The organism is Mycobacterium sp. SP-6446 (assembly GCF_001954045.1).
Lineage (GTDB): Bacteria > Actinomycetota > Actinomycetes > Mycobacteriales > Mycobacteriaceae > Mycobacterium.
In genome coordinates, this window is sequence record NZ_MBEM01000064.1 from 56750 (window position 1) to 113367 (window position 56618).

Annotated in this window: 55 protein-coding genes and 2 pseudogenes (2 of these 57 running past the window's edge); 31 read left to right on the top strand and 26 right to left on the bottom strand. The window is 66.5% G+C overall.

All coding sequences use genetic code 11. The annotated features are described in order from the left end of the window. On the bottom strand, nt 1-1662 hold the 5' portion of the coding sequence (locus tag A5736_RS04835) for a molybdopterin-dependent oxidoreductase (RefSeq protein ID WP_076244915.1). The gene continues 39 nt to the left of window position 1, outside the view; only the first 1662 of its 1701 coding nucleotides appear in the window; the start codon lies at nt 1660-1662; its stop codon lies off the left edge, out of view. A 293-nt stretch (nt 1663-1955) separates the two neighbouring features. Here A5736_RS04835 and A5736_RS04840 point away from each other — a divergent pair, with 293 nt between their 5' ends. Beyond that, complete coding sequence (locus A5736_RS04840) at nt 1956-2474, top strand: hypothetical protein (protein ID WP_076122299.1); 519 nt, start codon at nt 1956-1958, stop codon at nt 2472-2474. Here the strand turns inward: A5736_RS04840 and A5736_RS04845 are convergent. From A5736_RS04845 to A5736_RS04855, 3 genes are all read right to left on the bottom strand, one after another. Further along, nucleotides 2471-2983 carry a DUF3145 domain-containing protein gene (locus tag A5736_RS04845; RefSeq protein WP_076122429.1) on the bottom strand — a complete coding sequence of 171 codons (513 nt, stop codon included), beginning with the start codon at nt 2981-2983 and terminating at the stop codon, nt 2471-2473. The genes A5736_RS04840 and A5736_RS04845 overlap by 4 nt on opposite strands. Before the next feature lie 137 nt (nt 2984-3120). Further along, nucleotides 3121-3951 carry a serine hydrolase gene (locus tag A5736_RS04850; RefSeq protein WP_076244801.1) on the bottom strand — a complete coding sequence of 277 codons (831 nt, stop codon included), beginning with the start codon at nt 3949-3951 and terminating at the stop codon, nt 3121-3123. Continuing rightward, entirely contained in the window at nt 3951-5009 is a 1059-nt protein-coding gene (locus A5736_RS04855; protein WP_076244802.1) for a class I SAM-dependent methyltransferase, read from the bottom strand. Before A5736_RS04855 ends, A5736_RS04850 begins: the two co-directional genes overlap by 1 nt. Nucleotides 5010-5041: 32 nt before the next feature. Between A5736_RS04855 and A5736_RS04860 the strand changes: the two genes are divergently transcribed. Next, nucleotides 5042-6127, top strand: a complete 1086-nt coding sequence (locus tag A5736_RS04860) for an S-(hydroxymethyl)mycothiol dehydrogenase (protein ID WP_076244804.1) — start codon at nt 5042-5044, stop codon at nt 6125-6127. After that, entirely contained in the window at nt 6127-6750 is a 624-nt protein-coding gene (locus A5736_RS04865) for an MBL fold metallo-hydrolase (RefSeq protein ID WP_076244805.1), read from the top strand. The genes A5736_RS04860 and A5736_RS04865 overlap by 1 nt, the downstream gene beginning before the upstream one ends. A gap of 123 nt (nt 6751-6873) precedes the next feature. On the opposite strand, the gene A5736_RS04870 is transcribed toward A5736_RS04865, so the two are convergent. Then, on the bottom strand, nt 6874-7440 hold the full coding sequence (locus tag A5736_RS04870; RefSeq protein WP_076244807.1) for an isoprenylcysteine carboxylmethyltransferase family protein: 567 nt from the start codon (nt 7438-7440) through the stop codon (nt 6874-6876). Between the two features lie 59 nt (nt 7441-7499). Between A5736_RS04870 and A5736_RS04875 the strand changes: the two genes are divergently transcribed. Continuing rightward, nucleotides 7500-8306 (top strand): TetR/AcrR family transcriptional regulator, encoded by an 807-nt coding sequence (locus A5736_RS04875; RefSeq protein WP_076244809.1) that lies wholly within the window; start codon nt 7500-7502, stop codon nt 8304-8306. A gap of 30 nt (nt 8307-8336) precedes the next feature. Here the strand turns inward: A5736_RS04875 and A5736_RS04880 are convergent, their stop codons facing one another. Both A5736_RS04880 and lnt read right to left on the bottom strand, forming a co-directional pair. After that, a complete protein-coding gene (locus tag A5736_RS04880) occupies nt 8337-9041 on the bottom strand; it encodes an SHOCT domain-containing protein (protein WP_076244811.1) in 705 nt (234 codons plus the stop codon). Further along, complete coding sequence (lnt, locus tag A5736_RS04885; RefSeq protein ID WP_371328358.1) at nt 9038-10534, bottom strand: apolipoprotein N-acyltransferase; 1497 nt, start codon at nt 10532-10534, stop codon at nt 9038-9040. Before lnt ends, A5736_RS04880 begins: the two co-directional genes overlap by 4 nt. A gap of 38 nt (nt 10535-10572) precedes the next feature. On the opposite strand from lnt, the gene A5736_RS04890 reads away from it, so the two are divergent. Then, the gene (locus A5736_RS04890; RefSeq protein WP_076244814.1) at nt 10573-11529 is read left to right on the top strand and encodes an SDR family oxidoreductase; all 957 of its coding nucleotides are present in this window, start codon (nt 10573-10575) and stop codon (nt 11527-11529) included. A 160-nt stretch (nt 11530-11689) separates the two neighbouring features. Continuing rightward, nucleotides 11690-12079 carry a hypothetical protein gene (locus A5736_RS04895; RefSeq protein ID WP_076122309.1) on the top strand — a complete coding sequence of 130 codons (390 nt, stop codon included), beginning with the start codon at nt 11690-11692 and terminating at the stop codon, nt 12077-12079. Between the two features lie 22 nt (nt 12080-12101). On the opposite strand, the pseudogene A5736_RS04900 reads toward A5736_RS04895, so the two are convergent. Continuing rightward, nucleotides 12102-13121 (bottom strand): annotated as a pseudogene (locus tag A5736_RS04900) (Hsp70 family protein); the annotation flags it as partial. After that, the gene (locus tag A5736_RS04905) at nt 13118-14197 is read right to left on the bottom strand and encodes a dihydrodipicolinate reductase (protein WP_076244817.1); all 1080 of its coding nucleotides are present in this window, start codon (nt 14195-14197) and stop codon (nt 13118-13120) included. The gene A5736_RS04905 and the pseudogene A5736_RS04900, both read right to left, overlap by 4 nt. 73 nt (nt 14198-14270) lie before the next feature. Here A5736_RS04905 and A5736_RS04910 point away from each other — a divergent pair, with 73 nt between their 5' ends. Genes A5736_RS04910 through A5736_RS04925 form a run of 4 tightly spaced genes read left to right on the top strand, consistent with a single transcriptional unit; the run spans nt 14271 to nt 17033 of the window. Further along, nucleotides 14271-14618, top strand: a complete 348-nt coding sequence (locus A5736_RS04910) for an MmpS family transport accessory protein (protein WP_175611188.1) — start codon at nt 14271-14273, stop codon at nt 14616-14618. Between the two features lie 52 nt (nt 14619-14670). After that, on the top strand, nt 14671-15981 hold the full coding sequence (locus tag A5736_RS04915; protein ID WP_076244821.1) for a cytochrome P450: 1311 nt from the start codon (nt 14671-14673) through the stop codon (nt 15979-15981). Between the two features lie 7 nt (nt 15982-15988). Next, nucleotides 15989-16528: an ester cyclase gene (locus tag A5736_RS04920; protein WP_076244822.1), complete on the top strand. Its 540-nt coding sequence runs from the start codon at nt 15989-15991 to the stop codon at nt 16526-16528. A 10-nt stretch (nt 16529-16538) separates the two neighbouring features. Continuing rightward, nucleotides 16539-17033, top strand: coding sequence for a hypothetical protein (locus A5736_RS04925; RefSeq protein WP_076244824.1), 495 nt, complete (start codon nt 16539-16541; stop codon nt 17031-17033). Here the strand turns inward: A5736_RS04925 and A5736_RS04930 are convergent. Continuing rightward, nucleotides 17030-17737, bottom strand: coding sequence for a haloacid dehalogenase type II (locus tag A5736_RS04930; RefSeq protein WP_083667151.1), 708 nt, complete (start codon nt 17735-17737; stop codon nt 17030-17032). The two genes, A5736_RS04925 and A5736_RS04930, sit on opposite strands and share 4 nt — an antisense overlap. A gap of 6 nt (nt 17738-17743) precedes the next feature. Here A5736_RS04930 and A5736_RS04935 point away from each other — a divergent pair, with 6 nt between their 5' ends. Both A5736_RS04935 and A5736_RS04940 read left to right on the top strand, forming a co-directional pair. Beyond that, nucleotides 17744-18112, top strand: coding sequence for a YidH family protein (locus A5736_RS04935; protein WP_076122316.1), 369 nt, complete (start codon nt 17744-17746; stop codon nt 18110-18112). Next, entirely contained in the window at nt 18109-18420 is a 312-nt protein-coding gene (locus A5736_RS04940) for a DUF202 domain-containing protein (RefSeq protein WP_076244825.1), read from the top strand. Before A5736_RS04935 ends, A5736_RS04940 begins: the two co-directional genes overlap by 4 nt. On the opposite strand, the gene A5736_RS04945 is transcribed toward A5736_RS04940, so the two are convergent. Then, nucleotides 18417-19151, bottom strand: a complete 735-nt coding sequence (locus A5736_RS04945; protein WP_076244827.1) for an Rv3717 family N-acetylmuramoyl-L-alanine amidase — start codon at nt 19149-19151, stop codon at nt 18417-18419. The two genes, A5736_RS04940 and A5736_RS04945, sit on opposite strands and share 4 nt — an antisense overlap. A gap of 310 nt (nt 19152-19461) precedes the next feature. Here A5736_RS04945 and A5736_RS04950 point away from each other — a divergent pair, with 310 nt between their 5' ends. Both A5736_RS04950 and A5736_RS04955 read left to right on the top strand, forming a co-directional pair. After that, a complete protein-coding gene (locus A5736_RS04950; protein ID WP_076122319.1) occupies nt 19462-20217 on the top strand; it encodes a cutinase family protein in 756 nt (251 codons plus the stop codon). A gap of 39 nt (nt 20218-20256) precedes the next feature. Continuing rightward, the gene (locus A5736_RS04955) at nt 20257-21426 is read left to right on the top strand and encodes an acyl-CoA dehydrogenase (protein ID WP_076244829.1); all 1170 of its coding nucleotides are present in this window, start codon (nt 20257-20259) and stop codon (nt 21424-21426) included. Nucleotides 21427-21430: 4 nt separating this feature from the next. Here A5736_RS04955 and A5736_RS04960 read toward each other — a convergent pair whose 3' ends face one another. The 4 genes from A5736_RS04960 to A5736_RS04975 form a co-directional block, all read right to left on the bottom strand. Beyond that, a complete protein-coding gene (locus A5736_RS04960) occupies nt 21431-21889 on the bottom strand; it encodes a DUF5994 family protein (RefSeq protein WP_076244830.1) in 459 nt (152 codons plus the stop codon). A gap of 173 nt (nt 21890-22062) precedes the next feature. Continuing rightward, the gene (locus tag A5736_RS04965; protein ID WP_076115203.1) at nt 22063-22647 is read right to left on the bottom strand and encodes a TetR/AcrR family transcriptional regulator; all 585 of its coding nucleotides are present in this window, start codon (nt 22645-22647) and stop codon (nt 22063-22065) included. A 9-nt stretch (nt 22648-22656) separates the two neighbouring features. After that, a complete protein-coding gene (locus A5736_RS04970; RefSeq protein WP_076244832.1) occupies nt 22657-24132 on the bottom strand; it encodes an MFS transporter in 1476 nt (491 codons plus the stop codon). Between the two features lie 66 nt (nt 24133-24198). Beyond that, nucleotides 24199-24975 carry a DUF3060 domain-containing protein gene (locus tag A5736_RS04975; RefSeq protein ID WP_175611189.1) on the bottom strand — a complete coding sequence of 259 codons (777 nt, stop codon included), beginning with the start codon at nt 24973-24975 and terminating at the stop codon, nt 24199-24201. A 300-nt stretch (nt 24976-25275) separates the two neighbouring features. Between A5736_RS04975 and A5736_RS27175 the strand changes: the two are divergent. The 9 genes and pseudogenes from A5736_RS27175 to A5736_RS05025 all read left to right on the top strand — a co-directional run. Further along, a pseudogene (locus tag A5736_RS27175) lies at nt 25276-25893 on the top strand (BadF/BadG/BcrA/BcrD ATPase family protein); the annotation flags it as partial. 87 nt (nt 25894-25980) lie between these two features. Then, nucleotides 25981-26877 carry an N-acetylmuramic acid 6-phosphate etherase gene (locus A5736_RS27180; protein ID WP_076244918.1) on the top strand — a complete coding sequence of 299 codons (897 nt, stop codon included), beginning with the start codon at nt 25981-25983 and terminating at the stop codon, nt 26875-26877. Between the two features lie 36 nt (nt 26878-26913). Then, nucleotides 26914-28077, top strand: a complete 1164-nt coding sequence (locus tag A5736_RS04990) for an FIST N-terminal domain-containing protein (protein WP_076244835.1) — start codon at nt 26914-26916, stop codon at nt 28075-28077. 630 nt (nt 28078-28707) lie between these two features. Further along, nucleotides 28708-29634 (top strand): ATP-binding protein, encoded by a 927-nt coding sequence (locus A5736_RS04995; RefSeq protein ID WP_254848288.1) that lies wholly within the window; start codon nt 28708-28710, stop codon nt 29632-29634. 1927 nt (nt 29635-31561) lie between these two features. Continuing rightward, the gene (locus A5736_RS05005; RefSeq protein WP_076244838.1) at nt 31562-32734 is read left to right on the top strand and encodes a DNA cytosine methyltransferase; all 1173 of its coding nucleotides are present in this window, start codon (nt 31562-31564) and stop codon (nt 32732-32734) included. 47 nt (nt 32735-32781) lie between these two features. Then, the gene (locus A5736_RS05010) at nt 32782-34623 is read left to right on the top strand and encodes an ATP-binding protein (RefSeq protein ID WP_083667169.1); all 1842 of its coding nucleotides are present in this window, start codon (nt 32782-32784) and stop codon (nt 34621-34623) included. Next, nucleotides 34623-36188 carry a hypothetical protein gene (locus A5736_RS05015; protein ID WP_076244842.1) on the top strand — a complete coding sequence of 522 codons (1566 nt, stop codon included), beginning with the start codon at nt 34623-34625 and terminating at the stop codon, nt 36186-36188. The genes A5736_RS05010 and A5736_RS05015 overlap by 1 nt, the downstream gene beginning before the upstream one ends. Then, a complete protein-coding gene (locus A5736_RS05020) occupies nt 36185-41158 on the top strand; it encodes an ATP-binding protein (protein ID WP_076244843.1) in 4974 nt (1657 codons plus the stop codon). The genes A5736_RS05015 and A5736_RS05020 overlap by 4 nt, the downstream gene beginning before the upstream one ends. Before the next feature lie 95 nt (nt 41159-41253). Then, nucleotides 41254-41652, top strand: a complete 399-nt coding sequence (locus A5736_RS05025) for a very short patch repair endonuclease (protein ID WP_083667157.1) — start codon at nt 41254-41256, stop codon at nt 41650-41652. Between the two features lie 225 nt (nt 41653-41877). Here the strand turns inward: A5736_RS05025 and A5736_RS05030 are convergent, their stop codons facing one another. Then, on the bottom strand, nt 41878-42330 hold the full coding sequence (locus A5736_RS05030; protein WP_076244847.1) for a VOC family protein: 453 nt from the start codon (nt 42328-42330) through the stop codon (nt 41878-41880). 88 nt (nt 42331-42418) lie between these two features. Between A5736_RS05030 and A5736_RS05035 the strand changes: the two genes are divergently transcribed. After that, entirely contained in the window at nt 42419-43687 is a 1269-nt protein-coding gene (locus tag A5736_RS05035; protein ID WP_076244920.1) for a cytochrome P450, read from the top strand. 14 nt (nt 43688-43701) lie between these two features. On the opposite strand, the gene A5736_RS05040 is transcribed toward A5736_RS05035, so the two are convergent. After that, entirely contained in the window at nt 43702-44346 is a 645-nt protein-coding gene (locus tag A5736_RS05040) for a TetR/AcrR family transcriptional regulator (RefSeq protein ID WP_076244848.1), read from the bottom strand. Between the two features lie 122 nt (nt 44347-44468). Here A5736_RS05040 and A5736_RS05045 point away from each other — a divergent pair, with 122 nt between their 5' ends. Next, nucleotides 44469-45587, top strand: a complete 1119-nt coding sequence (locus A5736_RS05045) for an NmrA family NAD(P)-binding protein (RefSeq protein ID WP_076244850.1) — start codon at nt 44469-44471, stop codon at nt 45585-45587. 14 nt (nt 45588-45601) lie between these two features. On the opposite strand, the gene A5736_RS05050 is transcribed toward A5736_RS05045, so the two are convergent. Both A5736_RS05050 and A5736_RS05055 read right to left on the bottom strand, forming a co-directional pair. After that, nucleotides 45602-47062 carry a serine/threonine-protein kinase gene (locus tag A5736_RS05050; protein ID WP_076244852.1) on the bottom strand — a complete coding sequence of 487 codons (1461 nt, stop codon included), beginning with the start codon at nt 47060-47062 and terminating at the stop codon, nt 45602-45604. 78 nt (nt 47063-47140) lie between these two features. Further along, entirely contained in the window at nt 47141-47491 is a 351-nt protein-coding gene (locus A5736_RS05055; protein WP_076244854.1) for a hypothetical protein, read from the bottom strand. Nucleotides 47492-47535: 44 nt separating this feature from the next. Between A5736_RS05055 and A5736_RS05060 the strand changes: the two genes are divergently transcribed. Then, nucleotides 47536-48915 carry an FAD-binding oxidoreductase gene (locus tag A5736_RS05060; RefSeq protein WP_076244856.1) on the top strand — a complete coding sequence of 460 codons (1380 nt, stop codon included), beginning with the start codon at nt 47536-47538 and terminating at the stop codon, nt 48913-48915. Nucleotides 48916-48927: 12 nt separating this feature from the next. On the opposite strand, the gene A5736_RS05065 is transcribed toward A5736_RS05060, so the two are convergent. Continuing rightward, nucleotides 48928-49338, bottom strand: coding sequence for a hypothetical protein (locus A5736_RS05065; RefSeq protein WP_076244858.1), 411 nt, complete (start codon nt 49336-49338; stop codon nt 48928-48930). A 21-nt stretch (nt 49339-49359) separates the two neighbouring features. Further along, complete coding sequence (locus A5736_RS05070) at nt 49360-49956, bottom strand: TetR/AcrR family transcriptional regulator (protein ID WP_076244860.1); 597 nt, start codon at nt 49954-49956, stop codon at nt 49360-49362. A gap of 61 nt (nt 49957-50017) precedes the next feature. Between A5736_RS05070 and A5736_RS05075 the strand changes: the two genes are divergently transcribed. Together A5736_RS05075 and A5736_RS05080 are read left to right on the top strand one after the other, a co-directional pair. Next, nucleotides 50018-50452: a DUF1707 domain-containing protein gene (locus A5736_RS05075; RefSeq protein WP_083667159.1), complete on the top strand. Its 435-nt coding sequence runs from the start codon at nt 50018-50020 to the stop codon at nt 50450-50452. A 2-nt stretch (nt 50453-50454) separates the two neighbouring features. Continuing rightward, nucleotides 50455-51216: an SDR family oxidoreductase gene (locus A5736_RS05080; RefSeq protein WP_076244862.1), complete on the top strand. Its 762-nt coding sequence runs from the start codon at nt 50455-50457 to the stop codon at nt 51214-51216. Nucleotides 51217-51237: 21 nt separating this feature from the next. On the opposite strand, the gene A5736_RS05085 is transcribed toward A5736_RS05080, so the two are convergent. The 5 genes from A5736_RS05085 to A5736_RS05105 are packed head-to-tail and all read right to left on the bottom strand — an operon-like array spanning nt 51238 to nt 54308. Beyond that, complete coding sequence (locus tag A5736_RS05085; RefSeq protein WP_139333137.1) at nt 51238-51675, bottom strand: hypothetical protein; 438 nt, start codon at nt 51673-51675, stop codon at nt 51238-51240. A gap of 49 nt (nt 51676-51724) precedes the next feature. Beyond that, the gene (locus A5736_RS05090; RefSeq protein ID WP_076061065.1) at nt 51725-52159 is read right to left on the bottom strand and encodes a protease inhibitor I42 family protein; all 435 of its coding nucleotides are present in this window, start codon (nt 52157-52159) and stop codon (nt 51725-51727) included. Continuing rightward, nucleotides 52059-52589 (bottom strand): hypothetical protein, encoded by a 531-nt coding sequence (locus tag A5736_RS05095; protein ID WP_254848284.1) that lies wholly within the window; start codon nt 52587-52589, stop codon nt 52059-52061. Before A5736_RS05095 ends, A5736_RS05090 begins: the two co-directional genes overlap by 101 nt. After that, nucleotides 52586-53395 carry an SDR family oxidoreductase gene (locus A5736_RS05100; RefSeq protein WP_076244866.1) on the bottom strand — a complete coding sequence of 270 codons (810 nt, stop codon included), beginning with the start codon at nt 53393-53395 and terminating at the stop codon, nt 52586-52588. The genes A5736_RS05095 and A5736_RS05100 overlap by 4 nt, the downstream gene beginning before the upstream one ends. A gap of 4 nt (nt 53396-53399) precedes the next feature. Next, nucleotides 53400-54308 carry an RNA polymerase sigma-70 factor gene (locus A5736_RS05105; protein ID WP_076122432.1) on the bottom strand — a complete coding sequence of 303 codons (909 nt, stop codon included), beginning with the start codon at nt 54306-54308 and terminating at the stop codon, nt 53400-53402. Between the two features lie 50 nt (nt 54309-54358). Between A5736_RS05105 and A5736_RS05110 the strand changes: the two genes are divergently transcribed. From A5736_RS05110 to A5736_RS05120, 3 genes are all read left to right on the top strand, one after another. Then, nucleotides 54359-55408 carry a DUF5685 family protein gene (locus A5736_RS05110; protein ID WP_076244868.1) on the top strand — a complete coding sequence of 350 codons (1050 nt, stop codon included), beginning with the start codon at nt 54359-54361 and terminating at the stop codon, nt 55406-55408. A gap of 8 nt (nt 55409-55416) precedes the next feature. Beyond that, the gene (locus tag A5736_RS05115; RefSeq protein ID WP_076244870.1) at nt 55417-56199 is read left to right on the top strand and encodes an enoyl-CoA hydratase/isomerase family protein; all 783 of its coding nucleotides are present in this window, start codon (nt 55417-55419) and stop codon (nt 56197-56199) included. A gap of 158 nt (nt 56200-56357) precedes the next feature. Continuing rightward, on the top strand, nt 56358-56618 hold the beginning of the coding sequence (locus A5736_RS05120) for a Na+/H+ antiporter (RefSeq protein WP_076244872.1). It continues 1332 nt past the right edge of the window; the window shows 261 of its 1593 coding nt (coding positions 1-261); it begins with the start codon at nt 56358-56360; its stop codon lies beyond the right edge, outside the window.

Sequence of the window (56618 nt, forward strand, 5' to 3'; positions counted from 1 at the left end):
GTTGTAACCGCCGTATCCGCTACCCACCTCGGAGTAGTGTGCGATGAACTCAATGCCCTTGAGCCACTTCACATGCCGGAAGCCGTGCTGCAATTCATTGCGCAGCCGTAGTGGCGCCCCGTGACCGTAGCTCACCGGTTCGCCATTCATGTCGTAGGCCAGCATCGTCAGATGATTGCTCATCTGGTCGATCGGGTGCGCGACATAGTAGATTCCCCCGTCCGCCCCGGGGCCCAGCGAGTAGAACACCACCCATTTCGCAGCGGGCAGCGGTTTGACGACGTCCATGATCGTCTTCATTTGCACACCACCCCATTTGGCAACACCCGACCAGCCCTGGATGCAGAAGTGTTGGGTGATCTGTTCGTGGTACGGCAAGTCATGCAAGTCGGCCAACGAGAACTCGGTGGGGTTCTCGACGAGGCCGTAGACCCGCAGCCGCCAATCCACGAAGTTGTTCTTTTCCAACTCCTTGTACTCAACGGTTTCCGGGTACGTCCCGTTGTGCCAGAAGTACGGCGAGATGTCTTTTTCGGTGAACGCACCGGGCTTCGGGTTGGCGTACTCGAACAGCCGCTGCAGCGGGCCGACAAGCGCGTACCCGACCCGCTGCACAATCCTGGGGTGGCGATAGGTGAACGGGGTGGCGACCACCCAGCCGATGGTTACCACGACCATGGCCGCGGCAAAGACCCAAAAACCTACCCAGCTGTTGTCGTCGCGGGCGCCGAACATGTGGTTGAGGTTGCGCACAGCATCGGTGGCAAAGACCATCGTGACGTGCATACCGATGAACGCAATGAAATACATCAAGACCAGGAAGTGCAGTGAGCGTGCGTGCTGAATGTTCAGCCGTTTGCTGATCACGGTGAGGCGCATCGAAAGTGCCGGCGACATCCCAAGCGCGGTGATGACCGCGAGCGGTGCGGCGATGAAGACCGTCGTGAAGTACGTCAACAACTGCAGCGCGTTGTAGGCCACCCAGGTGTTGTCGGTCGGCCAGTCCAGCGAGAGGTATTGGAACGCAACCGATACGGCATTGGGGAAGACGTCCCAGCTGGTCGGCACGATGTGTCGCCATTGACCGGTAGTGAACAACAGCACGTAGAAGACCGCGCCGTTGAGGAGCCACAGAACGTCAGCGCCGAGGTGCCACCATCGCGCCAGCCCAATGGAGTGGCGAATCCCGGGCAATCCCAACTGACCGGGCAGGCCAACGGAGTCGTCCTTGGCCGTCCACAGCGGGTCATCCGGTACCGGCTTGGCAACTCGCAGCCACTCGTCTTTGCCCGGGGTGGCGTTGCGACTGAAGTACAGCCGCGGATGATCGCACAGAATTTGAATCCCGGAACGGATGATGAACGTCATCAAGAACAGGTTGAAGAAGTGGCTCCACCCGACCCACGCCGGGATGCCGGGGCTGACGCCGGAAGGTACATGGGTTCCGGGATAACGCTGGATGAATGACTGCACCGCCGAGACGTTATGCAGGCCTTTGGCCACGGCAACGGCCACGGCGAGTGCGGCGAACCCGACGGGAAGCAGCCAGAGCACGTTTATCCACTTGTCGCGACCCACCCGTAGTCGCGGCACGATGGCCCGCTTATCTTCTATGCCGCCAGCCCATGTCTCGGGGTTGACGATGTTCTCGGCAAGGCGCAGCTCTGCGCGGTACCCCGTGCCCTGATACCCGCCGACATCGCCCCTGCGGGCCTGGCGGACGCGGAGTTCGTTATCGGTCACGCCGTATCGCACCTAACGCAATTTTTACAATTTGTTATGGATAAACTCTAGCGCGTGAAGTGCCTGATCAGGAAGGGTCGCTGCGAGTGACTCGCCTCACCGCGCGCTACCGCGCTGCAGATTCTGCACCTCGCCAAATCGGGATCACGGCGGTGTAACGAATCGGCCACCCCGTCCGATATCTTGGCGTCGGCTCTGCATCGGGGGGAAAAATGTCGGGACACCGCAAGATTGCACTGGGCCTGTTGGCTGCTGCGGCGCTGGGCTTTTCAGTCTGGCTTTCGCCTGCGGCCTCCGCGATTCAACCGTCGGCCTGGAACGGGCCCTACCTGCTAACTTTCGCCGCGAACCAGAAGACCGGTACCAGCATGGCGGCCCGCCAGCCCGAAACCTCCCAGCGGGCCAGCTACTCGTTCACGTCGAACTGCTCGACGGGCGTCTGCGTCGCCACGGTCAATAACCCCCCGGCACCGAAAAGCCCGTACGAGCAGCGATCGGTCCAGTTCGCCTGGAACGGGTCTCAGTGGGTCCAGCAGATCAACCGGACATGGGATTGCCCACTGCTCGGCGGCCGCGTGGAACGCGACCCCGCGAGGTCCATCACGGCCTTGACGCCCGCCGCCGACGGCACCCTGACCGGCGTGTTTCACATCGACATCGTCAGCGGGGCGTGCGCCGGCAGCATGGAGATGCCGGTCACCGCTACCCCGGTGAGCCCGCCCGTTATCTAGCCGACGCCCCGGCTCAGCCAGGTCACCTCACCGGCGTCGCCGCCGTCGCGGTACACCTCGAGCGCCTCGTCCCAGGCCGTCCCCAGCACCGAATCCAGTTCCGCGGCTAGCGTGTCGGCGCCCTGCGCCATCATCGCCCGCAGCCGCATCTCGCCGACCATGATGTCGCCGTTGGCGCTCATCGCGCCGCTCCACAAGCCGAGCTGCGGGGTGTGGCTGAATCGGTGGCCGTCGACTCCGGGGCTGGGATCCTCGGTGACCTCGAACCGCAGCACCGACCAGGAGCGCAACGCGTTGGCCAGCCGGGCGCCGGTGCCCACCGGCCCGACCCAATTGGTGACCGCGCGCAGCTGTCCGGGCATCGCCGGCTGCGGGGTCCACACCAAGTTGGCCTTGGATTGCAGGGTCGACGACAGCGCCCACTCGACATGCGGGCAGACCGCCGCGGGCGAGGCATGGACATAGACCACGCCAGCCGTCACGTCGGCGAATTGGTTCGACGCACGCATCTCCTGCTCCTTCGGTTCCACGAGGGACGTCTTCCCCAACGACCTGGTGGATCCGCGAGCAGCGGAAATGCTGATGTTTTTGTGTCGTGCGTGTCTATTGTGCCCTGTGATACCCGTGTTGCGCTAGTCTTCGATGCCTATTTGGTGTATTCGGATATCGCCGCGTCGGAAATCGCGGGCCACACGTCCAGCGCCCACTCGCCGAAATCGCGGTCCGTGAGTGCCACCAGCGCGAGCTCCGCGTCGGGATCCGCCCAGATAAAGCCGCCCGCCTGGCCGAAATGCCCGTACGTTCGCGCCGAATTCCGGCCGCCCGTCCAGTGCGGCGATTTCGAATCCCGGATCTCGAAGCCCAGCCCCCAATCGTTGGGCCGCTGCACCCCGTACCCGGGCAACACGCCGTCCAGGCCGGGAAATTGCACCGTCGTGGCCTCGTCGTGCAGCTGCGCCGACACGGTCGCCGGGCGCAGCAGGTCACCGGCGAAGGCGGCCAGATCCGCCACCGTGGACGTCGCCCCGAACCCGGCCTCCAACGCCCCGCCGTCCAGCCGGGTCGTCGCCATCGCCAGCGGCTCGCACACCGCCTCGGTCAGGTAGCGGCCGAACTCGATCCCCGACTCTCGCTCCACGGTCTCGGCCACCACGGTGAAGCCGTAGTTCGAGTAGATTCGCCGGGCGCCGGGCTTGGTCAGCGCGCGGTCGGTGTGCATCGCCAGTCCCGACGCGTGCGCCAGCAGATGGCGAACCGTGGAACCGGGCGGCCCGGCCGGGGTCTCCAGGTCGACGACGCCCTCCTCGATCGCGACGTGCACGGCCCGCGCGACCAACGGTTTGGTTACCGACGCCAGCACGAAAACCTGCTTGGTGTCCCCGTGGGTGTCCAGCACCCCGTCGGGCCCGACCACCGCGGCGGCGGCATTGGCCACCGGCCAATCGGCGAGCAGGCCGAGAGCGTCGCGGGCCGCCATCACTTCCTGGCGATGTAGTAGTTGTTCAGCGGGTCGCCCTCGATCTCGGTCACCCGCACGTCGCCGAAACCGGCGTCGGCGAGCATCGAGGTGGCCAGCTGCGTTCCCCACGCCGTGCCCAGCCCGGCGCCATCCAGCGCCAGCGACACCGTCATGCAATGCATCAGCGAGACCGTGTAGAGATAGGTGCTCATCGGGACGTCGACGTTCTCCTCGAGCCGGCTCGATGCCTTGACGTCGGCCATCAAGAAGACACCGCCAGGCCGCAGCGCTTGGTAGATGTTCTCCAGCACCCGCGCCGGCTGCGCCTGGTCGTGGATGGCGTCGAACACGGTGATGACGTCGTAGGCCTCGTGCTTGTCCAGCCGCGCCAGATCGTGGCTTTCGAAGGTCGCGTTCGTCAGGCCGAGGCGAGCCGCCTCGGCGACACCGGTTGCGATGGCCTCGCCGGAGAAGTCGATGCCGGTGAACCGGCTTGCCGGAAACGCCTGTGCCATCACGTTTATCGCGTGCCCGCTGCCGCAGCCGAAGTCGGCCACGTCGGCCCCGGCGCGCAGGCGTTCCGGCAGGCCGTCGACCAACGGCAGCACGACGTCGACGAGCGCGATGTCGAACACGGCGGCGCTCTGCTCTGCCATCAGCGCGTGGAAGCGCGGGAATTCGCTATACGGCAGCCCGCCGCCCTCGCGAAAGCAGCCGACGATTTTCTGCTCGATCTCGCCGAGTTGCGGAACGAACAGCGCAACCAGGGCGAGGTTGTGCGGTCCGGCGGCGCGGGTGAGGGTTGCCGCGCGGTGGGCGGGCAACGAATAGGTGGCGTCGGCGGCGTCGTAGTCGACGACGTGCCCGGTGGTCATGCCCGCCAGCCACTCCCGGACGTAGCGCTCGTTGAGGCCGGCGGCCTCGGCGATTTGCGCGCTGCTGGCGGGCGGCAGCCCGGCCATCGCGTCCAGCAGTCCGGTCTGATGCCCGATGCTCAGCAGGATGGTGAGACTGGCGCCGTCGATGGCCGCAACCATTCGCTCGGCGAAGTCTTCGGCGGTCTCGGGTGCCGTCATGGTCAGCGACGCTACACCGTAGGTTGGACGCCATGAGTCAGACAGTGCGCGGCGTGATTTCACGAAAAAAGGGCGAACCCGTCGAGCTGGTGGACATCGTCGTCCCGGACCCCGGGCCCGGTGAGGCCGTGGTCGACGTCATCGCCTGCGGGGTGTGCCACACCGACCTGACCTACCGCGAGGGCGGCATCAACGACGAGTACCCGTTCCTGCTCGGCCATGAAGCCGCGGGCACGGTCGAGGCGGTCGGGCCGGGCGTGACCGCCGTCGAGCCGGGCGACTTCGTGATCCTGAACTGGCGTGCGGTGTGCGGGCAGTGCCGGGCCTGCAAGCGTGGCCGGCCGCACCTCTGCTTCGACACCTTCAACGCCGAGCAGAAGATGACGCTGACCGACGGCACCGAACTCACCCCGGCGCTGGGCATCGGGGCGTTCGCCGACAAGACACTGGTGGCGGCCGGTCAATGCACGAAGGTCGATCCTGCGGCCGATCCGGCGGTCGCGGGCCTGCTGGGTTGCGGGGTGATGGCCGGCATTGGCGCGGCGATCAATACGGGCGCGGTGGAGCGTAACGACACCGTCGCGGTGATCGGCTGCGGCGGCGTGGGCGACGCCGCGGTCGCCGGTGCCGCGCTGGTCGGCGCCCGGCGGATCATCGCCATCGACACCGACAACACCAAGTTGGAGTTGGCGCGCAAGTTCGGCGCCACCCACACCGTCAACGCCCGCGAATTCGACGTCGTCAAGACCATCCAGGACCTCACCGACGGCTTCGGCGCCAACGTGGTGATCGACGCGGTCGGCCGTCCCGAGACGTGGAAGCAGGCGTTCTACGCCCGCGACCTTGCGGGCACCGTGGTGCTGGTGGGCGTTCCGACTCCAGACATGCGTTTGGAGATGCCGCTGGTGGACTTCTTCTCCCACGGCGGGTCACTGAAGTCGTCGTGGTACGGCGATTGCCTGCCCGAGCGCGACTTCCCCACCCTGATCGACCTCTACCTGCAGGGCCGACTTCCCTTGGAGCAGTTCGTCTCCGAGCGCATCGGGCTCGGCGACATCGAGGAAGCCTTCCACAAGATGCACGAAGGCAAGGTGCTGCGTTCAGTGGTGATGCTCTGATGGTGGGCATCGACCGCGTGGTGACGTCGGGTGTGTTCGAACTCGACGGCGGCAGTTGGGAAGTCGACAACAACATCTGGCTCGTTGGCGACAACTCCAATGTCGTGGTGTTCGACGCCGCTCACGACGCGGCGCCGATCATCGATGCCGTAGCCGGTCGCCATGTCGTGGCGGTGGTGTGCACGCATGGCCACAACGACCACGTGACGGTCGCTCCCGAACTCGGCGACAGACTCGATGCGCCGGTGCTGCTGCATCCCGCCGACGAAGTGCTGTGGCGAATGACCCACCCGGACAAGGACTTCCGTTCGATATCCGACGGCGAGACCTTGGCCGTGGGTGGCACGGAATTGCGGGCCATGCACACGCCGGGCCACTCACCGGGATCGGTGTGTTGGTATGCGCACGACCTGGGCGTGGTGTTCAGTGGCGACACCCTGTTCTCCGGCGGCCCCGGCGCGACCGGGCGCTCGTACTCCGACTTCCCGACGATCCTGCAGTCGATCTCCGAGCGGCTCGGCAAGCTGCCCGGCGAGACCGTCGTGCACACCGGCCATGGCGACAGCACCACAATCGGCGAAGAGATCGTCCACTACGAGGAATGGGTGGCGCGCGGGCACTAGGTGTTTGGCGTCGGATCGAATCCGGTCGTCACATCTGCCGCACGAGTCCCTCCGCCACGCGAGGCTCTCTTTGCCCACCTCATAGCGACAACCACAAAGCTTGTCCCCTTCTCCAGCCACGACTTATACGTATCGCCTCACGCGATCGCAGTACTGAAGGTATTCCTGGCCATAATGGTCGCGCATGAACTCTTCCTCACGCAGTATCTGGCGGTGGAACAGCGCGAGCCCGCCGGCGAGGAACGCCAACGGTATCCAGTTGGGAAAGGCGAGGAACTCACCGATCAAGATCAGCGCGCCGCCGACATAGATCGGGTTGCGGCTGACCGAAAAGATGCCCGTGGTGACCAATTCGTCGGGGTGATCAACGTCGATGCCGACGCGGAAGCTGCGGCCGAACGAGACCAGGCTGGCCACCAGGACCGACAATCCGCCAAGGCATAGCGCGACCCCCGCCCACGCCGCCGCATTCGAATGAAAGAACCGCTGCCCGCTCACGATCGGCCAGCCGAAAGCCGCGGCAAAGACCGTGTAGAAGTAAAACAGCGCGACGGGCGGAATCAGAAAGTCCGTCTTATCGATGTTCCCGAAATGCATTGCCTGCGTTCCGGTTCGGCGCAGCAGGAAGACTCTCGTCAGCACGATGGCAAGCAACGCCACCAGGGCCGACGCGGCGAAATATCCCGGCATCGTGATCGCATCTCCTCTCTGAGTGGTTTGATACCATCCTAGGTGTTATGCCTAGTAAGATGTCAACAGTCGATGAATTCCAGGTGCCGCCCGACCTGGTGGACGCGGCGATCCGGGCCGCGGAGCAGTGCGGCCGGCCGGTGGCCGAAGTGTCACTGGGCACGCTCGCCGAGACGGCCGGGATGTCGCGCAGCACGCTCCTGCGCAGGATCGGGGGATCTCGGCGGGCGTTGGACGAGGCGGTTCGCGAAGCCGGCGTCGATCCCGGCGGGCGGCCGGTGCGCGAACGCGCCATTGAAGCCGGGGCCTGGTTGATCAGCGATCGCGGGCTCGCGTCGGTGACGCTGGAATCCGTTGCCGAGTCGGCGAGTTGCTCGGTGGCGAGCTTGCAGGCCATATTCGGCACTCGCGACCGACTGTTCGGAGCGATTTACCAGCGTTACAGTCCGCTGAGCGATCTGGCCCTTCTGTTTGCCGACGCAACCGCGCGCGTCGAGGACACTGTGGCGAGCTTTTACGCGGTGATGGCGGCTGGTCTGGCCCGCGAACCGCGGGTGGCTCCCGCAATGCTGGCTGACCTGCTGGCGAACCCGCATGGGCCCGTCGCCACGGTCTTCGCCGACTACTTTCCTCGTGACTTCGCCACCGTCGGAGGATGGCTGCATCGGCAGGTGGCCGCAGGCACGATCCGCGACATTCCGATCCCCCTGTTGATAGAGCAACTGACCGGACCCCTGCTAGCCCACGTATTAATGCGGTCCGCTGCGGGGCAGCCGGGTTGGGAGATGCCCGAACTGGAGCAGGTGTGCGAGGCGTTCACGGCCATGTTCCTTAATGCCGTTGGAACACAAGGCAGCACGCAATGACACGCGTCAAATGCAGCCTTCTCCATGGGCTCAGTGTCCCTCGAGGATCCGTCGCTTCTCGGATTCGAACTCGCTTTCCGTCAATGCCCCGGAATCCCGCAGTGCCGCTAGCGTTTTCAGCCGCTCTAACCGAACGCCCTGATCGGTGGGCTCATACGGTCTAGGCTCATGCACCGCGACGAAAGCGGCCGCCGCCTTGCGCCGGGTGCGCGACAACCACAGCCCGGACACGATCGAATCGACTAGCCCCACCACGAACACGGCCACGAACACCCACACCAGATAGCCGTAGGAACTCTTGTGCCCGAAGGCAAGTCGCGGCTCGATGAAACCGTTGACCTTGCCATCCGTCGTGATGTTGTAGGTCCCGGCGGCGGGAATCTGGGCCACCCATACGCGCACATGTGCGTCATTGTTGACCGTGGTTGTGCTGCCGATGTTTTCCGTCACCACCGGCTGCGCCACCCCCTCGGGCGGCGAGATCGTGACGCCGAGCGGCGGCACCGGCAGACCACCGTTGGGCCCGCCGATCACCACGGTGTGGAAGCTGACGGTCACTTCACCTGCGGGCAGGCTCAGGCTGCCCGACCCCGGGATCGCCACTTCGCCGTAGGCGTCGTATTTGTCCAGGAAGAACGCGTTGAGCACCAGCGAGACGATGAAGCCGGCCACCGCGACGACCATCATCACGATGGCCCCGCCGAGCGAGATTTTTGCGAGCCGCCTGCTGCTCATTGAGGCAGTGTGTCACCGCGGGGCATGCGGTGCCAGCGAAACACCGCGGCCCCGACAATCACGAACGCCGCCACCGGCACCCAGTCGCCCAGCCGTTGGTACGCCGTCGCACTCGATCCCAACGGCACGCCGACGACGGTCACACCCCGAAAGTCCGATGAAAGCCACGCCAGTCGGCGACCGCGCGCGTCGAACGCCGAACTGTCCCCGGACAATCCGGCGTGCACGGCGGGGCGGCCCGCCTCGACGGCGCGCACCGCCGGCTGCGCGGCCAGCTGCGGCTGCGCCCAACTGCCCTGGAACGACGAGGTCGAGCTTTGATACACCAGCAGCTCGGCACCCAGTGCAGCCTCGCGCCGCGCGAGGTCGGAGAACGTTGCCTCGTAGCTGATTAACGGTCCGATGGACACGGCGCCGACGGGCAGTACGACCGGCCCGGTGCCGCGCTGCCGGTCCTCGCCGGCGGCCTTGCTGTGGCGGGTGGCCCAGCCGAAAAGCGGTCGCAGCGGCACATATTCGCCGAACGGCACCAGCCGGGTCTTCCGGTAGCTGCCCAACGATCCGTGCTCGCCGATGAGCACCGCCGACTTGTAGATCCCGCCGCCCGGGGCGGGCGCATCGACGTTGACCAACAGGTCCGCGCCCACCCGGCGGGACAGCTCGGCGAGCCGGGCCAGCAGCTCGGGATGGCTGGCGAGGTCCTGTCCCACGCTGCTTTCGCCCCAGACCACCAAGTCGGGTCGCTGGCCGGCGACAGCCGCGGTGAGCGCCTCGCTGGCCGCCAGCCGGGCATCGGAATCGGCAATGTCGCCGGGCTGCACCAACGCGACCCGCAGCGTTGAACCGCCGACCGGCGCGGGCCCCAGCAGATACCACACGGGACCCACCGCCGCACACGCCAGCGCGGCCGCCACCGCGACGAGCCGACCCGGTACCTCCCGGTGCACGATCACGCCGGCGATAGCGGTATTACAAGCAGCCACAAGAAAACTCGTCAGCCACACCCCGCCCAACGACGCCGACGCCAACGTGAGCGGCTGGCTGGATTGCGACGCGCCCAGCGATGCCCACGGACCGCCCAGCGACGGCAGCGACCGCACCGCCTCGGCCGCCACCCACGCGCTGGGCAACACGACCAACGCCGCACTAGTGCGGCCGACGGTGGCGGGCGGCGCCAATAACCGATGCACGAACCACCCCCACGGCAGCCAGAGCGCGCCGAACCCGACGGCCAGCGGAAGCACCAGCGGACCGATGCTGGTGACCAACCAGTACTGGTTAATCAGCACGAACCCGCCGAGACCCCACCATGCCCGCACGGACGCCTGCCACCCCGAAGGCGCCGCCCGCACCAGCAACAGCAGCGGGACCATGCCGAACCAGGCCAACCACCACCAGGACGGCGCCGGAAAAGCGAGCGCGGGCAGCGCGCCGGCGGCCAATGCGGCGGCCCAGCCGCGAACGCGCTGTCGACAAGCCGACACAAAGAGCACACTAAGACGGGGCTCATACCGAGTAAGGAGTGATACGCATGGCCAAGGATCTCGTCGCCACCGTGCCAGACCTGACGGGGAAGCTGGCGATCATCACCGGGGCCAACAGCGGGCTGGGGTTCGGGCTGGCCAGGCGGCTGTCCGCGGCCGGCGCCGACGTCGTCATGGCGATCCGCAACCGCGCCAAAGGGGAAAAGGCGATCGAAGAAATCCGCGCCACGGTTCCCGACGCCAAGTTGACCATCAAACCTCTCGACCTGTCGTCGCTGGCCTCCGTCGCCACCTTGGCCGAACAACTCAACGCCGAGGGCCGCCCGATCGACATCCTGATCAACAACGCCGGGGTGATGACGCCGCCGGAACGCGACACCACCGTCGACGGCTTCGAATTGCAGTTCGGCAGTAACCATCTCGGGCACTTCGCGCTCACCGCGCGCTTGCTGCCGCTGCTGCGCGCCGCCCAGGGGCCCCGCGTCGTCTCGCTGAGCAGCCTCGCGGCCCGGCAGAGCGGCAAGATCCACTTCGACGACCTGCAGTTCGAAAAGTCGTACGCGGCGATGGCGGCCTACGGGCAGTCGAAGCTGGCGGTGTTGATGTTCGCCCGCGAGCTGGACAAGCGCAGTCGCGCGGGCGGTTGGGGCGTCGTGTCCAACGCCGCGCACCCCGGCCTGACCAAGACCAATCTGCAGATCGCCGGCCCGTCGCATGGCCGCGAAAAGCCGGCCCTGATGGAGCGGCTGTACAAGCTGTCCTGGCGTTTCACGCCGTTCCTCTGGCAAGAGATCGACGAGGGCATCCTGCCGGCCCTGTACGCGGCCGCCGCACCGCATGCCGAGGGCGGTGCGTTCTACGGGCCCAGCGGTTTCTATGAGGCCGCTGGGGGCGGTGTGGCGCTGGCGAAGGTCCCCGCAAACGCCAAGAACGACGACGACAGCGCGCGGCTGTGGGAGATTTCCGAACAACTCACCGGCGTGAGCTTTCCGAAGCCGAACTAACAACCGGCACAACGCTTTTCGCCAGCGCCCGGCGGCACCAGACCGCACCTGGCGCTGGTCAGGCGCTAAACAATCGCATCGCTGAGAGTTTCGACGCAGCGCTGCGAGGGGAACCCCCATCAGAACCGTCGAGACTGCAACTCGGAAGGGGGTAGCCGCCATGAGCGTGCAGGACGACAAAGACGCTGGTCAAGAAGAAGGCCAGCAGATGACTGAGAAACCGGAGCCCGACGAGGAGCAAAAGGAAAAGGCCGCCGAAATGATGACGGCCTACGAAGACCGGCCCACCCTGGTGCTGCCCGGCACCAGTGGAATGGTCTCTGGCACGGCGGTCAACGACTGGCTCGACGACGAGGGCAACCCGAAAGGCGACGCGGAAGGCGACACCGAAGCCCGAGCCGAGAATCAGGGCGAGGACCGAGCCGAGAATCAGGGCGAGGACGAAGGCGACGACAACCTCGGCAAGCAAGAGCAGATCGACAAGGACAAAGCCTTCAACGAGGAACTTCGCGAAGCCGCAAAACAGGAGAACAAGGGCGAAAAGCGCTGAGCTAGGTCAAAGCGCCCGCTCCAGCCGCGCGCAGCGCAGCGCCGACGGCCGCCGTGAGGTGCGGGCGCGGCGTGGTGACAACCGGCACCCCGAGATGGCCCGACAGCGTGGTGGTGACGGCCGGGATGTGCGCGCCACCCCCAACTGAGATCACCGCGGCCAACTCGCGAATTCCGTTGCGCGCCAACGTTTCATCCAAGACCAAAATGAACTTGTTGAGCGAGTCGCGGATCGCGCCGTCGAGTTCAGTCCTGGTGAACCGGACCTCGTCACTCACCCCTGGCAACCCCAGCGCGACCACCGTGTGCGACGAGAGCCCCTCCTTGGCGCGTCGGCAGGCGCCGCGCAGCCGGTTGAGCGAGCCGACCGCCGACGTTCCGGGCGGGTCGAAGAAACCCGCTTCCGGCAGGTTCGCCATGACGGCGGTCAGCACAGCCTGATCGATCAGGTCGCCGGAGAAGTCGGGGTGCCGCACGGTCGCGGCCACCGGGTGATCGTCGCCGGCGTCCAGCACCGTGACGCTGGTCCCGCTCCCACCGAAATCGCAGACGGCCACCGTCCCGCGGGCCGGTATGCCCGGGTTGGCCCGCACGGCGAACAAGGCCGCCGCGGCATCGGGGATCAAGGTTGGCGGCCGGTTCGACCATTCGGCCAGCCGGCTCAGCGCCGACCCCAACGCATCCACCGCGGGGGCTTCCCAATGGGCCGGATATGTCACCGCGACGTTTTCCGGCAACGTGATGTGTCCGCGGGTGGCGGCGTGGGCCAGCGCGCGCAGCCCGTCGGCGAGCAATGCCTCGCTCCGATGGGTTGTGCCGTCGGCCGCGACGATTCCGGCCGGGTCCCCGACCCGCTGGACGAAGTCGGTGATCACCAGGCCCGGCTCGCCTAGCTGAGGGTTTTCCGACGGGACGCCGACCTCCGGTGAGCGTTGCCGATACAGGGTCAGGACGGGCTTGCGGGTAAGGGCGTGGTCGGCGGTGACGGCCGCCAGGTTGGTGGCGCCGACCGACAATCCCAGTGCGGGGCTTGCTGCGGTCACCGGATGTTTCCGGCGCCCGCGATCAGCGGCAGGTCGAGCGGCGTGACCCAGCCCGGCCGCAGGTCGTTGACCGCGGGAACAGCGTTCAACGCCCGCATTCCCGTCGCCAGGCATCCGGCCGTCGCCGCGTCGCGGCCCGAGCCGTCGGTGAACCGGAACGCGGTCTCCTGGAAGATGCTGGGCGTCCCCTCGATATCGACCCGGTAGACGTCGTTGTCGTGGCCAGTCGGCCAGTCGGGCGCCGCGTCGAGGCCGATGCGGTTGACGTGTTCGAGCTGGATGCGCGTCTCGCCCTGGTAGACGCCGTTGATCGTGAACCGGACTGCGGCGACGTGGCCGGCCTTGATAACGCCCCGCGCAGAGTGCCGTTCGGTCGGGGTCACCCATTTGTCCCAGGTGGTGGTGATCTCGTCGAGCATGATGCCCGCGGCGTGGGCGATCATCGGGACCGTGGCCCCCCACGCGAAGATCAACACGTCGCTGTTCTCCAGCATCGGGCTGTATTCCGGCTCGCGGCCGATGCCCATCTCTACTTCGTAGTCGCCCTCGTAGTTGGTGTAGTCCAACAACTCCGACGCCCGCACCCGCCGCACCTCCGAGCACAGGCCCATCAGCGTCATGGGGAACAGGTCGTTGGCGAATCCCGGATCGATGCCGGTGGTGAAGCAGGACGACTCGCCCAGCTCGCAGGCTTCGGTGATCGGCGCGATCCAGTTGGGCGGGTTGAGGTGCATCGTCGGCCAAACCCACGGCGTCATCGCCGTCGAGCACACGTCGATACCGGCTCGCAGGAAGCGGGTGATCAGCGAGATGTTGTCCTTGGCGTGCATGGCCGTCGGGCCGTAGTGGACCAACGCGTCGGGCTTCAACGCGATCAGGGCGTCGACGTCGTCGGTGGCGAGGATGCCCACCGGCTCGGGCAACCCGCAGATGTCGCCGACGTCGCGGCCGACCTTGTCCGGGTTGCTGACGCCGACGCCCACCAACTCGAACAGCGGATGCTTGACGATCTCCGCGATCACCATCCTGCCGACGAAGCCAGTGCCCCAAACCACCACACGCTTGGAATCCGTCATGCGCACCTTCCGATCGTCAGCCCCGCGTTCACCCTATAGACCAGGCGATGCCCGTGATGACACGATGACATCCATGACGAAGCATCTGCGCGGACCGACGCTCGTGTTCGCCATCGGGATCGGGATCGCCAACGCGTGCGGCGTGGCCAACGCCATACCCCAGAACCCCAAGGTCCAGTACGAGGTGAGCGGCCCCGGCGTGGCGCAATACATCTCCTACCAAACCGATGCCGGCCAGCAGCGCCAGGTGAACGCGCCACTGCCGTGGTCGACGCAGTTCACCGCGTTCGGGGGTCAGGTATTCGTCATCAGCGCCCAAGGGCCCGGCCCGCTGACCTGCAGGATTCTGCTCGACGGCAACGAAGTGAGCAAGGCGACGGCGACGGTGGGCTCGCCCACCAGAACCCTCTGTACACACTGACGACGGTCTAGGCTCGCCAGTGTCACCTCTTCAACGGCGAAGGAGGGCCTAGGTGAGCCTTACGACGGGTCCCAAAAAGGGCGTAGCGACGCGGCAAAACGGGACGCCACCGCCGGACATTCCGCTTGCCGACATTCATCTCGAGTCGCTCGACTTCTGGGCCCTCGACGACGACGTTCGCGACGGCGCTTTCGCCACCTTGCGCCGGGAGGCCCCGATCTCGTTCTGGCCCGCCATCGAGATGGAGGGTTTCGAGTCGGGCAGTGGGTATTGGGCGCTGACCAAGCTCGACGACGTTCACTTCGCCAGCCGCCATCCGGACATCTTCAGCTCCAGCCCCAACATCACGATCAACGAGAATGCACCCGAGATCGCCGAGTACTTCGGCTCGATGATCGTGCTCGACGATCCGCGACACCAGCGGCTGCGCTCGATCGTCAGCCGCGCGTTCACGCCGAAAGTGGTCGCCCGCATCGAGACGTCGGTGCGCGAGCGGGCGCACCGGTTGGTCGCCTCGCTGATCGCCAATCATCCTGACGGAGAAGCCGATCTGGTCACCGAGCTCGCCGGACCGCTGCCGTTGCAGATCATCTGCGACATGATGGGCATCCCCGAGGAGGACCACGAGACGATATTCCATTGGACCAACGTGATTCTCGGGTTCGGCGACCCGGACCTGACAACGAATTTCGAAGAGTTCATTCAGATTTCGATGGAGATCGGCGCCTACGCCACCGCGCTGGCGGAGGACCGCCGCGTCAACCATCACGACGATCTGACCACGAGTCTGGTGGAGGCCGAGGTCGACGGCGACCGGCTGTCGTCGTCGGAGATCGCGTCCTTCTTCATCCTGTTGGTGGTGGCCGGCAACGAGACCACCCGCAATGCGATCAGCCACGGCGTACTGGCCCTGTCGCGGTATCCCTCGGAGCGGGAGAAGTGGTGGTCGGACTATGAGAACCTGGCACCCAACGCGGTCGAGGAGATCGTGCGGTGGGCCTCCCCGGTGGTCTACATGCGGCGCACGCTGACCCGAGACTTCGAGCTGAGCGGCACCAAGATGGCCGCCGGCGACAAGGTCGCGCTGTGGTACAACTCGGCGAACCGCGACGAGTCAAAGTTCGCCAATCCGTGGGCTTTCGACATCACCCGTAACCCGAATCCGCATCTCGGCTTCGGCGGCGGAGGCGCTCACTTCTGCCTCGGCGCCAACCTGGCCCGCCGGGAGATCCGCGTTGCGTTCGACGAATTGCGCCGCGAAATCCCCGACATCGTCGCGACGGAGGAACCCGCACGGCTGCTGTCGCAATTCATTCACGGCATCAAGACCCTTCCCGTCGCCTGGACTCCCCCGCGCGGTTAGCTGCAACGTGACCATTCCCGCGTTTCCCCCTCCCGAGGTGCTGGCCGCCCGCGAGAAACTCGTGCTCGACCACTTCCACGACGAGGTCCGCCAGGCCTGGGACGACGTGCTGTCGACGTTCCCGCATCCGCGCTACGAGCTGATCCCGCAGATGGTCGTCCACGACGGCGACGAGGCCGTGCGTGGCTACTACGTCTATACCCGCACTGCGTTTCCCGACCAGGACCACGAGATCATCGCGCTGCGCCACAGCGCCGACGCGGTGATCGTCGAGTTCTGGCTGATGGGTACCCACCGCGGTTATCTCGGCAAGGTTCCGCCCACCGGCAGCCGGTTCCGGGTCCGCATGAATGCCTATTTCGTGTTCGACGACACGGAAACGCTTGTGTGCGAACGTATTTACTTCGACACGCTGACCATGATCAAGCAGCTGCTGGGCGGGCTGAACATGAGGAAGCCGTCGAACTGGATACTGGCCGCGCGGTGTGTGCGCGGCTTCCTGTCGATGTCGTCCGAAAAGCCGGACCCGGCACTGACTTCCGCGTAAACTGCGCTGCATGCGGGCCCTTTACGCGATATGCGGCCTAGCCGCCAGCGCATTGCTGGTCGCCTGCGGTTCTGACCCAGCCAGAAACACCATCACGCCACACGCGACGGCGACGCCGTCCGCGTCGGCGGCCGCAAAGCTGAGCTCACACACCGAGAAGTGGATCGACCTACAGGTCGGCGAGTGTGTCGCGGACCTTCCGCCGGCCGATCTGAGCCGGGTGACGGTCACCGTGGTCGATTGCGCGACAGCGCATTTGGCCGAGGTCTACCTGCGCGCCCCGATGGCCGTCGACAAAGCGGTCGCCAACGTGGCCAGCCGCGACTGCGCGGCCGGTTTCGCGCCGTATACCGGACAAACCGTTGACGGCAGCCCCTTTTCGATCACCTATCTCATCGACTCGAACCAGGACCGAACCGGCGCCAATCCCACCCCGAGTACCGTCATCTGCTTGCTGCAAGGCGCCAACGGTCAGCCGCTGACCGGTTCGGCGCACCGACCCTAGCAGCCCAACTGTGCGGCGAGGTCGACGAAGTCGGCCGCGTTGACGTCGAATTCGTCGGAGTAGGCAACATCGGCTTCGCCGCCGGCCCCGAATTCCAAAGGACGCGCGATGAATGCCGTACGGAACCCGAGCCGGGCCGCCGCTCGGATGTCGTACTTGTGGCTTGCCACCATCATGACGTCCGCGGGATCGCGACCCAGATAGGTCGCGGCCATGCGATAGATCGCCGGATCGGGCTTGAACACCCCGGCCATCTCGGCGGCAAAGACGGCATCCCAGGGCAATCCCGCCCGCTTGGAAATGTTGATCACCGCCGAGACATCGGCGTTCGACAGCGTGGCCAACGTGAACGCACCCTTCAGCCGCGTCAGCCCCGGCACCACGTCCGGCCACGGCGCCAGCCGCTGCCAGGCCAGGGTCAGCTCGTCGCGCTCGGCATCCGAAAAGCCCGCGATGCCGCACTCCTCCAGGACGGTGTCCAACGACGAGCGATACACCGAGTGCACCGAAACCCAGCGCGCGCCCGGCGCGGTCTCCAACGCGGCGAAATAGGCTGCGCGCCAACGCCGTACCACGTCGCCCCAATCGACGCCCGGGTGCCGGCCGGCGCTGAGACGCTGGGCCTCCCCGCACACGGTGGAATGGAAATCGGTCGCCGTGCCCTGCACGTCGAACAACAACGCCTTGACCACGGGCCCCATCATGCAACGATGTGCCTCGTGGCCGACAGCGCAGAAGAGCCCGAAGAACTCGACTACCGGTTCACCTTCGCCAACGAGCGGACGTTCTTGGCCTGGCAGCGCACCGCGCTGGGCCTGCTCGCGGCGGCCGTCGCCCTCGTCCAGCTCGTCCCGGAGCTGGCGATCCCCGGCTCGCGCCGACTGCTCGGGGTTGGTCTCGCGCTGCTGGCCACCCTCACCAGCGTGATGGGCCTGGTGCGCTGGCAACAGGCCGATCGCGCGATGCGCCGCGGCGATCCGCTGCCCCGCCATCCCTCGCCGGTGTTCCTGGCGATCGGCCTCAGCGTGGTCGGCATCATCGCGCTCGGCCTGGTCATCCTCAAGGCGGTCGCGGGTTGACCCGGCCGGCCAGCCTGGCGGCGGAACGCACGATCCTGGCCTGGACGCGGACGTCGTTCGCGTTTCTGGTCAACGGGGTGCTCCTGACGATCAAGGACTGGCACGGCGCCACCGAGCCGGCGGCGCTCATCCCGGCCGCGTTGGCCGGGGCCGCGGCGCTGTGCAGCTTCGTGATCGCCCTGCAACGCCAGCGAACGCTGGGACGGCGGCCGATGCCGGCGCGGATCACCGCTCGGACCCCGGTATACGTCGTCGGGATTTCCGTGCTGGTGCTCGTCGTCGTGACGGCGGTGACGCAGCTCGTCTAGAGCTTCAGGTACGCGGCGATCCCCTGGACGACGGCCGCGGCATACCTCGCCCGGCCGTCCGGGCTTTCCATCCGCGCGGCCTCGTCGGCATTTTTCATGTTGCCGAGTTCGACGAGGATTGCCGGGTACTCGGCCAGGTTCAGGCCGGCGAGGTCGTCGCGGCCGTAGAGACCGTCTGAGCCGATGTAGTTGGAGGGCTGCAGGCCCGCCTGCACCAGGGCATCGCGCATGGTGTGGGCCAGCTGAATCGCGGGGCCGGATTGCGCGGCGTTCAACGGCGGGCTGGAGTAGTTGACGTGGAATCCGCTGCCCGACGGCGGGCCGCCGTCGGCGTGGATGCTGACGATCGCATCGGGGCGCATCGCGTTGGCCTGGGCGGCGCGCTGGTCGACGCAGGGGCCGACGGAGTTGTCGTTATCCCGCGACAACTGGGTTCGCACGCCTATCTGGTTGAGCGACGCGCTGATCCGCTGGACGACGTCCCACGTAAACGCGTGCTCCGGATAGCCGTCGTTGGTGGCGGCGCCCGACGCCTGGCACGCCTTGGTGCCGCCCCGCCCGTTGGGGACTTGAGCGTTTATCGACGCGTCGTTCACCGCGTTGTGGCCCGGGTCGAGGAAGACGGCCGTGCCCGCCGCGGCCGCGGGTGGGGCGCCCAGCGTCGCGGCACCCAGCACCGCCGGCGCGACGCCGGCGTACTTCAGGAGGTCACGCCTGGAGACAGCGCCCATCGCGCGATGCTAGCAATTCGGCCCGCGGCAACGAGTATTGGGCTGGCCAGCAACATGTTTGGCGACGCCGCCCCGCGAAACTCCCACCAAGACGCGGCCGTGGCCGCCAAATGTGGTCCACAATCCGGTGATTGGCCAAGCCCGGCAGTCCAAGCACCGCTAACGCCCTCGCGAACCGCAGCAAACTTGGCTTCGCCGGCCCGATGCAATGGGCACGGTTCATTTCGGCGAGTGACTTGCGGACGCCCCCGCGGTGTGAGGGAATAATTATGAAGTCCTCTGGAAATTCTTAGGTTTGGGAGGTGCTGGAATGGGCAAATATTGCGGCATGACCGCCGGTAATGTCATTCGTTTTCTTGCTCCTGCAGTACTCGCGGCCGCTGGACTCAGCGGTTCCGTCGTGTCTGCCCCCATCTCATCCGCCCAGGGATGTCCGGACGTCGAGGTGTTGTTCGCCCGCGGCACCGGTGAGGATCCCGGGGTCGGTCCGACGGGACAGGCGTTCGTCGACAACTTGCGTGGGCGCATCGCCCCGAAGTCGATGGATGTCTATCCGGTCAACTACCCCGCAAGCCAGGAGTGGCAGACGGGCGTCGACGGGATCCGGGACGCGGGCGCGCACGTCCAGTCCACGGCGGCGAGCTGCCCGCAGACCAAGATGGTGCTCAGCGGCTACTCCCAGGGCGCGGCCGTGATGGGCTTCGTCACCTCCGCCGCGGTTCCCGACGGGGTCGACCCCGCGACGGTGCCGAAACCGCTGTCGCCCGACGTCGCCAACCACGTCGCCGCCGTCGTCCTGTTCGGGATGCCGAACGTCCGGGCCATGGACTTCCTCGGCCAGCCCCCGGTTGTCATCGGGCCGACCTACGCGGCTAAGACCATTAAGGTCTGCGCGCCCGAAGATCCGGTGTGCTCCGACGGCATGAATTTCGCCGCGCACGACACGTACGCGGGCGACGGCGACATCGTTGCCAAGGGCGCGGAATTCGCCGCCGCTCGCATCAACGGGTCCTCCTCGGGGCCGGCGACGGTGGTGAACTCGCCACGCGGGGGCTTCGGCAGCTGACCTGCTGACCATACAAAAAAGTATGTTACGGTCGACGGCATGTCCGTCGTCGATGTCCGCCCGCTGCACGGGATCACCGATGAGTTCGTCGGGCGGCTGGCCGAACGCGCCGACGAGGCCGAGCGGCTAAGGCGCCTGCCCGCGGAGACGGTCAGCGAGTTCAGGCAGACCGACCTGATTCGGCTATTGCTCCCGGCGCGGTTCGGCGGCATCGAGGCGTCGTTCCCGGAGCTGCTGGGGCCGATCCGGCGGATGGCGCACGGCTGCGCATCGAGCGCGTGGACCCTGGGTTTTTATGCACTGCACAACTGGATGCTTTCGCTGTTCGATCCGCGGTTGCAGGAGGAAGTGTTCGCCTCGGGACCGGTCCTGGCGCCCGCTCCCCTGGCCCCGACCGGCCGCGGCAGCGCGGCGGCTGGCGGCGTGCGCCTGACGGGCCGGTGGTCCTGGGCGACCGGCGCGATGGATGCGGATTGGCTGATCGTCGGAGCGCTGATCGAGCGACCCGACGGGGTTAGTGCGTCGCTGGTGGCCGTGCCGGCCAGCGAGGTCGAGGTCGCCGATGTGTGGCACACCGCGGGCATGCGGGGCACGGGCTCGCATGACCTCGTCGCCACCGATGTCTTCGTGCCCGAGCACCGCATCGTCGCGGTGTCGGACATCTACGGTGGAACCGCGCCGGGAGCGGAGTTTCACGGCGTCGCGACGTACCGGTGGCCGCTGGTTCCGGCGCTCGCGCTGACCGCGGCGATGCCGGTCCTCGGGGCCGCCGAACGGGTGACGGAGCTGTTCGCTGAACGGCTGGCCGGCCGGGTGCTCGCGTATAGCGGTGTGGCGCAGAAGGATCAGCCCGCGGCCCAGATCAGGCTCGCGGATGCCAACGTCCGGCTGCGCGCGCTGCGGGCACTGGTCGCCGAGACCGCCGACGAGATCGAGCGCATCGTGGTCAGCGGCGAGCGCGTCCGACGATCGACACGCGCGAACGCGCGCATGGCGGCGGCCCACACCGTGCACGAGTGCCGGTCGGTGATCTCCGATCTGCTGGAAGCCGCGGGTGCCAGCGCGCACTTCTTGGCGAACCCGCTGCAGCGCGCCAAGCGCGACGTGGACATCGCGGCCGGCCATGTCGTCTTCGACTACGACGTCGGCCGAGAGTTGGCCGGGGCGTTGGCAATTGGGGCGAAGATCTCGCCGATCGCGATGATCTGAGCGCTTACGACGGGCCCGCGAGCTTGGTCCGCGATTGCTGCAGCTGGGCGGCGTGCAGAATCGAGCCCGCCATCAGGAATGCGGGTTTCTTGCAGTCGGCGGGTTCGATCGACAGGTTGGCGGCTCGGCGCATCACCATCAGGGCGAGCGCACTGTAGGTCGCATACGGAATGATCAATAGGTTGGCACGCGCATCGCACCCGCTGATTGTCATCACGTGCTGCTGTCTGCCCTCCCATCCCGGACAGTTGAAATCGGGTGGTCGTTGTAGCGGTGGCCAGTTGACATTGATCGACGCGATCGCTCCGAGTAACGGGGTCAGGGTCTCGACAAGATTCGGCAATTCATTCGTGATGCGGTCTACCCGTGGCCACCAGGCACCGTCGATGTCGTGGCCTAATTCGCAGGCCACGGAAACCCGTACTGGATCGGCCCGGCGTCGGGCCCTGATCGGATAGTTCATCGGAGTGCCGCAACTGGTAGGTCTGGACGATCCACGGGATGTTCCTTCACGGACGGCGTCACCGCCCCGCAGGTGCGGGGCGCCGGAGGAATCACATTGCCCGTGGGTGTCATGCCGCGGAGAGCGGTGGACGACCGCCGACAACGAAACGGCTCACCGTCGACGCTACGCCACTAGCGTTGGGCACCGTCCACGGGATCGGCCAGCATGAGGTCGAGGAATCGTTCTCGCTGCGCGACGGACTGCGCCTGCTCGGCGGAAGCGGCGAGGTGCAGCAGCCCGATCCCCGCCGCGAAGGTCAACTCCGCTCGCAGCTTGGCGTCGTCGGGACCAAAACCGTAGTCGGCGTAAGCCTTTGCGACGGTTTGCAGGAGTCGTCGGTCGGCGGCGCGGATGTTCGCGGCCGCGACGCGGTCCGTGCGCGCCCATTCGCGCATCGCGCGCTCCAGCATCCAATGCTGCGGGCTGACCAAGTCAATCATCATGGCGGACAGCCGTTCCCGCGGTGGTAGCGCGTCGAGCTCGGCCAGGGATTGGCGGTCGCGCTCTAGGAAGGTGTTCCAGGATTCGACGAGCGCGGCCCGGTAGCCGTCCATGTCCTCGAAGTGCCAGTAGAAGCTGCCCCGGGTCACACCCAGCTGCTGGCAGAGCCGTTCGACCTTCAGCGCGCGCACGCCCTCCTCGGCAAGCACGGCGTACCCGGCCTGCAGCCAGTCCTGGACCGACAGGCGGGTCGACGGGGCCTTGCGCGCAGCCACCGTGCCAGGTTACGGGCTTTTCTCGTCCGGCTCGTCGGCGTCGGCCACGGTCAGCGGCAGGGCCAGTTCTTCCAGCGGTCGGCGCTCGGCCGCGACACCGAGCCACAGCTCGACCAGTCCGGCGGCGGCCATCACCACCGCGCCGATCAAAAACGACCAGACCACCTGGCTGCGATCTCCGGAGTTGATCAGCTGGCCGAAGAGCAGCGGCCCGGTGATCCCGCCGATCGCCGTCCCCACCGCGTAGAAGAACGCGATGGCCAGGGCCCGGGTCTCCATCGGGAAGATCTCGCTGACGGTCAGGTAGGCCGCGCTCGCACCCGCCGAGGCCAGGAAGAACGCGACCGCGAGCACCGCGACGAACGTCCAGGCTCCGCCGGTCTTCGTCACGAACAGGACCGCGAGGACGACGACCGCGACGGCCGAGCCGATGTAGGTCAGGGTGATCATCGGTTTGCGGCCGACGGTGTCGAACAGGTGCCCGAGCAGCAGCGGGCCGAAGAAATTGCTGAGCGCCCACAGGATGAAGAACACCGGCACCGCCCCGGAGGCGACGCCGTAGAACCCACTGAGCAGCGTGCCGAGGTTGAAGGTCACGCCGTTGTAGAGGAAGGCCTGCCCAATGAAGAGCGCCAGGCCCAGGACCGCGCGCCGCGGGTAGAGCTTGAACGCCACCCTGGCGATCTCGACGAACGAGATGGTCTCGCGTTGTCTGATTCTTAGTGGCCGGCCTTGTGGCTCGGGCAGCGCTTCGCCGGTGTGCTGTTGGACTTCCGCTTCGATGTCGCCGACGACTCGCTCGGCTTCCTCGTCGCGCCCGTGGATGAACAGCCAGCGTGGGCTTTCCGGGACGTTGCGCCGGACGACGAGGACGAAGATGCCGAAGATGGCCCCGATACCGAACGCGAGCCGCCACCCGACGTTCGCCGGGAAGTTCGCCGTGTTGAGCAGGACCAGCGCCCCGGCGGCGCCCGCCGCCGAACCCAGCCAGTAGGTGCCGTTGATGATCAGGTCGACGCGGCCGCGCACGCGCGCGGGGATCAGCTCGTCGATGGCCGAGTTGATGGCGGCGTATTCGCCGCCGATGCCGGAGCCGGTGAAGAAGCGGGCCAGGTAGAAAAACCATGGCGCGAAGGCGAATGCGGTCGCGACGGTGGCGGTCAGATACACGATGAGGGTCAGCACGAAGAGGTTGCGACGTCCGAAGCGGTCGGTCAGGTGGCCGAAGAACAGCGCGCCCAGGCACGCCCCGGTGATGTAGATCGCCGCCGCCACGCCGATGTCGGCGGGGGTGAGCTCGATGCCGCTGCCCTTTTCGGTGAGGCGGGCCGACACGTTGCCGACCATCGTGACCTCGAGCCCGTCGAGGATCCACACGCCGCCCAGGCCGACGACGACGCGCCAGTGAAACCGCGACCAGGGCAACCGGTCCAGCCGCGCCGGCACCTGGGTGGTGATGGTTCCGGTTTGCACGCTGTCACTCATCGATACCCCCATTACCCACCGCGTCGCGTTCGCAAGCCTCCGCGTGCGGGCTTACGCCCAGCTGGCTCAGCCCTGATGGATGGTATTGGAGTAGCCGGAATCGGTGATCTTTGGCTTGCCCGAGTGGTAGGTGACGACGTTGTCGTAGCCGGAGACGTTGATGCGGTCGACGGTGTCGACGGTGACTTTGTTGTCGTAGCTCGAGATCGTGAGGCTGGCGGCGTGGCCGGTGACGTCGAATTCGATGCTGTAGGCCGACAGCGTCAGCTTGCAGTTGTTGCACGCGTGGGCGGTGACCGTGTTGCTGTAGCCGCTGGATTCCAGGGTGTCGGCGTTGTCGACGGTGACGTTGTTGTTGTAGCCGCCGACTTTGAGGCTGGCGCAGTGCCCGGTGACTGTGTAGGTGCCGCCGGTGCCGTAGAGCGTCAGGTTGCCGTCGTTGCAAGCGACCGTCTTGGTCTCCATGCTGCCGCCCACTCGGAGGTCGCCGCCTTGGGGTACCGCGGTGGGGCCGTTGCTGGGCTTCGAGTTCGGGCCGATGCTTCCGATGATCGACCCACTGGGGTTGGACCTCACGAACAGCAGGACCAGGCCCACGACTGCCGGGATGAGAACCCCAAGCACGACGAGGATTAGCAACCACGACAATGACCCGGTGCGTCGCGGCTGTGGCGCACCGTAGCCATACGTCGGCGTTGTCGAGTACGTCGGAGCGCCCGCATACGGCGCCTGAGGTGCGTACGGTTCGCTCCCGATATATGGCGTGCTGTCGGCGGTTGGCGTCGCGTCGGCAAGCCCGCGCTCTAACTCACGGATCCGCTTTTCGGGATCGTCATCTTTCATTTGCCAAATGTGCCACAGGTACTGGTCGGGGGCCAGCCTGAATTCGCCGCTCAGTCGACTGTTTGAGGCCGCCATCTGCGGGCGAGTGGCGACAGTGAGCGAAATCCCAAGTGGTGGAAAGTAATTCGAAGGAGTGGATGATGGCGGTAGCGTTGACGCCCTGGTCAACACGCGGCCTCTCATGACAGGATTGCTCGGGTGATCCTGGCCGTGGACCTCGGCAAGACGTCCTGCCGGGCCGCGGCAGGCGGCCGGAGGGCCGAGGGGCCGGGCGCGCCGGGGCTCACGGCACCCGGCGGCGTGCGGGCTGCGGAGGCGGCGATTCTGGCCGTCGCGCGCGAGCTGGGCCCGGTCGACGAGGTGATCGTGGGTGCCGCCGGGGCGCTGGTGGCGCCGGACGCGGCGCGCGCCCTGGGCGATGCGTTGCTGGCGTCGCTCCGCGCAGAGCGCATCGCGGTGACCAGCGACGCCGTGATCGCGCACGCGGGCGCGCTGGACGGGAAGCCGGGTGTGGTCCTGATCGTCGGCACCGGTGTCGTGGCGCTCGCGATCGGCGCCGGCGGCACGCTGCGGACCGCCGACGGCTGGGGCCCGTGGCTGGGTGACGAGGGCGGCGGCGCGTGGATCGGCGCCGCCGGGCTGCGCGCGGCGCTGCGCGCCCACGACGGCCGCGGCCCGACCACCACGCTGCTCGACGCCGCCCGCGCCCGCTTCGGTGCGCCGGAGACCTGGCCCGCGCAGCTCACCGGAGCTGCCGCCCTCGCGTCCTTCGCGCCCGAAGTCCTTGCCGCGCAAGATGATTCCGTGGCATCGGCGATCGTCGGCGCCGCCGCCGAGGCGCTCGCCGCGACCGCCCACGCGGCCGGGGATGGCCCGGTGGCGATGGTCGGCGGCCTGGCAGGGGTCGAGGCGCTGCGCGAGCAGCTCGACCTCGTCCCGACCGCCGGCGACGCGCTTGACGGCGCGCTGCGGCTGGGCGCGATCCACGAGCCGCATGTGATCCGCGTGCAGGCCGTCCCCAAAACCCTTGCCCCGCAAGGGCTCGATGCGCTCGCCACCGAGGCCGTGCGGTCAGACCTGGACGACCTCGACGCGCGGCCCATCGGCGAGGTCGTCGCGCTGCTCGTGGCGGCCGAGGGCGAGACGCACGCCGCAGTGGCGGCGGCGGTCCCGCGGATCGCGGCGGCGGCCGAGGCGATCGCCGCACGGCTCGAGCGCGGCGGCCGGCTGATCTACGCCGGCGCCGGAACACCCGGGCGGCTCGGCGTGCTCGACGCGGCCGAGTGCGGGCCCACTTTCGGCACCGACCTCGTGCGCGGAGTGATCGCCGGCGGACCGGCAGCGTTAATCGCGGCGATCGAGGGCGCCGAGGATGCGTTCGACCCCGCCGATCTCGCCGACCTGACCGCCGCCGACGCGCTCGTCGGGATCACCGCGTCGGGCCGCACGCCGTACGTGCTCGGGGCGCTTGAGCACGCGCGCGCGACCGGCGCGCTGACCGTCGCGGTCGTCAACAACCCGGGCAGCGCGGCGTCTGCCGACGTGGTGATCGAATTGCTCACCGGCCCTGAGGTTCTCGCCGGGTCCACGCGGCTGACCGCGGGGACGGCCCAGAAGATCGTGCTCAACACGCTCTCGACGAGCGTGATGATCGCGCTCGGCAAGGCCTATGGCCCACGGATGGTCGGCGTGCGTGCGACCAGCGCGAAACTGCGCCGGCGCGCGGTGCGCATCGTCCGCGACGCGGCCGGGGTCGACGAGGAGGCCGCGAGCGCCGCGCTCACCGCCGCGGGCGGTCACGCCAAGACCGCGATCGTCGCGCTGCTGGCGGGCGTCGACGCGGCCGAGGCCGCCGTCCGGCTCGACCGGGCACGGGGACGCCTGCGAGACGCGCTCGGTTAGACATGAGCGTGGCCCGGGGCGGCGCATCATTGAGGGGTGGGGATCGGAGTCGGAGTCTCCACCGCGCCCGACGCACGCCGGGCCGCGGTGGAGGCTGCAGCGCACGCGCGCGGCAAGCTCGCGGGTGAGGCGCCGTCGCTGGCCGTGCTCTTCGCATCGCGATCACACACCGACACGGCCGTCGACGTCCTCGACGCGGTGCAAAGGATTGTCGAGGCGCCCGCGCTGATCGGTTGCATCGCCCACGGGATCGTCGCCGGCCGCCGCGAGATCGAGGACGGGCCCGCGGTGGCGGTGTGGGTCGCATCCGGCCTGGCCGCCGAGACGTTCGCGCTGGACTTCGTCCGCACCGGCTCGGGTGGCCTGATCACGGGTTACCAGTTCGACCGGACCGCGCACGATCTGCACCTGCTCCTGCCCGACCCCTACACGTTCCCGTCGAGCCTGCTCGTCGAGCACCTCAACACCGACCTGCCGGGAACGACCGTGGTTGGCGGCGTGGTGAGCGGTGGGCGCGGGCCGGGCGACACCCGGCTGTTCCGCGACCACGGCGTGCTCACCTCCGGCCTCGTCGGCGTGCGCCTGCCCGGCGTGCGCGGTGTCCCGATCGTGTCGCAGGGCTGCCGGCCGATCGGCGAGCCGTACATCGTGACCGGCGCGGAAGACGCCGCGGTGATCACCGAGCTGGGCGGCCGACCGCCGTTACAGCGGCTGCGGGAGATCGTCGAGGGGCTGTCGCGCGACGAGCAGCAACTGGTCAGCCGGGGCCTGTCGATCGGGATCGTCGTCGACGAACACCTCGCGGCTCCGGGTCAGGGCGACTTCCTGATCCGAGGCCTGCTCGGCGCTGACCAATCGACAGGGGCGATCGAGATCGGCGAGGTAGTCGAGGTCGGCGCGACCGTGCAGTTCCAGGTTCGCGACGCGGCGGGCGCCGACAAGGACCTGCGCCTGACCGTGGAGCGGGCGGCAGCCGAGCTGCCCGGGCCTCCGGTGGGCGCGCTGTTGTTCACCTGCAACGGCCGCGGCCGGCGAATGTTCGGGGTCGCCGACCACGACGCCTCGACGATCGAGGACCTGCTTGGCGGGATCCCGCTCGCCGGTCTGTTCGCCGCCGGGGAGATCGGCCCGATCGCGCGCCGCAACGCGCTGCACGGATTCACCGCGTCGATGGCGCTGTTCGTCGACGACACGCGATGAGCCGCTAAGCACGGGCTGGGCTCCTGTACTTGTGTGGTCTTCGCGCCGGGTAGCGGCGGATCCAAGTTGGGAACGCGTGCACATGCCGCTACTGACATCCATTGCTCCACGCATGCACAAACGGCGCCCGGCGGTCGACCAGGAGTTCACGCACGCTGCCAGGGAGCCGCGCTTGCCCGTCACAGGTGCCGCGGAAACCCGTGTCCGTTGCTCCGGCCTTGTCGGTGGGTAGCGGCACACTTCCCGACATGTCTCAATTGGGAGCGTCGTCGGTGGCGGCGGCCTTGGCCGGCGAGCACGCGGACGTGCGGCGTGCAGTGGAGTTGGTCGGTCAGATCTTGGCCGGATCGGTAACCTCGCGAACCACCTTGGATGGGTTCTTACAGGCGAGTCTGGGTCGGTCCGGCTCAGATTTGGGGTGTGAATCACGGAAGCTCTCTTCGATCGGGGCACGTCACCGTTGGTTTAGCGATCGCAGCGCTGATCGATCGGTTCGATCCCGCCATCGGCCCTGGCGATGACGACGAGCCGCCTACTTGGGGTCACATCGAGATCGGCGAGCGACACCTGGCCCCGCCAGCTGGCTTGTCCGCATACTTCGCTGAGGGACAGCTTGCCCCCGCGCCATTGGTGGTGCGGCTCAGCGAAGCGTTCGCCTTCAGCGACGGACCCCGCCTGCAGGTCTACGCTTCCGCCGGCGACCGGTCATATGGCGTGGCGGCCATCGACGCGATCATGGCCGACGCCGAGGGTGCTAAGAACTTGTTCCGCGGACGCGCGCTGACCGCGACTGAAAACGACGGACTGGTGCTGGAAGTCAGTGAGCTGCCCGCTATTACACGCGCGAATGTTATTGTGCCCGAATCGGTTTGGTCCGAAATCGACTTGAACATCGCGGCCGTCACCACCCATCGCGAGCTCATGAGGAGTTTGGGTTTGGGTGTTCGGCGCGGTGTGCTGTTAGCCGGCCCGCCCGGGGTAGGCAAGACCGTGATCTCCCAGGTGATCGCAAACGAATTGGTCGGCTTATTCACCGCGATCATCGTCGACGCCCGAGCCGGGCAGTCCGCGCTTGCCGGGGTTTACAAGGAGGCGCGCACCCTAGGCCCGACCTTGATCGTGTTGGAAGACCTCGATCTGATCGTCGGCGACCGGCGAAAGAGTGGTGACGCCCGGGCGTTGTCGGAATTTCTGGCAGTGATGGATACCGATCCGTCGGCTCCGATCTTGACTTTGGCGTCCACCAATGACATCAGCGCTCTGGACGCTGCTTCTATCCGCACTGCACGCTTTGATTCGATCATCGAGATCGGCTACCCCACCCGCGACGCCGCGGCCCAAATCCTCTCCACCTACCTGCACGGGGTGCCGGGCGCAGAGACTGTCGATGTGCACAACGTGGCCGCCCATTTCAGCACCGATATCAGCGGGGCCGACATCCGAGAGATCGTGCGCCGCACCGTACTTGCCAGCGGCTCGGTCACACAGGCGGGCCTGATCGCCACCGTGCAATCCGGACGTTTCAAACCCCAACTGCCCCAAGGACATTACCTGTAGCCCAACTGCTTTTACCCCAAAGCCTCGCCCTGCCACCACCAACAGCTCGTTGCAATCGAGCGCCATCCAGATCGGAAGCTCGCCTGTCGGCGACCACGTGCGCCGATTGGCGATCAGGCCCGACCTGAAAGACGAATCCGTGCCGCGCGCGATGGTGTCAACAAAATCGTCTGCCCTCATACTCACCGAACACCACAGCGCCCCAACGGAATCCGCCAGTCCGAAGTTCAACCACCGCAGCGGGCATCCATCGAGTTGTCTGCCCAGCACCGCCGTGATCACGCCGGTTGTCGGCTGGAGATCCTGCAGCACACCCAGGCGCTCAAGTGGCGATCAGAAAGTGGCCGTCGCGGTCGAGCCCGAGGCCTTCGGCTCGCCGCCGGCTTTGCCGAGACGCCTAAAAGTGTTCTCGTCAATTGGCGCCGCGACAGCTCAGCCCTTATCGGAGGCGAACACCCGACCACGACCGGCTACGACCATGCGGTCCGGATGATCCGCGCCTGGCCGATGGGATGCAAACCGGTCACGTCGATGGGGATCTCGCCAGTAGCGTGCACCGATGCCCATTCGGGACGCGCAGTGGCAGTTCCAGCCGATCCTTAGAGCCCGTTGAATGTGTTGCGGATCAGGTTTAACAGAGTCTCCGCAGCCTCTCGGTCGAGCTGAATTGACTGCGAAATTTTGTTGGGGATCTGGCGCTCGTCAGAACCGTACGTATCGAGCTGAAGAAAAGTGCGACCGTCGACTTGAAAGCTCCGCCAGCCACAGGACACTGGCTTGTGCACGCCATTCCTCTCGGAGCCAACCTGCTGAAATTCGTTTATCAGTGCCATCTAGCCTCCCGCGATCCTGGACCCAACAGACTATCTGCCAGATACTCGAAGTTGCTCCCAACGCGACCAACCAACAGATCCAGGTGAGGACGTCGAGGTTAATGCAGTCGCTTGCGAACTGGTCTACCAACGCATGCAACAACTTGAACACAAGTCGGGAGATCGGTTGAATGCCGTTGTCTGGCAACGACTCCGGAGGTTGATGATCATCAGCATATACCGTCACAAGCAGTACCGCGCGGACTCCCCTTATTCGCATTAGTTGTAATAACCGCCCGTCGGCTATATGTAGTTGTCCAGTTCACCGCTCGGCCTGTCTCAGGCGGTTCAGTGCCAACACGGCCCGCGAAGGCGAATACCTGAGCCAGCCGACGGCCCTTTGCCCTGTGGTAATGCGGCTTGGGCATGCGGAGGCGCATCGCCAGCCCCGATCGGAAGCGACGAGTCGATCGCTGATTAGCGACGCTTGCCCAGACCTGGGAGACCGCCGCCCACCGTGCGCACGCTCCCTCCACCGCCCTGAGTTTTCTTGGCTCCTATAGGCAGTCCACCGCTGCCGACGCAGTGCTTCCCGTCCTTATTCTTGTGGCCTCCGAGGTGTCCGTCCGCCTTCGGACGTACGACTTTCGAGCAGTAGGGACATTGGCCGCGGTTTCTATCCGCGCGTTGATGGTGATCTCGCGGCCCTGGCGCCGGTTTCTTGCCGCGACCTCTCTTGACACATGCCGCGCAGAGCGAAGACCCCACCGGCGCCACGCCGATCCGGCAGTAAGAGCAAACACCCGAGCGCCCCATGCGTACACATCCCTGCATCATTTTGTCCTGGCGAATCAGAGCATAGGTGGACGTGGCGACAGGTCAGATCAGTTCTAACAATTCAGCCCGCAACCGGGCTGTGACGGCTGCTCGACGGCCGTCATGTTATCGATAAGCCTGATGCGTCCACGACGCGCCGCCACAAATTTGTCGCTGACCGGATATAGCGTCCCAACCATGAGGATTTGTCAGTCGCACACGACCCGCGGTCTGAGGGCCATCAGCCGGAGACGGCGACGATTGCTCCCTATTGAGCGGAAGCACTGGGGGGGCGCCTGATGCCTCGACGCGCACAGCGGTACGCCGCGGTTTCCCTCTTCGCCGGGTGTGGCGGCATGGACTCCGGCGCAGAAGCATCCGGACGGGCCCGCGTCGTATGGGCGATTGATAACGAACACTGGGCGGTGCAGACCTACAAGCGCAACATCGGGAGTCACATCGTTGAAGCCGACATCACAGCTACGCCTGTGCCTGCAGTTGGCTGCGACATCCTGCTTGCCGGCCCTCCTTGCCAGGACTACTCCACCTTGTGGAATCACGACGGGCTGAGAACTGCCCGTGGCAATCTGTTCCGAGAGGTGGCTCGCTTCCTCGACGAACTGCGGCCGGCCGGGTTCGTGCTGGAGAACGTCCCGGGGCTCCTGTCGGCTAACCGCGGCTACGCATGGCAGCTCGTGCGCCACGCGCTTCGCTCGCCGAGCAGCTTCGCGCCACAGACGCGAGGTCGGTCACGGCCTAATGCGGTTCGCTACGACCTGTCCGCGCAAGTGATTGACATGGCCGACTTGGGCGTGCCCCAACACCGCGAACGATTGATCGTGCTTGGGGTCCGCCGCGACCTAGGTGTACGTCCACCTGTCATCCCGACTCCCTTTGCCGGCGATCCGGTTACAGTGCGCGAGGCCCTCGACGACAACCCCCTGCCGCCCGACGCTCCGAACCACGAGATTGGCCTGGACTCGCCAGAAGTAGTCGAACGGCTCAAATTGATTCCCGCCGGCGGTAACTACGAAGCGGTTCCCAGCGGGCACCCGCTCGCAGTGCGCGGACTAATCAGCCACGTCTACCGTCGCCTCGACCCAGAAAAACCCGCGTATACGATTATTTCCGGCGGCGGCGGAGGTACCCATGGTTATCATCACGTCGAGCCGCGGCGCTTGAGCAACCGAGAAAAAGCACGCCTGCAAGGCTTTCGGGATGAGTTCGTGTTCGAGCACGGCTGTGGAACTTCACGGCAGGAAGCTAGATCCATGTACCCACGAGTGCGGCGGCAAATCGGTAACGCGGTGCCGCCCCCGGCAGCCCAGCTGATCGTAAACACGCTCGCCGAGGTCCTCGACCAGGCGGGCATCGCCCCGAGGACTGCGCGTGAGCTGGCAACCGCTCGACGAGTCGCGATGCAACTTGGCATACCGATGCCCTCTGCTGTGCAGAAAGCATCCGGGCAGTGAACGTCGCGGATGGTAGGTCCAGCGGCCTTGGGACGGCGCAGGCCGACGTGGCCGACGAGCTGCCGGTCGTCGCGGTCCTGCGGTCGTTGTCGGTATTCAGCGCGGACCAAGCCGGCGCATACCGCGAACATTTCGCCGCGCTGTCGCGCGTCCTCGGCCCTGACGTCTCGACTAAGCTCACGCGATTCATCGCCGACTGGGCGGCGGCGGGAGACGCGGGGCTCGTCCTCCTTACTGGCAACGCCGGCACGGGTAAGACCGCAGCCGCCGAGGCTTACTGCCGCGCAGCTGGAGGCGGCTTGCCAGAACTCGATGCACTCGTCGAAATCGCTCCCGGCCACCGGGTTCTAAAAGACTTGTCCGGCCTGCCTGATCGCGCCGCCCGGGCACGTGTGCTGGCGGAGGCCCTCGACCAAGCAGCCGCGAGCCAAGTGCTGATATGCGCCAACGAGGGTGTGCTTCGCGACGCTTTCGATGATCTCGACCGGCCAGTCGCAGCCGACACCCTTGAGGCCGCGCTCCGGCGAGGCGCCGCACAGTCCGGCCAACTGACCGTCGTCAATGTAAATCGACAGCGTCCCACCGGCGCTCAGCTGTGGGATCAGATAATCGACTATGTCACTCGGCCGCCACTATGGGCTGGCTGCGCCGGGTGCCCATTTGATGTCGGCGGATGCCCTATGCGTAGCAACGCCGAACGGCTGCGGCGGCCGGAAGTCCGCGCCCAACTGCGGACGCTGTTCCGGCTTGGCACCGGGGAAGCCGTGCCGACGCTGCGAGAGGTGCTGGCGATCTTGTCTTGGGCGGTCGTCGGTCGCGGGACATGCAGCCACGTCAAGGAGAAGAACCGCGATCTAGGACGCTCCGCGTTCACCGCCAGCACCGGCTACTTCGCCCGAGCCCTTGGAGGGGGCCTGTCCGCCGACAGCGCGGAGCAATCCCCCCTCTTGGCTGGCATCCGCAGGTGCGGTCTCGGAGTGGTTAGCGATCTAGAAGTCGACGGTTGGTTGCGCGACACCAACTCCGCACCACCCGCTGTACGGGCACTCGCGGGCGCACCGGATGGCGACGCCGACGACACCGGACGCAGGGCCGGGCTGTCCGGCACGCGATCGCCATTGGACCGTGTGCGGACAAAACAACACGAGATGACTTTCCACGCACTGGGCGAAATGATCAGCACCGACGAAGACGTCGAACGGGTCGAAGACGGGCTCGATGCGCTGGTCCGCGGCGATGGGGACGGGGGTGACTCCGCGCAGGCGTTGTGGCGGCAGCGGATTTACTTTGAGGCCGCCGCACAGCTCGGTGGAGCAGCTGCCGCGGCCCGGCGGCTGCTCCACTTCCGCCATGCCCTCGACTTATTCGAACTGGCCGCTGCCGCTGCTGCTGGCCGCGACACTGTCATCGAGCTGAATGAGCTCGTCCGCGGCTTGAACTTTCTCGTGACCGGCTTTGCCAGCCCGAACGAGGGCTTGATTGTGCCCGATCCTGCCTGCCTTTTCGCGCGAGATCCTGGCGCGTTCAGGCCGGCGCGGCCTTCGCTAATCCACAGCCTGATTCCAATTGAGAGACTAGCCGTTGAGGTACCCGACCAAGGTCTTGTTCAGGAGCTGCTCGACGTCGACCACGTCGACGTACAACTAGTTCTCGTCGATTCGCCGGAATTCGCCCTGCGTATCGGTCCTCGCATGTATGAGGCGATCCGCGAGGCTGCTGAATTTAGTGGCCCAGTTGGCCAAGGAGTCGCCGAGATGAACGACCTGCGAAGCTTTTACGGTCGGCTCGCATCTGCCTTTCCCGCCGAACGGACACTTCGGGTTGCTGACCCCGACTCGCAGCCGCCAGCGCTTGTGAGCATCACTCTTCCCCACTTCGTAGGACGTTGATGCCTTCGCCACGACGCCAGCCACGCCTCACGCCGGGTGCCATAGCCGCCGAGCTCTTCTGTCTTTATCCAGACCGCGACGAGCGGGCACCGCAGCTATGCGCAGAGACACTGCTTACTCTTGCGGCCAACGGGTACCAATCACCCGTCAACGGAAAGCCTCTGGTCACACCAAAACAGCAGCGCTTCGCAATACGGAGCCTCGCCACAAGCGAAAACTTCCTTGGCGGTCGCGACGAGGGGCGGGCCGGCGACGACGACACCACTCCCGCCGAATATGGCGCCTGCCTCGCCGGAGGCGATGAAATCCGCAGCTCAGCCCACCTCCGCCTGGCGCAGCAGACCCTGCAAGGACTAATTGACCCCGATACCCAGCGCGGCAACCAGCCCGGTGCGTGGCTACTCAGACCCTTCCACGAAGCGCTCCTCTGGTACGACGCCCGCAAGGCCGGCTCCCACAGCCCCGTATATGGTGTGCGTAAGGTTCACATGCGCGGGAGCGGCATCACACTCGCCCGGCTCATCACCAGCCCCGCCGACCCAGACGCGGCGCAGCTCGGGCGGTCCGCACTTTCCGAGATTCGCCAGGTTCTCACTGCTGATACGCCGTTGGCCGCGGTAAGCCGGCACCTCGAAAGCGCTTTGCCCCCCGATGCGCCCTACGTGCGGCCGCCCGAGCTGGAAGCCGACGAACAGGAAGCTTGGGACCGCGGTGCAGACCCGCGGCTAGCCGGCTTGGCGACCCGCTTATGCCGCCACGCCGAAGGGATAATGCGCCAAGAAGGTGCCAGTGGGCCCGCCAAGCTATGGCAGTTGCGCTGCATCCTCGCACTCGACTTCGCGGTCCACCTGGCCCGCACCGCGTGGGAAACAACCGAGGCCCCGGCCGGCGAGCGCTATCTATTGCTTAGCTTCAGCGCTGCACCCCGCGCCGAAGACCCGGTCCGTCAGCGGTCCGAAGACTCCTATCGGCTGGCTCGGATACGTATCGCCGACGCCGTAGTCCACACCCTCGCCCGCACCATGAAAAAGCTCGCAGACGGCGAGCAGCCGGTGGACTGGTCGAGCGAATTCCTCTTCCGTCGCGGAGCGCAAAGCGACGACGATGAGGCAAGCATCACCAAGCAGCTCAAGAAGCTGCCCCCGGGCGCAGGCGACGACGACTATGAGCGTATTGCCCGCGCCGCGATTAGCACCGCTGACTACGGCCGTGGCTCAGACGACGGTTTCCGCGTGCTGCTGGAATCCGCTGGCGCCCTCGTCGGCACCGGTAGCTACCGCTACCTAACCGCGGGGCCCGACCTGCTCGCGGCCCTCGTTGGTTCCTTCTCGGCCGACATGCCGATGCCCAGCCGCGACTTCTTCGCCGCCGTGCGAAGCGAATGGGACCTGGTTCTGAACCAGGAGTCCGCGGCCGAGACCGCGCTCGCCGACCTGCTCGACGGTGCAGCATTAGAACGTAACGCCCGCAGAGCGGAGAAGCTGATGAGTGACGCAGGCTTAGCGCTCGGTCTGTCAGACCGCACGACCGTGGTCGGTGAACGCACCGCTCGGAGAAGCCGTTGAGCCTCCGTCTGGGCGCCGCGCTCGCCGAATACCTCCGCCGCCACCTCGTCGAGGGCCGGCCAAACTTCGTCCTCGTCGAAGGCGTTCCCGTCGGCGTCGCCGAAGGCATGAGCGGCGCCTGGGACGACAAGCTACCGCGACTCGCAGTCGTCGCCCCCAACCCGTCGAGGTTCGGCAGCCATGCCCTCGGCAACCAGTCTGGGACGCACCTTCGCAACAGTGGCGGGGTCGTCGTAGTTCTCTGCGGTGGCGAGCAGGTGCCAGACAGACAGTCGCTGAATCTCTTCGAGTCTGTGTCGCCCAGCGTGCTGCTCGACACCACCGAAGGGCTGACTATCTTGTCCCAGCAGCAGCCAGCAGTGGACCTCGATGGTCCGGCTCGCGCCGTCCGCGAAGCGATCGTGCAATCGGGCCCTGCCGCGCGCCCGAGTGCCCTGGCCGTCGCCACCTACCTTGATCGGCTCGCCGACGGCAAGGATCCTCTGCGCGAATTGCCGCTGATCGGTGGATTTGCTGACCACCTCCCGGCCGGAGAGCGAGCTGACGCTCAGCGGATCGCAGATAACTTGGCCCTCGCGGCGAAGCGAACCGCAGATGACCTCCTGCGGCCCAGCTCGTACGCCGATTTGCGCCATCGCGCCGAACGCGTCCTCTCGCAGCGACCCGGGCTCAAAGATCCAGTTGATGCGCGACGGGCGGCCGCCGACATCATGGGGCAGCTGCAGAATGGCAGCGTCGAACTGCTGTCCAGCCTTCGATTCGACGAGGCTCGCCAGATCTTCGAACAGCGGTCCGAAAAGCTCACAGCCGTTGTCCGGCGCGAAATGGCGCAGTTCCGAGCAGGTCTGGTTGAAGGCAGCCAGGCGGAGATGTTGCCCTGGGAGGAGTACGACAGGATCGCTGGCGATCTCAGCCGGGGAACGGAACAGCGCGCCGCTGCACAAGAACTGTGCAATCTCGACGATGCGCAGCAACGGCAGATATTCACCCGGCCAACCCGCAACAAGCTCGAACGGCTGCTCCGGGACAAGTCAGTCAATGGGAGCAATCCCTCCTGTCCAGAGGCGGCAATCGTACGCGCCGCGCAGCAACTTGGCGGTCTGATCGAACGCGTACAAGTGCTCGAGCCTAAGCCGCCCGGGACTGGGAGGCCGACGACAATCAACCGCTCCGTCGCTGGGCGCATTCTCACCCTGGCGTGCGCCCGGCTGCGACTCGGCGGCCTGCTGCACAGATGGAGCCAGACCGGCGGAGAAGTCGACGGGCTGCTACTACGCTCCGCGGACGACGAGGATCTCGGTGACGTGCTCGACGCATTTGCGGACGCGGGTCTTTCCTCCGGCGCCACGCTGCCGCCTCTGCAGCTACGCCTGCACGCTGACGACGGCAGCACAGTCCAGGTCGATTGGCGTCCAGACCTCGACGACGCGGCAATGCTGCGAGTCGCCCTGCTGTTCGCCGACGAACCCGCCCTCGCTTTCGCTCAGCCCGGCGAACCCACCCTGCATGCGTTCTGCGGAGGTGCCTCGATAACCGCACTCCCCCTTCCCGCATCCTTGACTGAATTGGCGAGCGCTCTTCAGAAGACTGCCCGCGAAGCACTCGACCGAGGACTAAGTCCCCGCCTACTCTCCACTTGGACCGACGCTTGGACCAATGCTGTTTGCGATTGCGAAAGGGCCCAGGACACGGATAGTGCCGAGGCGCTCGCATTGTCCGGTGCCATTGTCGGTGATCAGGGCACCGCTCTCACGGCGCTTGCGCCGCTCAAGGCCGAGTGGCTTGCGCAGTATCTCGAAGCCCTCTGGCAACTGCTTCGGTACGCAGAGGAGCCGGTGAATGACACAAGCGCCGGCGACGCTGTGGCCGCCGCCCTTGGCGTCGCCCGCGCCACCGCCACCCACCATCCCGCTCACCTACGGCTCAGTACTCAAGATCGGGCCCTCCTGCCCAGTAGCGAAGGCCGGATATGGAGCGTTTACGGGGGCGTCAGCACTCGCGACGAAAGTGGCTTTGCAGGTGAAGCGCTCCGCTCGGTGATCACTCAGCTGCTCAAGCTGCAGCCGGAAGCCGCCGGTCACTTGCGGTGTCTCGCATGGGGCCCCGGTGCCGCCGACCTGCTCGTAAGCGTGGCCGTCCGGCTGATCGGAACAAGCGTCGGTGGCGGGACGATCGCAAGGATCGAAGTATTTTGCGTGGGCACGGGCGAGGATGACCGCCCCGCCTGGCACACCCTCGCCTACGCCGACGACAACTTGCGGGCACAGCGAGACGTACTGCAGCTGCGCTACCTCGACGACCTTGCAGCAGCACGCGCCCTGCTGTCACAAGGCAACGACAGCCCGGCCGTGCACCTCGCCCTTGTCACCGGCCTCACGGAGGGGGGCGGCCGCCTACAAATCGAAGCTCCTGAAGTGCCCGCGCCAGGCTGCGATAGCGAAGTCTTGTTCGCGCCACGCGTGTGGCAGCGGCCGCGGAAAGACCGCCGCACCCTGCTCATGCCTCCCGCCGCGACGCCCAGCGGCCACGCTTGGCTGCGGCTGCAGAACGCAGTTGAAGAGTCCTGGCCAGATCCCGATCAGACCTTGAGGATTCCGGAGGTCCGCACCGGCACTCTCGACATCCGCTCTCAACTGGGCGAAGTCCACGATCTCGCGCTCTGGGTAGCTACCCTTGACCGCTACGCCACTCGCGACAGCCTGGAACAAGCTCTCGGCCGCGACAATGTCGCAATCCTTCATCAAGAACGGCGCCTTGGTGGCGACAGCCCGCTGTCACTGGTTCTGAGTCAAAAGTCGGGCGGCCCCGCCGATCGCGCCATCGGCCGCAGCCTGCGTGCTGCCGGCATTGTTGACAACCGCGATCTGGCGCTTTCCATCGGCAGTGACCTAAGGAAGGTTGCCAGCCAGGGTTACGGCATCCTGGCTCTCCAGGCCGCCACCAGCGGCGCCGGTATCAATGAACTTGTCGGGCACGTCGTCGCTTTTAGCCTGCTCGCCACGACCGCTACACCTTGGCCGCTGCCACCAGGGTGCCGGGTACTGCTCGTCAGCCTCGACGAGTACCAGCACTGGTTTAGCGGGAAGCGCGCCGACCTGCTCGCGATTGCATTAGATCCCGACGAAGGCGGCGTCCATGTCGCCTGCATTGAAGTCAAGGCCCGCCGTAGCGACGAGACCGATGCCGCGGCAGGGGCTCTCGATCAGCTCAGCCAGACCCTGGCCGCCACCCGATGGGCGGCCTACCCGGAACCAGGCAGCATTCATACTCGCTTGTGGCTCAACCGGATTACCGAAGCCGCGTACGCGGTTGCTCGGGAATCACGCTTTAAGCTCGATGCCGCCGAGCTTGCCGCACTCGAAGCGTTCCGGCTTGCCAGAGGCAGCCTTGAATGGGCGGGCGTCGGACTTATCTTCGGGCCTAAAGTGAAGCCCCTCCACAAGATCCAGCAGAACCCCGTCGGCACCGACATCGTTCCAGTCGCCCTCCATACGATTCAGCTGACAGAACAGCTGCTGCGGACGGCGACCGGAACCGATCTCACTCAGCTGCGCACCGTTGAGACCGACCGCCCGTCACTGCAGTCGTCACGCGTCAAGCGCCGCCCGGAGGGGAAAAAACGACCGCAGGACGAGCCTTCGTCCGAGGCCGGACGGGATGACAGGGCGCGGGCGGAGGCCAACTCCGACGCACAGACGCCGGCCTCACCCACCGGTGAGCCCGTCATACGGGACGATGGCGCCACCACACGGGACGAACCGGCGTCGATCAGGGAACGCGGCCCGCGTGCGTCAGAAGGTCCCGGCGCAGACAAACCGCGACCCGCCTCATCGCCTGCCCCAGCGTTGGCCGACGAAGAAGCACAGCAGCGCGGTTCGGCGTCGACCACTCAAGCGGAGTTCGTCCCGCCTATCTTGGGCTGGGACGCAACTACCGGCCAGGAGGTGCGCTGGCACCCCGCCGGCCTCGAGCAGACGCTTAACAACGGCCATCTGGAGATATGGGGAACGTCCGGCATGGGCAAAACCCAGTTCGCGATGAGTCTGTTGGCACAACTATCGCATTACAGCGGCAGCAAGTTTGGCATCGCGGACTTCAAGAACGACTACAGCGACGAAACCGGCTTTCCGCGTTTCGCAGGCGCCGATTTCCTCGACCTGTGGGATACCGGCGCGCCGTACAACCCGCTCGCGCTCACGGTCGAGAGTCCGCGAGCCATCGATACCGCCGTTATCGAGCTGCGCGACACTGTTGACGAAGCCGCGCGCGCGTTCGTGCGGATGGGGCACCGGCAGAAACAGAAACTCGAAAAGGCGCTGCACGAGGCTTACGCCATCGGCCGTGAAGAAGAACGGTGGCCCACGCTGCGTACCCTTGATGACCAGCTCGACGCCGACCTAGCTGGCGTCATGGGAGATCTGACTCGCTACGAACTATTTAAGTCTGGGCCGCCACTCGGCGACGTCGTCGACCGCAACGTCGTCTTTGGGCTTTCGAAGATCCCCGGCAACGGCCAGACCACTGTGCTTGCCGCCGGATTCATCCTATCCGCGTTGCTTCTCCGCATTCAGAGCCTGCCGCCAGTGCCAAACACGATCCGCTATCTCGCCGTCGTCGACGAGGCCCATCGCGTCGCTGAATTTCGCGCCATTCAGACGATGATCCGCGAAGGGCGGTCGAAGGGCCTTGGGGTCGTGTTGGCTACCCAACAGCCGCTAGACCTACACCCCGTGGTCGCCGCCAACGCGCAAACGAAGATCTGCTTCGGAATCTCCGACGCAACCGCTGCTGCGATGGCGGCCCGGCGACTCGACCCTGGCGACCGGCGCCTTCCTGAGCAGATCCGCACCCTCGGTAAGGGCGAAGCTTATGTCAGCCTCGGTGGCGACATACCGCGCCTCACGCGGATGACTCAGGCATATCGAGACCACGAGCCCCTCGGTCTGCCTCCCCTTCACCCGTCGTTATGACGCGCCGAGATGGGCGCCCGCGCTCGACGCGGCGCACGCCACGTCACGACACGGTGGGCGCATCCTATGCCAGCGACCCGGGCGTTCGTGCCCGGATGCAGGCTCAACGCACTCGGGACACCGCGCCTGAGATTGCAATCCGCAAGCTGTTGCATGCCGCCGGCTTGCGCTACCGCGTTGATGTTGCGCCCTTGCCAGGAGTGCGCCGTCGCGCTGACATCGTCTTTCGACCAGCGCGCGTCGCCGTATTCGTTGATGGCTGTTTTTGGCATGGCTGTCCTGACCACGGCAACCGCGCCGTGCGCTCAAACCCTGGTTATTGGTCGTCCAAGATCACCAGGAACCGCGACCGAGACCGAGACACTGACACCCGGCTCGTGGCCGAGGGCTGGATGGCGATCCGAATCTGGGAACACGAACCGCCCGAAGCTGCCGCGGCGAAGATTTTCGACACTGTGACGAGGCGCCGCCCTCGAGTCGGCGCGCCAATCTGATCGCCGCTGCACGCGCTGGTAAGCGTTGACGAAATGTAGGCGGCATCGTGAGTTTGAGATCAAGTAGGGCCGTTACGTCAGGCTTGGAGCGCCCAGCGGTGTCCGGTAAGGCCGAGGAACATCACCACCATGGTGGGTAGTTGGGCGAGCTGAGCCTGCACGAGCAACCAACAGAGTATGGGCCCTAGCCAGCCACCTAACTGCGCATCACCTCTAGATACCCGCTCAAAGCCGCGGTGGCGGCGCCGACAGCCACCCGTCCGAAAGCAACTCGAGCAACTGTCCGTCCGGATCGCGGATCATCGCCATCACCTCGGTCACCGTCGCGTCGACGACCGCTCCCCCGAACTCCTCGACCTTCTTCAACGCCCCGGGAAGATCGGACACTGAAAACGAAATGTGCGTCAGCCCAATCTGATCCATGACGCGTTCCGACCCGGTGTGAACCTGGCGCTTCGAGTAGTCCATGAGTTCGAGCACAAACCCGTCGCGCACCAAGTAGGTCGCATGCACCCCGAGCGGCTCGGGAAGCTGCACGAGCTTGGCGGTGGGTCCGTCTGGCGGCTCAAGCTCCCACCAGAACTGAAACCCGAGCACCGATTCGTAGAACCGCCGCGACCGCTCGCGATCGGACACACACAATCCGACGTGGTTGAACGTCGTCTGGTGACGACTCATTGACGGCCTTTCTCGACAGAACCCACGAGCGTAATAATGCAAAGATAGTGCAGAAAGCCGAGCTCTCGTCGCGGTGGAGGACTTCCAGATGACTACACGGCCCGACGTCAGGCCCGACTCAATCGTCGACTTCGACCATCATTCCGACGAGTTCAACCTCAACCAACAGCAGATCAACGCCGAGCTACGCCAGAAATGCCCCGTCGCCTGGAACACCAACTACGACGGATTCTGGTTCCTCAGCAGCTATGACGCGGTCAGCCAAACGGCCCGCGACGACGAGACCTTCTCCCACAGATACGACCCGAACGCCAACGACGGCGTCGACTACCGGGGTGAAATGGGCGTGCCGCGGCCCGACGGCCAACCTGCCCTGGGCATCGGCGAAGTCGATGGCGAGTATCACCTGGCCCTCCGCCACGCGCTGGCGCCGTTCTTCTCTCCGGGCGCCGTCGAAAAACTCAAGCCCTTCATGGAGCAATCCGCCCACTGGTTCCTCGACCAGAAGATCACCGACGGGCAGATGGACCTCGTCCTCGACTACGCCAGCCCGGTCCCGGCCATCCTCACCATGAAGCTGATGGGCCTGCCCTACGACAACTGGCACCTCTACGCCAACCTGTTCCACTCCGTCATGGCCATTCCCCAGGACAGCGACGAGTACGCCAGCGCCATCGCCAAAGTCCCCGCCATGATGCAAGAGGTCCTCGAGTTCGCGGCGGCCCGACGAGCCGACGCCCGAGGAGACCTGACCAGCTTCCTCATCCAGTTCGAATTCGACGGCAAGCGCCTCACCGACGAACAGCTGCTCAACATCATCTGGAACCTCATCGGCGGCGGCGTCGACACCACCACCTCACAGACCGCGCTCACGCTCAAACACCTGGGCACGCATCCCGAGCTACGGCAACAACTCATCGACCACCCCGAGCTCTACCGCACCGCCACCGACGAATTCCTGCGCTACTTCTCCGTCAACAAGTCGCTGAGCCGCACGGTCACCCGCGACGTCGAGCTCGACGGCCAACACCTGAGAAAAAACGACCGCGTCATCATCAGCTGGCTGTCCGCCAACCACGACGAACAGGAATTCGACCGGCCCGACGACGTCATCCTCGATCGAATGCCCAACCGCCACCTGGCCTTTGGGCTCGGGCCGCATCGCTGCATCGGCTCGCACCTGGCGCGCCTGATGTCCGAAGTGATGGTGAAGGCGGTGCTCGACCGCATGCCCGACTACCGGGTCGACGTCGACAACGTCCACCAATACATGAACAACCCAAGCATGACTGGGCTCGGCCAGCTACCGGTCACCTTCACCCCAGGAGCGAGCAGGCGCACCTCACGCCCCTGGTGATGGCTCGCGCGGAATCATGACGAGCCGCCGTCGAGCAGTCCGCGCTCGATAAGTTCCCACACTTGCCGCTGCGCAAATTCGATGCCGGCCGCGGTTTTGGGTAATGGCCCGTCCAGCAGGAGGTTCGCGAGGCCGTGCACCGCCGACCAGACCGCAATCTCGGCTCCGGACCTGCGGCGCGGGTCCAGCAGTCCGGCGGCTTGGCATTGGTCGAGCACGTCGCTGAGGATCTCGAAGGGATCGGCACCATCACGTGGCGATCCGGCGTTCGCGCGAGCCTGACCCGCGGCGGGCGCCGTGGCGGGATGCGAGGTAAACGCGGTTCGGAACAGCCCGGGCTCACTCAACGCGAAGTCAATGTAGGCCGTACCAACCGCGCGCAGCCGCTGGCGGGGAGCCCTGGCGCGGGCAACGCGTCGGCGCATCTCGGCGGCAAGCTCGATGCGCGCATGGCGCGACACCACGTCCAGCAGCGCTTCGCGGTCGGCGAAATGACGGTACGCGGCCGAGTGCGACACACCGGCCACCCGGGCGGCCTCGCGCAGGATGACCCGATCGGGTCCGCCTTCACGAGCCAGCTCGATGCTCGCCTCGACCAACGCTGAGTTCAGCGCACCGTGGTGGTAAGGCTTTTCGCGCTCTGGGCCAGCGGGTGTCATGCTCGCCAGAATCCCACACAGACTCGATGTTGACAACGGTCACATGCCGTCGCATACTGCAATGTAACCAGTGGTCACATTGCCTGCTGGTTCGAAGTACCGATTAGTGGAAGGACAGTCCGATGACAAACTCACGCGTGCTGGTGACCGGCGCCACCGGCAAGATTGGCGGAGCGGTGGCCGCTCAACTATTGGAAAAGGGCGTGCCGACAAGGGCTTTGGTGCACCGCGAGGACGCACGCAGCGCCCGCTTGCGGGAGCTGGGCGCCGAGGTCGTCGTCGCCGATATGTTCGACATTCAACAGGTTACGGCCGCGATGGACGGCATCGACCGCCTCTACTTCAATCCCCCGTGGCATCCTCACGTACTCGACAGCGCGGTGGCCTTCGCGGTCGCGGCACAGCGCGCAGGAGTGGAAGCCGTGGTGGCGCTTGGGCAATGGCTGGCGAGCCCCGAGCACCCCTCGTTGATGACCCGGCAGGCCTGGCTGACCGACAAGTTGTTCGACCTGCTGCCGAACACCGCCCACGTCGCGGTCGATCCCGGCTACTTCGCCGACGGTTACCTGAACCTGCTCTCAGTCGCCGCGCAGCTGGGCGTGTTGCCGGTGCCGACCGGCGGAGGCCGCAATGCCCCGCCGTCCAACGAGGACATCGCACGCGTGGCCGTCGGTGCCCTGCTCGATCCGCACCGTCACGACGGGCGGGCCTACCGCCCGACCGGGCCGGCTCTGCTAACCGGAGCGGAGATCGCCGACGCGATAGGTGAGGCGTTGGGCCGGCGGGTGCGTCACATCGACATCCCGCCGCGGATGTTCATGAAGGCCCTGCGCGCGAACGGAAAACGATTCGGTTTCGACGAGTTCTTCCAGTCCGGCATGCGCCACTACGGGCCGGAGTACGGTCTGGGGACCTGGGAGGTCGGCGGCCCGACGACCCATGTCCGTGATGTCGCCGGTGTCGAACCGGAGGACTTTCTGACCATCGCGCGCCGCTATGTCGGTGGCCCGGAATTACTGCGCACCCCAGGCAATTTCATCCGCGAACTCTGGAACATGATGCGCATCACGGTTACGCCCATGCACCGGCTGGACAGGTTCGAGCGACTCCAGCAGCATCCGCAGCCCGCCCATCCGGTTTTCTCGGCGCAATCCGCGATCTGGCGACAAGAACATGCCGCAACCGATGGCCGGTTTGGGATAAGCCAGGCTCATCCCGCATCGCCATCACAGGTCGCGTAAACCCGGCTCACCCGTTAGCTGGCCGTGGCGTACTGCAGCACCGGCTCCGACGAATCGACGTGCTCACCGCTGATGATCCTCAGCCGTTCGGGGCGCACCTCGTAGCGGACGCCGTTGAGCGGATTGGTGACGTCGAACCCATCCCCCGCGCGTTCGGCGTTGGACAGTTCGATGTGGGCGCCGTCGCGAATACGCTCACCGCGGTAGTAGTAACTGCCGCTGAGGTTTTCACACACCACCGCGAGCGACTGAGCGGTGCGCACCACCGCGGCGGGCGGATTGCCCGGATCGCACCGGGCCGTCTCGCCGACGAACCCCAACCCGTCGGCGCCCTTCACCGGGCGCGATAGCGACGGCGTCTTCGGCACCGGCGCGCTCGGCGGAGGTGCAGCCCGCGGCGGAGGTGCAGCCCGCTGGGTCTGCGACGGCACGGCGCCGTTGCGGGGCGTGAAGACCACGGATCCCACCGCCACGACCAGGCCGACAACCAACGCGACCACCGCCGCCACCGTCAGCACGAGCGGCGCCCGGCCGATCGTCAGCGGGCGGACCGACCGCTCCGGCGTCGACTCCGCGGGTGGATAGGGGCTCGAGCCGGTGTCGTCGGGGTTGGGATAGAACGCCGCGAACGGCCGCGTGCGAGGAGGCAGGCTTTGGCCGGCCGCAACGGGAACCCGCTCGTCGGCCGAGGACACCGCCTCGCTGGCCGCCCGGGCCAGCTCACCTGCGGACGCGAACCGCCCCGCGCGCTGCTTGGCCATGCCCCGGGCGACGACGTCGTCGAAGGCCCGGCCGACGCCGCGGCGCATGATGCTGGGCCGCGGCGCCGGGGACAGCAGGTGCGCGCTCTTCAGCTCCTGCGGATCCGAACCCTCGAACGCCGGCTGTCCCGTGAGGCATTCGTAGAGCACGCACGCCAGCGAATACACGTCGGTCTGCGGCCCGATCCGCCCGCTGGTGAACCGTTCGGGCGCCATGTAGGTGCGCGACATCGTCGCGTCGCCGCCGGCATGCGCGATGCCGAAGTCGACGACGTACGCGAAGTGGTCGCGCGTGAGCACGACGGTTTCCGGTTTGACGTCGAGGTGCATCAGGCCAGCGGCGTGCGCGGCGTCCAGCGCGCGCGCCACCTGCGCCGTGATCGAGGCCGCACGCGAGGATTCCAGCGCACCCCGCTCGCGAAGCAGGTCCCGCAGGCTGCCGCCGTCGACCAGGTGCATGTCGAGGTAGTGCACCCCGTCGATCTCGCCGAAGTCATGCACCGGGATGACATGGGGTTCCTGCAATCGCGCCGTCGCCCGGCATGCTTGGTAAAAGCGTTGCTGGAAGCCAGGTTCCGCGGCCCTCTCCGCACGTAACAGCTTGAGCGCGACGCGCCGATCCTTAACCGTGTCGTAGGCCCGATAGACCTCGCCCAGCGCACCGCTGCCGATCAGTGCTTGCAGCTCGTATCGCCCGAACCGGGTAGAGGACAATCGAAAATCCTTCCGTCAGCTCGAACAGGTCCAGCCCGGCGGATTCCCAAATTCGGCGTCGACATAACGTGCGACAGCTCACGCGTGCGGCGGTACTGGGCACCAGAACAGGCCGCAGTTGAAGTTGGGAGGGCCGGTTTGCCACGGCGGAGCGTTGATCGGTCCGCTCGGCCAGCCATATACGGCTCCGTTGCCGGTATCGACGACACCACGATAGTCGTAGTAGTACTCGTGGCACACGCCCATGTTCCAGTTGATGAAGTTGTCCGGAATCCGCTCGCCGGGACACCAGTGACCGCACGTGTGGCCCGCCGGGCAGTTTCCGCCGACGTGGCCAAACGGATCGGCTTGGGCAACGGCCATCCCCAACCCCGCGGTGGCGATGGCGCCCGACACCAGTGCACCGGCGACGATCGTTTTCAAAGTCATGCAGCAACTACACACCGGCCGGCCCACTACCGATCCCAATTACGATGAGCGGCATGACGGCGCGCTTCGCGGAAATCGTCGGGGCCCAGAACCTGCTAACGGGCGACGCCATCCCCGACGACTACTTCCACGACGAGGTGTTGACGTCGGCGCCACAGAAACCGGGGTGGGTCGCGAAACCGGGATCCGCCGACGAGGTCGCGCAGCTGCTGAAAACCGCCACGCAGCACCAGGTTCCGGTGACGGCCCGCGGATCCGGGACCGGCCTGTCGGGCGCGGCGATACCACAGGAAGGCGGCCTGGTCATCTCCTTCGAGCGGATGAACGCGGTCCTCGAGGTCGATACGACCAATCAGGTCGCCGTCGTCCAACCGGGCGTGACGCTGACCGACCTGGACGCAGTGACCGTCGACGCCGGGCTGAGCTACATGGTGCACCCGGGCGAGCTGTCCTCCAGCGTCGGCGGAAACGTGGGAACCAACGCCGGCGGCATGCGCGCGGTCAAGTACGGGATCGCCCGCCACAATGTGCTCGGGCTGCAGGCGGCGCTGCCGACCGGCGAGCTCATCCGCACCGGCGGCAAGATCGCCAAGGTCTCCACCGGCTACGACCTCACCCAGCTCATCGTCGGCTCCGAAGGCACCCTGGCCCTGGCCACCGAGGTGACCGTCAAGCTTCATCCACGCCTCGATCACAGCGCCACCGTGCTCGCGCCGTTCGCCGACTTCGACCAAGTCATGCAGGCGGTGCCTCGCATCTTGGCCAGCGGGTTGGTGCCCTACATCCTCGAGTACATCGACAACATGACGATGGCCGCACTCGTCCATACGCAGAACCTCGAGCTCGGCATTCCGGATCAGATCCGCGATAGCTGCCAGGCGTATCTCGTTGTGGCGCTTGAAAACCGCACCGCGGATCGGCTGGACGAGGACGTCGAGCGGGCCGGTGAGTTGGTCGCCGAGTTGGGCGCCGTCGACGCCTACGTGCTCGAGGGAAGCCCGGCCCGCCGGTTGATCGAGGCACGCGAGAAGGCGTTCTGGACGGCCAAGGCAATCGGCGCCGACGACATCATCGACACCGTCGTGCCGCGCTCCGCGATGCCGAAATTCCTTTCGGGTGCACGCGAATTGGCGGTGGCCGCGGGCGGCGCCGCGGCGGGCTGCGGGCACGCCGGCGACGGCAACGTGCACCTGGCCATCATCTGCAAGGACCCGTCGAGTCGGAAGAAGCTGATGACCGACATCTTCGCGCTGGCAATGGAATTGGGCGGCGCGATCTCCGGCGAACACGGGCTGGGCCGCGCCAAAACGCCGTACTTCCTCGAGCTGGAAGATCCGGTCAAGGTCGAGCTCATGCGCCGCATCAAGCGGAGCTTCGACCCGGCGGGCATCCTCAACCCCGACGTGCTATTCCCGCCGCACTGACGCCGATCTCGCCTATTGGCGTCGCCGCGCGGCGAGCCAACGCCCAGCGAACCAGCAGAACAGCGCGAACCCGACGCTGGAATAGATCAAGTTGATGACCACGCCCGCCGTCGGATCGAATCCGAGCTGGCGCAACTGGCCCGCTTTGCGGGCATCGATACCGTGGCTGAGCTCCCATACGATTCCCACGATCGCGACGAGCTGCCCGGCGAGTACGACGATGACGAGCCGGATGACCCACCGCATGCCGCGCAGGACCAGCACCGCGACGCCGGTCAGGGCGACCGCAACCGCGATGTACGCCAGCGCTTGACCCGTCTCGCGGTGCGCTAGTGCGGAGACCAACGCGGTGACGGCCAATCCGACACCGGCAAGCATGAGCCCGGCGACGCTGATCGCCAGCGGCCGATGGAACGCAGCCATGACCGCGGAGTCTACGCGTCCTCAAAGCAATTGGGCCACAACGCCTTCAATCATGTCCGATGGGTCTTGGCCAACGCCCACCGCACGCAATTCGCCCCCGATGGCAAGCGAGGCGACTCCGTGCACCAGCGACCAGAGCGGGCCGGCAATCGAACGCGGGTCCGCACCATCGGCGTCCTCACATTGCGTTATCGCGTCGAGCAGGTCGCCGAACGCCCGCTCCGCCGCAACCGCCAGGCTCGGGTGGTCCGCCTTCGAAATCTCGGCGCCGAACATCACCTGGTAGCGGTCTCGGTGGCTCACCGCCCAGCGCACATAAGCGCGACCCAGTTCGACAACCCGCGCCTTGGGCTCCGCCACGGCCTCGGCGGCGGCGGCCAGCTCGGCGTGCAGTTCGAGGAACCCCTGTTCGGCGACCGTCGCCAGCAACGAGGCCTTGTCGGCGAAGTGCCGATACGGGGCCGCCGCGCTGACGCCGGCGCGCCGCGCCGCCTCGGTGAGGGTGAACCCCTTCGGCCCCTTCTCGGCCACCAGCGATAGCGCGGCGCTGGTCAGCGCCCGTTTCAGGTCGCCGTGGTGGTAACTATCCCGGCGCGCTGCCGTCGTTTTCCGTGCCATGTTGACGACATTAACATTATGGTCTATGTTAATGCCATTCACATCCTCCCAAGGAGCAGAAATGAGCAAGCAACTCGTGACCATCGAGACCAACCGCGCCGGCGACCGCGACCGACAGAGGACGGCCACACGCCTCGGCCAGGCACTCGCGCAGGGCTACCTGGAACTGGACGACTACGACCGGCGGGTGCAGGCGGTGTTCCAAACACACACCACCGGGGAGCTAAGGCAGCTCGTCAACGACCTTCCCCTCGATCGCATCCGGCGCGCCGATCCTCGCCGCCGCGCCGCGCGCGCGGCCGCGGCCCGCCGCGGCGTGCGCATCCACCTCGGCGCCTTCGTCGCGATGGCCGCGATCGTGCTCACCATCTGGGCAGCGACCGGCGTCGCGTACTTCTGGCCGATCTGGCCCATCTTGGGTGCGGCAATCGGTCTCGTCAGCCACGCCCTGGCCATCCGGCCGGCCATGAAAACCGTTGGATATCAAGGAGTTTAGAAATGTCAACCGCCGTAATCACCGGGGCCAGCTCAGGACTGGGCGCAATCTTCGCCGACGAACTCGCGAAACGCGGCCATAGCCTGGTGCTCGCCGGAAGGGACGAGCAGAGGCTCAGCGCGGTCGCGCAACATGTCGGTCAACAAGCCGACCTGGTCGTCGGCGACCTCGCCACCGAAAAAGGCACAAACGACCTCATCGCCCACCTTGGCAACCGGGACGTCGACGTACTGGTCAACAACGCCGGGTTCGGCACCTACGGCCCGTTCGCCGAGATCGACAGCGAGCGCGAGCACGAACTGGTCGCCGTCAACGTCGACGCGCTGGTGCGTCTCACGCATGCGGTGCTCCCCCAAATGCTCAAGCGCGGCCGCGGCGGAATCCTGAATGTCGCCTCCACCGTCGCGTTTCAGCCCGGCCCCTACCAAGCCACCTACGGCGCGTCGAAAGCATTCGTGCTGTCGCTCAGCCAGGCATTGTGGGCGGAGACCCGAAAATCCGGAGTCACCGTGACGGCGCTGTGCCCGGGCCCCACCCGCACCGGGTTCGTCGACGCGCTCGGATCCGACGTTTCGCACACCGCGATCTATCGACGCCTCGCCGCACCGGAGCCCGTCGTGGCCGCCGGCCTGAAAGCCCTCGACGGAGGCCGGCCCGTCGTCGTACCCGGCTGGCGCAACCGGTTCACGTCCACGTTCAGCCACCTGATGCCCGGCGGGCTCTCGGCGCGCGTCACCGGCCGGATGCTGCAACCGGCCAAGTGACCAACCCTGTTACGCCACAATCTACTTCGGACGCACGCCGGCGGCGCGATAGACGAAGACCGGCTCGACCGGAAAGCGCAACGTCGTGCTGGGCAGCTTCTGGAGCACCTCGTCCGGGATCTTCCTCTTGTAATTGAGCTTCATCATGCCGCTGCACGCGCGATCCACGCCGTGCAACCCGATATCGATCACCAGACCTTTACCGGTGATTGTCGCGGTCGCCGGTCCCTTATCGGCGTCCCAACCGCAATCGATGGACCGCAGGTTGGTATCCCCCCGCGCCGGAAAGGTCGCGACCACGCGCGCGTCGCTGAAGGCGAACGCGCCCTTATAGCGGGACACCCCGGAGGCCGAAAAGACACCCGGGACATGGCCGCTGAAATGCCGACTCACGCCGACATTCCCCGCAAGGAAAATCAGACCCTCGGCTTCGAGCTGCTCACGCAGGTCCGCGGGCACATTGCTCAACCGCGGCCAGTTGCGAAGGAAACCAAACACAGCCAAATTTCTACCGCACCGTCACGGTCGCGTTGTAAGTGCTCTTCGGCGTGGGGTCGCGGCCCACGAAGCTGGTGTAGTAGGTGGTGATGGTGGTGATCCCGGGCTTCAGTACCGCGAATGTCCAAACTTCGGTTCCGGGCGCCCCCAGCCTGTCGCTGCTCGGCTGGACAAACTCGTGACTGGTTTGCTTCAGGATCGTCGTGTCACCGATCTTCGTTTCGGCCGTCCACCGATACGGCGTGGTGTAGTTCGAGCCCAACTTCAGTGTCAGTGTGTTGCCGACGGCAACGGTGGCGTTCTGCGTGATGACGCTCTGCTTGAGCACGTCATCCATGGAGACCTCAAGGGTCGTGCTGGTCGGGGGGTTCCTCGACTGGAACGTGCAGCCCACCAACGTCGATATAACGAGAATCGCGACGGTCACCAAGAGCCTGATCTTCACGACAGTCATTTGCTTCCATTATGGCGGCTCGCCTCGGTAACCCCGCCGTGAGGATCAGCAGGGCAACCGGCAGCAGCACGGCCACGGTGAGCACGATCGTCTGCGCGACCGCGTCGGCCGTCGTGAAGTGCTCCAGGTGGCTGACATGAAAGATCAGGTGCGGGACCGCGAACAGCACGTACGCACCCAGCGCAACCCGGACCATGCGGCGCTCCATCGTTATTGCGGCGACGACGAATACGAGCGCCAGTGAGAGATTCATCGCGCCGTAGTCGCGCATCAGGTGTTCGGAGAACGGTGGCACGAGGGTCACCCAGGGCACGTAGTCGTAGAACGCTCGGGGGGCCAGCGTCGCGACGAGTCCGACGGCGAGCGCCACGAATGTGAGAAACCACACTCCGGCGCGAAGCACGGCCTGCCGGGCATTCACCTCGACCCCTTGAGCCGAGGGCGCGGCAGGTAGGCGCGGATGGCGCCGCGGTACGGCCGTTGACCCGCGTCGACCTGTTCGCGAAGGTACTGCTCGAAAGTGATCGTGCCGTCGGCGTGTTCCGGGGTCATCAGCCCGCCGGCGCCGATCCCGCGAAAGACCTTGCCGGGCAACCGGATCGGGACGATCGGCCGGCGCTTGCCGACGATCGCCAGGTAGCTGCGGGCGAGATCGTCCAGCGCACGCGGCTGCGGCCCGCCGAAATCCGGTGCACGCCCGACGGGCTCGCCGAGCGCCAGTTGGGCCAACCGCGCGCCCACGTCGCGCACGTCGACCGGTTGGAACCTCAAGCCCGCCGGCAGCGCCATCACCGGCGGCTTCGCGAGCATCCGCAACAGGAAAGCGATCAGATCGTGAAACTGCGTGGCCCGCATCACCGTCCACGGCAGGCCCGACTCGGCGATCGTGCGTTCATTGGCGAGCACGGCGCGGTAGAAGGCGAATGGAATGCGGTCGATCCCGACGATGGAGACGAACACCAGATGCGGTGAGCCGGCTCGTTTCGCCGCCGCAACCAGGCGCTCGCTGGGAAAGACGCAATGCACGATCGTGTCGATGCCGTCCAGCGCCGCGTCCAAGCCGTCGCCGGTTTGCACGTCGCCGACGACGTGCTGAACGTCGGTGGACTGCTGCGGGCGCCGTCCCCGGCTCAGCACGCGGACGTCCTTGCCCGCGGCCACAAGGTGTTCGACGACGATGCGCCCGACGGTGCCCGTGCCGCCGGTTACCAGTACTCGATTAGCCATACCCTTATGAACCGGGCAGCCCGGCCGGACGTGACAACTGCTCGGCAATAAATCTCAGCTTGTCCGGATTGGCCACCACACGCAGCGCCGCTATCCGCTGGCCGCTGATCTCGAAGTACAGGACGGCGGCCAACGTCTCGCCGTCGAATGCCAGCACTGCCGGCTCGCCATTGACGTCGGCGACATCCAGACGCAGACCGAGCTCAGGCATGTTCCTGCCGAACGCGCCCGCCACGTAGCGGGACACCCGGTCGCGGCCCAGGATCGTGCGCCGCGCGGCGCCCACTTTGCCGCCTCCGTCGGCGGTGGACGTCGCATCGGCGGTCAGGATTTCGACGAGTCCGCCCACGTCGCCGGCGCCGGCCGCGGTGAAGAATCGATCGACCAGCGACCGCCACTGCGCCCGGTCCGGCTGGAATCGCTGCCGGGATTCACCCAGCCGTTCCCTCGCGCGCCGGTAGAGCTGCCGGACGTTGATCTCCGACAGTTGCAGGATCTCGGCGATCTCGAAGTGGCTGTACGCGAACGCCTCTCGGAGCACGAACGCCGCCCGCTCGTTGGGTTTGAGGCGTTCCATCAAGCTCAGCAGCGCGATCGACACCGACTCGCGCTGCTCGGCGGTTTCCTGCGGGCCGAGTGCCCGGTCGTCGGTGAGGACCGGCTCCGGAAGCCACGGGCCGGGGTACACCTCGCGGCGAGCGCGCGCCGAGGTGAGCCGGTTGAGGCACAGGTTCGTGACGACCTTGGTCAGCCACGCCGGCAGCGATTCGATGTGGGCCGGGTCGGCGGCGTGTAGGCGCAGGTATGCATCCTGCACCGCGTCTTCCGCTTCGCTCGCCGACCCGAGCAGTCGATACGCCAACCAGAACAGGCGCGAGCGCTGAGCCTCGAAATCCGCCACGAGCTCGCTCACCCTGCCCAGCCTGCCACCCTGCGAGCCCGAGGTCAGGTAGCTTCTGTGCAATGTTTGGCATCATCCGGCCCTGCCGTCATCGGCTCGGCGACGAGCTCGCGGCCGCATGGACGGCCCAATTGTGCGGATTGTGTCTGGCCCTGCGCGACGACTACGGCCAGGTCGCGCGGATCGCCACCAACTATGACGGCCTGGTGGTCTCGCTGCTCGTCGAGGCGCAGTCGGCCGGCGAGCCGGCCCGCCGCAAGGCCGGGCGGTGCCCGCTGCGCGGGCTGCGGCGCGCCGACGTTGCCACGGGTGAGTGTGTGCGGCTGGCCGCGGTGGTGTCGCTGGCGCTGGCCGCCGCTCGGGTTCGCGATCACGTCGACGACCGCGACGGCATGGTCGGCGCGGTCGGGGTGCGACCGGCCGCGCGTCGCATGGCCGAGCGGTGGGTGCGTCAGGGCACCGACGCCGGTCACAGCCTGGGCTTCGATACCGGCGTGCTCGTCGCCGCGATGGACCGGCAGGCCGAGCTCGAGGCCACGGCGGGGCCGGGCAGCTCGCTCCTGGCGGTGACCGAGCCCACCGAGACCGCGGTCGCCGAGGCGTTCGCGCACACCGCGGTGCTGGCCGGCCGCCCTGCCAACCAGGCGCCGCTGCGCGAGATCGGCCGGCTGTTCGGGCGAGTGGCGCACCTGCTCGACGCGGTCGAGGACTACCGCGACGACCTGGCGCGCGGCAAGTGGAATCCGTTGGCCGCCACGGAAACTCCTCTGACGGAGGCACGCGCGCTGTGCGACGACGCCGTGCTGGGCATCGAATTGGCGCTTGCCGACGTGGAGTTCAGCGACGGACGCCTGGCCCATCGCTTGTTGACGCGCGAGGTGCGCCGGGCGGTCTCGCGCACCTTCACCGGCGCCGGTTACCGGGCGCAAAGCGGAACGCCGCACGGCCAGCAGGAGCCGATCAACTTCGGTCCTGGCAATCCCGTCGGCCCCGAGGGCGAAGATCCGGGCGCAGTGGCCAAGCGCCGCGGCGGGGGCGACGGAACGGGTTGCATCTTCTGCTGCGATGGCTGCGACTGTTGTTGCGACTGCGGCGATTGCTGCGACTGCTGAGCCGGGCGATGACTACCTACGACACGCTCACCTTCGCGCAGGACGGACCCGTCACCCGAATTGTGCTCAACCGGCCGGACGCAGCCAACGGCATCGACGACACGCTGGCGCGTGAGTTGGTCGACGCGGCAGCGCGATGCGACGTCCCCGAGACGAAGGTGGTCGTGCTTAGCGGCGCGGGACGGTTCTTCTGCGCCGGCGGCGACTTGAAGGCGATGGCGGCTTCGGCGCTCGGTCCCGGCCGATTCGTCAAACGCCTTGCCGACGACCTGCACCGGGCGATCTCGACGTTCGCGCGCATGGACGCGGTCCTGATCATCGCGGTAAACGGCGTCGCGGCGGGGGCGGGATTCAGCCTCGCGATGATCGGCGATCTGGTGCTGGCCGCCGAGTCCGCGTCGTTCACCATGGCCTACACCAAGGCGGGGCTCAGCCCCGATGGCAGCTCGTCCTACTATCTGCCGCGGCTGATCGGCGTCCGCCGCACGCAGGAGCTGATGCTGACCAACCGGCGGCTCTCGGCCGTGGAGGCGGCGCAGTGGGGATTGGTGACCGAAGTCGTGCCCGGCGACGGTCTGGGCGCCCGCGTCGACTCGCTGGTCGCTGAAATGGCCGGCGCCGCAAAAGCTTCCAGCTCGGCGGTGAAGAAACTACTGCTCACGAGTTTCGGTAATGGGCTCGAGGAGCAAATGGAGATCGAAGGCCGGATCATCGCGGCATGCGCCGACGGTCCCGACGGCCGCGAGGGCATCGATGCGTTCGTGAACAAGCGGGCGCCGAAGTTCGCCTGAGTCAGTCGGTCTGCGGGCACCCACATGACTCTCGGATCTGATAGTGCATGCGCTATCGCGTTTGAAATTCACCTGCCCCTTCCCTGACGGTGCCCGTGGGGCGGGTGTGACTCAAACCCCAAGCGGCGCAGGTCCAGCGCGTCCGGCAGGATGGGCTGGTGTTTGGCCTCGAACTCGTCGTCGCGCTCGTGTCGACCGTCATCGTGGGGACGGTCATCGGCCGGCGGTATCGCGTGGGCCCGCCGGTGCTCCTCATCTTGCTCGGCGCACTGATGGGTCTGATCCCGCATTTTGGTCATGTGCATGTCGACGGCGAGGTCGTGCTGCTGCTGTTCCTGCCCGGGATCCTCTACTGGGAAGGCATCAACACCAGCTTTCGCGAGATCCGAGCGAACGCGCGCATCATCGTCATCCTCAGC

What these genes read in the sequence shown, in the direction of transcription:
- A5736_RS04850 (WP_076244801.1), bottom strand. Translation starts at nt 3,951, where the DNA reads ATGGCGGCCCGCGACGCTCTCGGCCTGCTCGCCGATTGGCCGGTGGCC.
- A5736_RS05045 (WP_076244850.1), top strand. Translation starts at nt 44,469, where the DNA reads ATGACAAACTCACGCGTGCTGGTGACCGGCGCCACCGGCAAGATTGGC.
- A5736_RS04870 (WP_076244807.1), bottom strand. Translation starts at nt 7,440, where the DNA reads ATGCCGGGATATTTCGCCGCGTCGGCCCTGGTGGCGTTGCTTGCCATC.
- A5736_RS05075 (WP_083667159.1), top strand. Translation starts at nt 50,018, where the DNA reads ATGAGCAAGCAACTCGTGACCATCGAGACCAACCGCGCCGGCGACCGC.
- A5736_RS05040 (WP_076244848.1), bottom strand. Translation starts at nt 44,346, where the DNA reads ATGACACCCGCTGGCCCAGAGCGCGAAAAGCCTTACCACCACGGTGCG.
- A5736_RS04970 (WP_076244832.1), bottom strand. Translation starts at nt 24,132, where the DNA reads ATGAGTGACAGCGTGCAAACCGGAACCATCACCACCCAGGTGCCGGCG.
- A5736_RS04875 (WP_076244809.1), top strand. Translation starts at nt 7,500, where the DNA reads ATGTCAACAGTCGATGAATTCCAGGTGCCGCCCGACCTGGTGGACGCG.
- A5736_RS04895 (WP_076122309.1), top strand. Translation starts at nt 11,690, where the DNA reads ATGAGCGTGCAGGACGACAAAGACGCTGGTCAAGAAGAAGGCCAGCAG.
- A5736_RS04865 (WP_076244805.1), top strand. Translation starts at nt 6,127, where the DNA reads ATGGTGGGCATCGACCGCGTGGTGACGTCGGGTGTGTTCGAACTCGAC.
- A5736_RS05025 (WP_083667157.1), top strand. Translation starts at nt 41,254, where the DNA reads ATGCAGGCTCAACGCACTCGGGACACCGCGCCTGAGATTGCAATCCGC.
- A5736_RS04955 (WP_076244829.1), top strand. Translation starts at nt 20,257, where the DNA reads ATGTCCGTCGTCGATGTCCGCCCGCTGCACGGGATCACCGATGAGTTC.
- A5736_RS04905 (WP_076244817.1), bottom strand. Translation starts at nt 14,197, where the DNA reads ATGACGGATTCCAAGCGTGTGGTGGTTTGGGGCACTGGCTTCGTCGGC.
- A5736_RS05110 (WP_076244868.1), top strand. Translation starts at nt 54,359, where the DNA reads ATGTTTGGCATCATCCGGCCCTGCCGTCATCGGCTCGGCGACGAGCTC.
- A5736_RS04935 (WP_076122316.1), top strand. Translation starts at nt 17,744, where the DNA reads ATGTGCCTCGTGGCCGACAGCGCAGAAGAGCCCGAAGAACTCGACTAC.
- A5736_RS04930 (WP_083667151.1), bottom strand. Translation starts at nt 17,737, where the DNA reads ATGATGGGGCCCGTGGTCAAGGCGTTGTTGTTCGACGTGCAGGGCACG.
- A5736_RS04845 (WP_076122429.1), bottom strand. Translation starts at nt 2,983, where the DNA reads ATGCGTGCGTCGAACCAATTCGCCGACGTGACGGCTGGCGTGGTCTAT.
- A5736_RS05030 (WP_076244847.1), bottom strand. Translation starts at nt 42,330, where the DNA reads ATGAGTCGTCACCAGACGACGTTCAACCACGTCGGATTGTGTGTGTCC.
- A5736_RS05100 (WP_076244866.1), bottom strand. Translation starts at nt 53,395, where the DNA reads ATGGCTAATCGAGTACTGGTAACCGGCGGCACGGGCACCGTCGGGCGC.
- A5736_RS04960 (WP_076244830.1), bottom strand. Translation starts at nt 21,889, where the DNA reads ATGAACTATCCGATCAGGGCCCGACGCCGGGCCGATCCAGTACGGGTT.
- A5736_RS05080 (WP_076244862.1), top strand. Translation starts at nt 50,455, where the DNA reads ATGTCAACCGCCGTAATCACCGGGGCCAGCTCAGGACTGGGCGCAATC.
- A5736_RS05115 (WP_076244870.1), top strand. Translation starts at nt 55,417, where the DNA reads ATGACTACCTACGACACGCTCACCTTCGCGCAGGACGGACCCGTCACC.
- A5736_RS04925 (WP_076244824.1), top strand. Translation starts at nt 16,539, where the DNA reads ATGCGGGCCCTTTACGCGATATGCGGCCTAGCCGCCAGCGCATTGCTG.
- A5736_RS04910 (WP_175611188.1), top strand. Translation starts at nt 14,271, where the DNA reads ATGACGAAGCATCTGCGCGGACCGACGCTCGTGTTCGCCATCGGGATC.
- A5736_RS04840 (WP_076122299.1), top strand. Translation starts at nt 1,956, where the DNA reads ATGTCGGGACACCGCAAGATTGCACTGGGCCTGTTGGCTGCTGCGGCG.
- A5736_RS05060 (WP_076244856.1), top strand. Translation starts at nt 47,536, where the DNA reads ATGAGCGGCATGACGGCGCGCTTCGCGGAAATCGTCGGGGCCCAGAAC.
- A5736_RS04880 (WP_076244811.1), bottom strand. Translation starts at nt 9,041, where the DNA reads ATGAGCAGCAGGCGGCTCGCAAAAATCTCGCTCGGCGGGGCCATCGTG.
- A5736_RS05015 (WP_076244842.1), top strand. Translation starts at nt 34,623, where the DNA reads ATGCCTTCGCCACGACGCCAGCCACGCCTCACGCCGGGTGCCATAGCC.
- A5736_RS05055 (WP_076244854.1), bottom strand. Translation starts at nt 47,491, where the DNA reads ATGACTTTGAAAACGATCGTCGCCGGTGCACTGGTGTCGGGCGCCATC.
- A5736_RS05035 (WP_076244920.1), top strand. Translation starts at nt 42,419, where the DNA reads ATGACTACACGGCCCGACGTCAGGCCCGACTCAATCGTCGACTTCGAC.
- A5736_RS04860 (WP_076244804.1), top strand. Translation starts at nt 5,042, where the DNA reads ATGAGTCAGACAGTGCGCGGCGTGATTTCACGAAAAAAGGGCGAACCC.
- A5736_RS04945 (WP_076244827.1), bottom strand. Translation starts at nt 19,151, where the DNA reads ATGGGCGCTGTCTCCAGGCGTGACCTCCTGAAGTACGCCGGCGTCGCG.
- A5736_RS04855 (WP_076244802.1), bottom strand. Translation starts at nt 5,009, where the DNA reads ATGACGGCACCCGAGACCGCCGAAGACTTCGCCGAGCGAATGGTTGCG.
- A5736_RS05070 (WP_076244860.1), bottom strand. Translation starts at nt 49,956, where the DNA reads ATGGCACGGAAAACGACGGCAGCGCGCCGGGATAGTTACCACCACGGC.
- A5736_RS04950 (WP_076122319.1), top strand. Translation starts at nt 19,462, where the DNA reads ATGGGCAAATATTGCGGCATGACCGCCGGTAATGTCATTCGTTTTCTT.
- A5736_RS05065 (WP_076244858.1), bottom strand. Translation starts at nt 49,338, where the DNA reads ATGGCTGCGTTCCATCGGCCGCTGGCGATCAGCGTCGCCGGGCTCATG.
- A5736_RS04975 (WP_175611189.1), bottom strand. Translation starts at nt 24,975, where the DNA reads ATGAAAGATGACGATCCCGAAAAGCGGATCCGTGAGTTAGAGCGCGGG.
- A5736_RS05005 (WP_076244838.1), top strand. Translation starts at nt 31,562, where the DNA reads ATGCCTCGACGCGCACAGCGGTACGCCGCGGTTTCCCTCTTCGCCGGG.
- A5736_RS04890 (WP_076244814.1), top strand. Translation starts at nt 10,573, where the DNA reads ATGGCCAAGGATCTCGTCGCCACCGTGCCAGACCTGACGGGGAAGCTG.